Origin of the sequence: Legionella resiliens, assembly GCF_021344005.1 — a bacterium.
In the GTDB taxonomy this organism is placed as follows: domain Bacteria; phylum Pseudomonadota; class Gammaproteobacteria; order Legionellales; family Legionellaceae; genus Legionella; species Legionella resiliens.
This window is the reverse complement of the sequence record NZ_JAJTND010000004.1, coordinates 57,672-115,342: the sequence shown is the minus strand read 5'-3', so window position 1 is coordinate 115,342 and position 57,671 is coordinate 57,672. Positions and strand designations below refer to the sequence as shown.

Below are 57,671 nucleotides of genomic sequence, written 5' to 3'. Positions count from 1 at the left end.
GAATCACCGATGCAATATCCGCAGAAGGTGAAGGGAAACAATTTGCAGCCTTTGCCTGGAAGTACGTCAACATTGTGGCTATATGCCTTGAAGAAATGAAACAACCCATTACGTACCAATCTATAGCCTTTTATATCAGTCGATTGGATCAACTATTGATGACATATGCCGACACCATTCTACCCAATCACTATCCCAACTATCATCAAGAGATTGAAGCTATTATAGAGGAACATGACACCAAAATTGGTAAAAACAATAAAACCAAATCCCCTATGGAACGCCACCAGGCAGTCATTCAATATGTCAAAGACCATATCAACAAAACCATCAAAAGTAACAATGCCGAAGCGCTTCACGACCAAATCCTGATAGACCTTTATGATGCAGCTATTATGGATAAACACTACTATGACAAAATCACAGCCAGTGTCGGTCCTGTGTTATCTGAAATTAATAAAAGTAATGCTTCTAAAATTCTGTCCTCCAAAATTGAACCAGGAGATATTGAACTGATGGATGTCATTAAAAATAAGAAGGTACTTTATATTGGCTTAGATAGTCTGACAAATCCTAATATCGCCCAGGCCGTAGGTAAGGCTTTCTTATCAGATCTTGTTTCTACTGCTGGCAAAATCTACAAGGAACCCAATGCTCGTTATACTTTGAATCTGCATTGTGATGAGCTATCAGAGATTATCCAGGATTCATTTGTGAAGATTCTAAATAAAGCTGGTGGAGCTGGGTTTCAGGTTACTGCTTATGCCCAGACTATTCAGGATATAGAAGTTGCTCTTGGTTCGAGGGCTAAGGCTGAGGTTTCTGAGGGGAATTTTAATACGCTAATTATGTTACGGGTTAAAAATGAAGAAACAGCTAATCTGCTGATTAAGGTTCTGCCTCAAGTTGGAGTTATTGGACATACCCAAGTTTCTATGGTTAATGATACACCTCATGGGGAAGATGGGGTTTATTTTAATACAACCAATGAGGACAGAGTTCAAACTTCTTCTGTGCCTATGATTGGAGTAGAGGATATTATTTCTTTGCCAAAGGGGCAGGCTTTTGTTTTAGTAAATGGGGGAGAACTTTATAAAGTAAGAGTTCCTTTACCTTTAAGCCACAAAAATAAGTCATCTGATATCTATTCAATGAAATTGAAAATCAATCAACTACCAGAAAATTAACCCACCATGCCAATGGATGGTTTCTCCAGTTTTATTTGTTCAATATGAGATGAATGGATTCGTGATTCAAGTGTTGTATCCAGTATTGCGGATCTAATATTGCATTGTATTTTTTACTAGGATTCCAAACGGGGCAAAAAGTGTTTTCCCATCAATTTGTACGTGGGTGAACAATTTAATAAATCCCGCTTTATTGGGCTCAATATGAAATTGTAATTCGGGTCCTCCTCGTTCAGCCTTATTTTGGGGTTCTTTCCCCATAGGATGAACGTGGGTAATGGTTTTAAAGTCCTCATTAAAACCAACGATGTGAGCATAGGCACCCATAATTGGCTCTAACGTATGAACTGGGTTTCCCTTGGAATCAACAATATCTATTTTACCTATGGTTGGTTGCCCTACTTGTAAGGGTGTTTTATCAAAAGATAATTTGAACTGATAACCATCGACAGTGCTTTCAAATAAAGGCTGGCGATCAATATGATTTTCTAATCCTTCAATGTTTTCAGGAGATGGAAAATCGGCAATAATATATTCCTGAATTTTTGTATTCGCAGGCAATAGATCGGCCCAAGTACGATAAGTAGCATTTTTGAGATTAGGCTGCCACTCAAATTGGTAAACACCGGGTGTCGTTGTTTCAACTGGATGAACATGGCTGTAGTCCATGAGATTGTTGTCAATAATCAATAAATGAATCTTTTGCGTATGTGCCTCAACAAGATCGCTTAGGGTAACTGATTTATTATTTGTTGTTTTAGATAACTTGATGAAGACTAGTTTCTTATCCTTTTTATCAATTATCTTCTGAATTGATAATCGCATGGTAGCACTTTGCTGTGACTTTGAGGGATTTTTCATCGCATGATGATGTGAATTTCCAGCAATAGCAATTCCATAATACGAATTGCTTAATAGCAAACCAATGAGGGTAATGATAAATTTTTTCACAATAATTTTGGCTCCAAGGACACTCAACCATTCTGTATCATTATATCCTAGATAAACACTAACTACCTAGGTTTCCATTAACCGCTATATGTTTACTGTTTTTTTAGAGTTTATACAATATCTCATTCAATTGCTTAAATCAGTTTAGCGAATTAAAGTACAAGAAAAATTAGATATGCTTAAAACAATTCACTTTATTTTAAGTTATTATTTAGATCTTATATTTATCGATGGAACTATCATGAGTGATATGGAGATCTTGGTGTACTTTCCTGAAGCAAAAGCTGAAGAGGAAAAAGAAAAATCTCTCTCTGTTTTCATCCCAAAAATAGTAATCATGAACAAAATAATCTAGTCTATCTTTTGGATTGGGAAGAAGAATTTGATGTTATCCGATCAATCAATTAGAGCTATTTATTTTAACTAGTGATTAAATGACAGTCTATATTTTAATTATTTTCTTTTAAAATCATGGATAAAGATCATTATGAAACAAAGTCATTGGCCATGGCGGTGGGCATTGAAACATGTTCTCTGCTTAAGTGAAACTACTAATACGAATAGGTGATCAATGAAACACGACCATCATCAACAAAAGCATACAAACACTGGAAAAGAGGACGTTTGTTGTCATCAGGAACATAGAGTACAGAAGTCACACGATGCTTCCTCCAAAACAGAGGGTGCAATCATCTATACTTGCCCCATGCATCCTGAAGTACGTCAGACTAATCCCGGTATTTGCCCTCTTTGTGGTATGGCCTTAGAGCCGGAAACAGTGACTGCCGAAGAAGAAAAAAATCCTGAATACCTCGATATGAGGCGCCGGTTTTGGATGGCAGTGATTCTTACATTACCTGTCGTGGTATTGGAGATGGGCGGACATTTGTTGCAAAACGTTATATCTGCCAGTGTTTCAAACTGGATTCAACTGCTATTTGCTACACCTGTTGTGTTATGGTGTGGTTGGCCATTTTTTCAGCGTGGCTGGCAAACTCTTAAAACACGTCAATTGAATATGTTTACTCTAATAGCTATGGGTATTGGGGTAGCATGGGTTTATAGTGTGGTGGCAGTACTGCTGCCTGGGGTATTCCCTATAGCTTTTCGAAGTCAAGAAGGGGTGGTCGCTGTGTATTTTGAAGCGGCAGCTGTCATTACTACCCTTGTCTTATTAGGACAAGTGCTGGAATTAAAAGCAAGAGAGCAGACAGGCAGTGCTATCCGTGCTTTATTGAAATTAGCACCTGACAGTGCACATCGTATTAAGAATGATGGAAGTGAGGAGGAAGTATCACTGGATAGGATTAATATCGGTGATTTATTGCGCGTTCGCCCTGGTGAAAAAATACCGGTAGATGGTGAAGTACAAGAAGGACGAAGCTTTGTAGATGAATCCATGGTGACTGGGGAGCCTATTCCGGTTACTAAAGAAGCAGGTGCCAAAGTTATTGGTGCGACGATTAACCAAACGGGTAGTTTTGTTATGAAAGCACTTCACGTTGGTAGTGATACCATGCTTTCACGTATTGTTCAGATGGTGAGCGATGCTCAACGAAGCCGCGCATCTATTCAACGTTTAGCAGATACTGTATCTGGATGGTTTGTGCCTGCCGTGATTTTAATTGCAATGCTTTCTTTTATTTTGTGGGCATTGCTGGGGCCACAACCATCACTTAGCTATGGATTAATTGCTGCTGTATCTGTACTAATCATCGCTTGTCCCTGTGCCTTAGGCTTGGCAACTCCGATGTCTATTATGGTAGGCGTGGGGAAAGGTGCTCAGAGTGGTGTATTGATTAAAAACGCTGAGGCGCTTGAACGAATGGAAAAGGTGAACACGCTTGTTGTAGATAAAACAGGAACCCTCACTGAAGGGCACCCCAAATTGACGCAGATTGTAACTGATCAAGGCTTAAATGAGGAAGAGGCATTAGTGCTAGCAGCATCGCTTGAACATCAAAGCGAACATCCACTTGGCAAAGCCATCGTGAGTGCTGCTAAAGAAAAACAGTTGACTCTTGACCCAGTTCAAGATTTTGATGCACCGATTGGGAAAGGGGTAATAGGTAAAGTAAATGGTCATCGTGTTGCCATTGGTAATATCAAATTAATGCAAGAGCATGGGAACGATAATGTTTCTCTTTTTGAAAAGGCAGATGAATTTCGTGGCAAAGGTGCCTCTGTGATGTTTATGGCAATCAATGATAAAACGGTAGCCCTTTTGGTGGTAGAGGATCCAATTAAATCAACTACTCCTGAAACTATCCGATCTCTTCAACAAAGCGGCATTGAAATTTATATGCTGACAGGAGATAGCAAAAAAACGGCGGAAGCTGTGGCAGAGACACTTGGTATAAAAAAGGTGGTGGCTGAAATCATGCCTGAGGATAAAAGTCGTATAATAAGTGAATTAAAAGATAAGGGACTCACTGTTGCAATGGCAGGAGATGGGGTGAATGACGCACCGGCACTGGCACGAGCTGATATTGGTATTGCCATGGGAACAGGGACTGATGTGGCTATTGAGAGTGCTGGTATTACCTTATTGCATGGTGATTTGCGTGGTATTGCCAAGGCTCGCCGTTTGTCAGAAGGGACTATGAGTAACATACGCCAAAATCTTTTCTTCGCTTTTATTTATAACATATTGGGTATCCCTTTGGCTGCGGGAATCTTGTATCCACTCACAGGATTACTATTAAGTCCAATCATCGCCGCATTGGCTATGGCGCTTTCTTCTGTTTCAGTTATTATCAATGCGCTGAGGCTGCGGCGGATAACACTGTGAGGAATGTAATTTCGAGTGATAGGTCATCTTTGATTCAAGGCAATAGTATCCTTTCTATTATTGCGGCCGAAGTGTTTCATGACATGGTGGTAGAAATAGCTTATTTCCCAAATCAGCAAGGAGGACACAGGCAATGATCGAAATCATCCCTAATTGGCATCCTATTTTTGTCCATTTTACAGTGGCCTTATTCACTATTTCGACTCTATTGTATGCTTTAGTCTATTTGGCGTCTTATACCCGCTGGAAAACACATCTTTTTGTTGTCGAATTTGAAATAGTGGCTCGTTGGTGTTTGTGGCTAGGGGCACTGAGTACTCTAACTACTGTAGCAGCCGGGTTTTATGCCTATTATACGGTGAAGCATGATGAGGTCATGCATGCAGTGAAAGTGATTCATCGAAACTGGGCACTCGTCACAACAAGCACTATCCTATTAATGGCTTGCTGGTCTGTTTTGCGTTATAGTAAAACCCAAAAACCAACCCTGGCTTTCTTGATTGCTTTGTTTATTGTCCAAGCACTGTTGTTAACAACGGCCTGGCATGGAGGAGAATTAGTCTATCGCTATGGTTATGGTGTTCTTGCGCCTACCCAAGCACAAAAAGCAGTACTTCAACATTAAATTTTTATAGAAGGATAGTAACATGTTAAAAAAGGACTTCCATCATGTACTAAGGTACTATTTTCTTATTTTTTTCCTTTTGGTGTTCAGTCCTTTTGCTTTGTTTGCCCAACATGAACAACATGGTGCAGCGACCCCAACAGAGACCTCTTTCAAGACGACACTGTATCAATCCAAACCTGTGGGAAAAAAAACGGAACAACAGACGGCTAAAAAGAAACCTGCCAGGGCAATAAAACCCCTGTCCCTTCCGCATGGCCCAGCGCATACGATTAATTTGGTGGTGGCTTATAAAACCGTATACTTTGCTGGCAAAACTCGACGTGCCATTGCGGTGAATAATCAAATCCCTGCACCCACACTTCGTTTCAAGGAAGGGGAGCGGGTAACGATTAATGTTTATAATCACCTTGATAAAGGAACCTCCATTCATTGGCATGGTATTTTAGTACCTTGGCAAATGGATGGGGTCGAAAATGTCAGCCAAAAGGCCATTCCGCCTGGTGGAGTTTTCCATTATCGCTTTACCTTGCATCAGTCAGGTACGTATTGGTATCATGCCCATGCAGATGTGCAAGAACAAGAAGGGCTTTATGGTGCTTTTTTAATTGATCCTAAAACCCCACCACCCTATCGCTACACTAAAGATTATGTGGTGGTTTTATCCGATTGGAGTAATATTCCAGCCAATCAAATCTTTGCTAATTTGAAAAAAGACGGGGACTACTTTTCGCCGAAATTTCCTCTGCAACCTTCCTTAAGCAAATTTATTCATGACTATCGCAGTGCGGATGCTAAAGAGCGAAAATCGCTGATTAATGATTATAAAATGATGCAACAAATGCGCATGAGTATTTATGATCTCAGTGATGTCGCCTACGATGCTTTTTTACTCAATGGCCAACCTAAAATGTGCCCTTGGACAGCACAAGTGAAGGTGGGCGATGTGGTTCGTCTTCGTTTTATTGGCGCAGGAGGCAGCACCATCTTTCGCGTCAAAATACAGGATACCACCCTGCAAATGGTGCACATTCAAGGAAATGACGTTAAACCGTTTCCTATTTCAGATTTTGATATCGCACCTGGAGAAACCTATGATGTGTTGGTTTCCATTCAAAAAAGTAAGCCTTATATTATTTATGCCGAATCCATTGATACGGTAGGAGCAGCAGTAGGTGCCTTAGTGACCTCATCTTCCCAAACAGTCAATTACCAGCAAGTGCCTCCTTTCCCAGAGCCACTACCCACTACTCGCCAAATGATGGCTAACATGATGATGTCAGAGGAGCACCAGGGTTCAAGTTCAATGCCAGATCATAGCATGATAAAACAGGGAAAGTCCGCATCTAAGATGCAGGGAATGAATATGCCTCCTCATTCCATGGCTCATGCAAAAGCGGGGAATTCGAAAGAGTCGATGAGCTCAAGTAAAAAGAGCATGCCCATGAATCATCAAATGGATATGTCAGGCATGAAGCATTCGATGCCTATGACAACGGATGATAAAAATTCTAAGTCAAAAGAGAGTTCTTCGTCCTCAAAGTCAATGAATTCAGAAGAAATGCATGGAGTACACGGTATTTCAGATGAAAAAAATAAGTCTTCCACTAAAAATGATGCAATGGAGTCTAATAAAAATGGTGAAGAAGATAGTATGTCTATGAGTATGCCTTCTCACTCCATGGCTCAAGACTCATCAACGAATGCGAATAAGCAACAATCGACGTCTACTGCAAAGGGGGGAAATTCAAAAGAGTCGATGAGCTCAAATAAAAAGAGCATGCCTATGAATCATCAAATGGATATGTCAGGCATGAAGCATTCGATGCCTATGACAACGAATGATAAGAATTCCAAGTCTAAAGTATCACTAAAGACAAAGAACTCAAAAGAGATGCATGCTATGCATGGCATCTCAAAGGGCAAGAATAAATCTTCCACTGTAAGACATTCTATGATGTCTAAGAACAAGTCTATGAGTATGCCTTCCCACTCGATGACCCCTAGTTCATCAATGCATCAATCGATGTCGATGTCTACTGTGCAAACGAAAGATTCCATGGGCTCAATGGATATGGATATGTCCATGGATAAACCCATGCATATGCCCACAGAACCAAGCATTATAGGGGATAGTATAATACCCATGGATAAAAAATATTCCGCAATGACCATGGGGACTAAATATCAGGAATTAACAGCCGCAATAAAAACCAATGATCCTCATAAACCAATTGATGGGGTTATTCGAATGGAATTATTTGGTTATATGGACCACTTTATATGGTTTATAAACGGTCTTCCAGAATATAAGGCAAAACCGATTTTAATTGAACCAAGTAAACGCTATCGCATTATCTTTACCAATAACTCCATGATGCGCCATCCCATGCATATTCATGGGCACTGGTTTATTTTACGCAATGGCCATGGCAGTTATGATCCGCTACTTCATACGATTGAGGTACCACCCGGTGCTACAGCAGTTGCTGATTTTGATACCGATGCCAGTGGCCAATGGTTTTTCCACTGCCATCATCTTTATCACATGATGGCAGGAATGGCCCGGGTGTTTCAGTATGAAACCATTATTGAAGTGGCTAACGGTCTTAGAAAACCTGAATATGAAATTGCCTCTACTGGTTATTATAATCGACCTATTGTCCGAGTTGATGAACAAATCCCAATTGATTTGTCTTTAGTGAAACATCCCATAGGACACCATGCTGGACTTTATAAGGCGAGCTTTTTAGAGCTGAGTGAAGATCCATTTCATAATGCTCAGGAATTAAGTTTTAAAGGTTTATATGGTCCTGATTATCATAAATTAGAATTGTATACTGAGGATGCTGAGGTTAATAAAGGCAGTATTGAATATGCTGATATGGATATTTTTTACTGGCACTTAATCAGTCAATTCTGGGCTGTCAAGGGAGGCGTTAATTATTTTTATCGCCCTGGTGGTCCTTACTGGCAACCAGGAATAGGGATTGAAGGGCTTGCTCCTTATTTTATTGATACCAATATTCGAACTTATTATCATCAAGGAAGCGTGAAGTTCGATGCGGAATTATCGCGCGATACGCAGCTTTTTAATAACTTCTTAGTAAGAACAGGGATTCGCAGTATTTTAGCGACTAAGACTGTGGTACAAAATGAATTAGGAAATGGCTTAAATCAAATGCGCTATATAGTAAGACCTTATTATCGTTTAATGCCTGGACTTAATGTCTATGCAGAGTATGAATATGATAAAGATTATGGGGCGTTCAAAAGAATTCGACAGGCTAAGGGTGAAAATACCACGGAAACAACAGTTAGCCTGGGATTGGCATTCTTACTTTAAACCACAAGGCGACTTAGTTTACTAGGTCGCCTTTTCTTTCTAAATCGATACCTAAACGCTTTTAGCCATTTTTCTGCACTCTTCTTCACAGTGATAACAGGCTTCTGCACAGCGTTTGCAATGTTCCATATTTTTGTGTTTTGAGCACTCATCGCCGCAGGCCTTGCAAATATCTGCGCAAAGAGCGCAAATCTTCGCAGCGAATTGTGAACCGCGACCCATCATATTAGCTGCTAGCGTACAAATATCGGCACAGTCGATGTCAAGTTCAATGCAGCGGCCTAGCATTTGTACATCATTTTCTTGAAGACAAGCTGTAGTACAATGCGCACATTCTAGTGCACAAACTTGGCAAGCCTCAATACAAGATTGGTATTTTTCATGAGACATTCCTTTCTCCTTATAAATTTGGTTAATTCTACTCGAATAAGCGTAGTTCATTAAAATTTGAAAGGCAATATTTTGAGGCAACAGGTGTGCCCTTTCCTGACAAATCAAGAGCCAAAATCTATACTAAAAGAAGTCAATCATGATGTTTTTAAGACAAAAATAATGGTCCAGTTGTTATAATCGTGTTGGGTATGGCGGAAGCGATTATTGGCAATGACATGAAGGAACACCACTTGGACATTGAGTAAGGACCTATGTCTTGCGCCCTCTTTGGTTTCGAAAGGGGGATGATTGGCGAGGACACACCCCTTGTAAAATGGTACTAATATCAATAGCATAATATAAGCATAGCTCGGAAATATTACTTTATCGTGGAAAAGAATGATTCGATATCACAACACCAATAAGATACTTCGCCAATGGCATCCCCTACTGAAAGGGCTGTTGATTTTGATTTTAATGGGCGCCACCGCATCATCCAATGCTCAGGCATCCGATGAGCATGCCAGTCATCATCAAAGCAGCCAGGGTAATCTCAGTGTCATTCCGAGTGTAACTGGACAAACTCCTGGTAAAGACATGATGGGTGCTATGGGTGAGATGATGAAGCAAATGGGCGTGCCGAAAAAAAAAGCGCTGTATCCCTCGTTGATGAGTCTGCCCGATATCCCACTGGAAAGGCGCGGTGAAATACAACAATTGGCACAAGAACGGATGCAATCGGGTCTGTCTATGATGGCGAAAGGGATTGATACGCTTCTTAAAGCATCCGCTAAGACGAGTTTTTCTCAGATGCAGGATGCAGTCGCTACGATTCGTGAAGGTCTTTCACAGTATGATAGTGGATTGGCTGCATCTCGTGCGCTTGCCGAGGGAAAGGTACCGCGCCAAGTGGCCTTGTTATGGTTCAAACAGGAAATGAATTTACTCCCCTCAGACCCAGCTACCCATACACTTTTAGGTGGTCCGCTTTTTCATTTGACGATTATCACGCTGTTTCTTGTCTTCTTTATCATTATGATTTGGATGTATTTTTTTAAAATGCGCAGGGCATCGGCATTGCTTGAGAGTTTGACCAGCAAAGGAGATGTTCTTTCTCCAAGTATTCCCTCCACGAGCCCAATGAGTCCTCCTCCTGCAAGCGCTGCTGAGGTTATTGAAGAGACTCATCCATCCTCTGGAGGGTTAGCACCACCTGCGAAACTACCAAAGTTTCCGGTCATGCGTACGCTAACAATCCCCCTTGACCAGTGGGAGGGGCAATTGCGTGTGTGCCGTATCTTTGATGAAACGCCTGGGGTAAAAACCTATTGGCTCGCCTCATTAAAAGAAGTGGCCTTGCCCTTTACCTATTTCCCTGGTCAATTCATCACCATCACAGCCACCATTAATGGCACCCGAGCGAAGCGTAGCTATACCATTGCCTCAACGCCCACCCAACTTCACTATTGTGCCATCACGGTGAAACGCGAAGAACAAGGTTTGTTCTCACGTTATTTACATGATGAGGCTAAAGAAGGCGATGTGCTTGAGGTGATGGGGCCCAATGGAAAATTTACGTTTACCGGAGAAGAAGCATCGAGCATTGTCCTTATTTGTGGCGGTGTGGGCATTACTCCGATGATGGGCATTATCCGTTATTTAACGGATATAGGATGGCACGGTGATATTTATTTACTGTACTGTTGCCGCACCACCAGCGATTTTATCTTTCGTGAGGAGTTAGAGCGGCTGCAAAAAAGATATCCTAACCTCAATGTCTTTGCCACCATGTTACGGGTATCAGGAACCGTGTGGATGGGTTTAAAGGGGGAATTTACAACCAGCATCATTTCCCACCTCGTGCCGGATATAGCCATGCGTCGCATCCATGTCTGTGGTCCGCCTGGCATGATGAATGCGGTGCTGGCCATATTAAAAGAGCTTCATGTGCCAGAAGAATTCATCTATACCGAAGCGTTTGGTCCAGCCATGAAGCCGCCATTAACACCGGAACAAATGGAGGATATTGCGCCAGAACTTAAGGCGGTTGTTTCATTTAAGCGCTCTCATAAAACAGCCCCCATTTTACCTAACTACACGCTTCTTGAAATCGCCGAGGCCAATGGTGTTTCTATTGATAACTCGTGTCGCACAGGGCAGTGTGGACTGTGTAAAGTGAAATTACTCACAGGCAAGGTATCCATGGATTGTGATGACGCGCTTTCTGAGGAAGAAAAGCAGCACGGTTTTATCCTGGCATGCCAGGCCAAAACCAATGAGAATATTGAGGTAGATGTGTGATGAACGCACCAGGACGCCTGATGGCACTCGGATTAATGCTGCTCATGATGATGACATGGCTTGGATTTACGGTGCATGTGTCTCCTCGTTTTGCAGGAAGCTTGTGGGGTGGTGTCATTGGCATGAGTGGCGCCCTACTCATGCTCGTTCCATTACTTTACCTCTTTATTAAACGCATCCCTATTTTAAAGCATTGGATCACCCAGTATGTTTCCATGAACACCCTGCTCTCTTGGCATATCTATGCCGGTATTATTGGTCCTATTCTCGTACTGATTCATACCGGACATAAATTTCAAAGTGCGCTTGGTATTGCACTGACCGGAATGACCTTAATTGTCACGATAAGCGGCTTTGTGGGTCGCTACCTCTTGAGTTTTATAGCCGATGAAGTTCGTGAGAAAAAAGAACTCCTTTCAGACCTGCAGAGTCAGTATCAAAGGGTAGCGCAGGAAATTCAAACGAACCCGGATTTAAAGAAAACCATCACGCGCTTTCATTCTATGAGCGCACGTTTTGCCGCTTGGCTATTTAATGAGAACGTATTAAATGGCGAAAGCACAGCCCCAGCAAGTCTACGTGCCTTGCGTTTGGTGGAGTCCATTGCGGAGCTGGAATACGCCATCCAATTTCATGAGCAATTCAGACGTGCCTTTCGGACATGGTTGAGGCTGCATATTGTGATTGCCCTTGTTTTGTATGGTTTGCTTGCCTTGCATGTCTGGTCTGGAATTTACTTTGGGCTAAGGTGGTTTCAATGAAACTCAGTGGCGCCCTATTAACTGCCCTTGCTGTTTTAATGGTGCTGTTTGTTGCAGCCTATTATGCGCCCAGCCATGAACAAGGAGGACCTACGAATTGGTTTAATCCTGTTGAGTGGCAAAGAATGGCAAGTCCCGGAACATTATCCCAAGCGCATTCCTTTCTCAGTCACAATTGCAATGCCTGCCATACGCCTGTCAAAGGAGTGGAAGCTGTAAACTGCATCACCTGCCATGCAAATGATGTTGCTCTTTTACAAAGGCAACCCGCCTCATTTCATGCCGATATTGGAAGTTGCGTTGAATGTCATGCTGAGCATCAAGGCCAAAATAGACGTCCCACCCAAATGGATCATAATGCGTTTGTTGCAATTGAGCTGAAGCAACTTAAAAAAAATGCAATCAAGAATGAAGAACAGCAATTAATTTTTGAGCAAGTTCAGCATTACTTGGAAATGAATGAATCTCAAAAACAATCGCCGCTCATCAATCCACACGTGTCTCCTGCCGAGCTCACCTTGCAGTGCACCACATGCCATCAGAATGAAGACAAACACTTCACTTTATTTGGCAACAATTGTTCTGCCTGCCATGAAACGGCAGATTGGAACATCCCAGAGTTTATCCATCCCTCACCGAGATCGAAGGATTGCGCACAATGTCATCAAGCGCCACCCAGTCATTACATGGAGCATTTTCGCATGATATCCAGGAAAGTGGCAGGAAAGCCCCATGCTCAAGTAACTCAATGTTTTATGTGTCATCAAACGACGGCATGGACGGACATCAAAGGCATTGGTTTTTATAAGCATCACTAAAACGAGAGGGTATTTTAGTTTCTTGATAAGATAATTTTTAAGAAGATTTTTTAAATTTAGTATCCTGTTTGAGCCGTTTGGTATGTTCGTTTTTTTAGATTGGGGTCCTGAGTGAAATTTCTTACCCATTGATAAATTCATAATTTTGAAATATAACTTATGTTATTTGAGTGATTTTGTTTTTATTAGTCGTATAAATACAGGCTTTAGGCGGTTTAAGATACCGTATGATCTTTATGAACATAAACAGTGAAAGAGAGCGAAATCTATAACGGCCACTGCTTCTTCTTTCACTTTACTAAGCGTCCCTGAGAAGGTAGCAATATAAAATTAGTATTACAGAAAGATAGGATACAAGAATGGTTGGATCAGTCCGACCGGACTCTCCTCAGAATCCATATAAGGAATATTCAATGGATAACATTTTTACGGATGCATTAGCACGATTAGATGTTGCCTTTCAGTATACAGAAATTGATCCAGAAGCTATCAAGAGATTAAAGTATCCTAAAGCAATCATTCAAATGTCTTTACCTCTTCGAAAAGATGATGGCAGTTTAGCGATATATTCTTCCTATCGAGTTCATCATAACAATACTCGCGGTCCAACTAAAGGAGGTATTCGTTTTCATCCTCTCGTTACTCTCGAAGAAATAAAGGCTCTGTCGTTTTGGATGACGATTAAATGCGCGGTAATCGGCATTCCTTTTGGAGGTGCGAAAGGTGGAATTGTAGTTGATCCAAAACAACTTTCCAAATTGGAATTGGAGCGTTTAAGCCGGACTTACTTAGAGCATTTTGCCAGTTTTGTTGGGCCTAACAAAGACATTATGGCACCCGATGTTTATACAAATGCCATGATTATGGGCTGGATGATGGATGAATACTCTAAACTTAAACAAGAATACAGTCCTGCTGTTATCACCGGGAAGCCCATTGCTTTAAGTGGCAGTTATGGACGAGAAGATGCGACTGGTCGTGGTGCTTTTTATTGCATTAATGAGTTAGCTAAGAAAAAAAACTGGAAACCCAAGAACATTCGTGTAGCAATTCAAGGATTTGGAAACGCAGGACAGCACATCGCCCTCTTTCTTTATGAGGCAGGTTATAAAATAGTAGCAGTAAGTGATTCTCAAGGAGGTATATATCGAGCAAAAGGTCTTGATATTCCTAAGTTGGTTCATATAAAAAACAGCACTAAGAATATTCAAGCAGTTTACTGCACCCGATCAGTATGTGAATGTGAACTAGTTGACGCTGACAAAATTTCAAATGAAGAACTTCTGGAGTTGGATGTTGATTTACTTATCCCTGCCGCATTAGAAAACCAAATTACCAAAGAAAATGCAGCAAAAATAAAATCACCTGTGATTGTAGAAATTGCCAACGGCCCAACAATGCTGGATGCTGAACCTATTTTAAAAAATAAAAATATTTTAGTAGTACCCGATGTGTTAGCTAATGCGGGAGGGGTTGCTGTCAGTTATTTTGAATGGGTACAGAATAAAACGGGATATTACTGGAGTGGTGAACAAGTACAACAGCGGTTACATGATATTATGGTACCTGAGTTTTTAAAAGTGTATCAAATAATGGAAAAGAATAAAATTGATATGCGCACAGCGGCCTATATACACGCCCTAAATCGTTACGGCGAAGCCGTCGTGGCCCAAGGGACGCAACGACATTATTTTAGTACGACATGAATCATGCTCAATTGAGGCTCTAAGCACAGCAATAATAGGTGCTGTTTAAACCATACGCTTAGCGAAAGAAGGTAGCAAGAGAGAAACATACACTGGTATATCAATGTATTATGTGACATCTAACGACTGCATGGACCGAGAGTGCCAAGTTATAACGACCTTTGCCAAAAACCATCAAGGGTTTGTGTAGTGGACTCTCTGGCTGATTTTTCAGACAAGGTTGCGAAACACGACCGCTGTTATTCTTATTTAAGTTTGCAGGCCAAATTGATTTTTCCCTGCAAACTCCATGCTCAAACAAATGGTCCACCATACCTCTATCCTCAAATTACTGATGGTCTCCTTCCTTACCACTTCCTTCCATGTTATCTCCCTCCATGTTATGCATACCCATACCCATCATTTCCATCTTTTCACCTGCCTTCATTTCCTTACCGACCTCTGGGGTTACCAAACACTCTATCGTCTTTCCATCCTGGGTTTTAAACATCGCCTTCATGGGGCATCCTTTCATCTGATTTCCCTGCATGTGACATCCTTTCATGTGGCTTCCCTGCATGCTATGCATGCTCATCATTTCCATCATGTCACCCGTCTTCATGTCCTTACCGATCTCTGGGGCCATCAAACACTGTATCATCTTTCCATCCTGTGTTTTAAATGTCGCCGTCGTTTGTTTATTTTCTGTGTCGGCTGCCTGTGCCAATGAACTGATAAGGCCAAATGATAATATGGCCGGAATTAAAAATAATCTAATCTTCATGGTTTTCTCCCTTAAACGATGAATAGTGTCACGTGGCCGATAATGATAGGCCGCTATTCAATTTTAGACAATTTTATTAATTTTTTCTGTTTTTTTATTTGTGCCCTTAAATGTTTCTGACAAATCAAGAGACAGAATCTATACTAAAAAGAATCAATCGGCTGTTTTTAAGGCAAAATCATGGTGTTCCCAGTCGTAATGATCGTGTTAGGTATTGTCCTTCTTATCAGTGGAGCTTATTTAATCAATAAGTTACTTCAAAAAACAAATCATTATCGCAGGCAATGGTTAAGTTATCTTGCTTTTATTGCTTTATTCTCAGTTATTCAGCCAGCATTTTTACGGTCTATTAGTCGATCCCCACTGTCTTAATAATTTTTATGCCAGCGTGCTTTTATTTATTAGGTGCTACCTATATCTATTCATCTTGCCGTCTTATGACCAATACCATTCAAAAAATGGAGTTGATGGATGATTTTAAAAATCGCGATGAAGTATTACGGCATCACGCAACCTATGATCGCTGACAGGCTGCAATAATCGAGGGTATCTTTTTGAGATGATGAACACACGATTTCAACAAGTCAAGATGAATGAAGGCTCTGTTATTGTTCTTTTTATTGATATGGACCGATTTAAGAAAGTTAATGATCGCTATGGTCATGAGGTACCACGTTACACATGTTTGGTGGACTCCTAAGGCAGCGCTTGCGAAGGGATGATGTAGTGGCTCGTTATGGTGGGGACGAATTTATTGTCTTGATGGAGAACACCTCCATGGATGAGGCAAAAAAGATTGCTGAGAATCTTATTACGGAGGCGAAAAAATCTCTAAAAGAAGGTACTCTATCTGAGCTTAATCTGGATTACTCCATTGGCATTACCCAGATGAATCACCACTCGGCTTCAGTGAATACCGTGATTAAAGAAGCTGATTTGGCCTGTTATGCAGCAAAACAAAGAAAAATCAATGGTTCGGTTTGTGTCTATAATTCCATGATTACGACAAAAAATAATGCAATCAATTTTAGTGGAAATCAGATTACCCCATAAGGAGTAAAGCCAACAAAACCAGTCTCTCAATAACAGTTCATTGACTCTAATGAGTCCCTTTTTTCTTCTTGATGTCATGCCTTGTTTAATCATATTGGATAAGAGATACTGGGAGGATAGAATAACAAAAAAAAGGTATTGATTAATGACCCATTTTCTGAAAAAACGTACTCTCGTATTAATGATTCCGGCAGTCCTTGTTGGTTGTTCTTATAATGCTAAGTTAACTCCTGAAGGTGAAAAAGTAACCATTGTACAGTCAGGAAAGCCCACAAAGAATTGCACTTTTTTAGGTGACGTGAGTGCTTATGATCGCAATGGGATGAGCCAATCTTACCAATCCCATGAACATTTGATTAAGGATGAGCTCAATATCTTAAGAAACAAAGCATCGCTTTTAGGAGCAAATACACTTCGGATTACCGAACATCAGCAAACTTATGAAGGCAATCCCAAAAATGACTTTGTGGCGGATCATGGGATGGTGGGCCGTGCCTATCGCTGTAATACGAATTAATAATCATTTTGAGTCTTCCTGGTCATGAAACATTATCGTGCTTGGCAGTGTTCTTGTTGGATAGTGCTCCTCCTGTTGTGTTCCTATTCGGCAATAGCAGGAAAGACATTGACCCTTCAGGGAATAACCCAAATTGCTCTAGCGAATAACAAGGATTTAAAAGCAGCTCGCTATAATGTAGCTATTGCAAAGGCCCGATTGATCCAAGCCGGTCTTTGGCCCAATCCAAGCATTAATCTCTCAAATAACGACGATCGCTTATTTAATGATGAAGGAGAGTATTCGCGCAGTGCTGGTTTTAGTCAAGCATTCCCTATTTCTGGACGTATTGCAAAACAAAAGACAGTCGCACGCCTCGATGTTATGAAAGCCATCACCGAAATTAGGGAGGCCGAGCGTCAACTCAGTGCCAAAGTGGCGAATGCATTTTATGCCGCGGTGATTACGGAGCGTCGCCTGCAACAATTGAATTATTTATTAAGAATCAACAAAGAATTAGTGAACGTCATCCATAATCGTTATCATGCCGCTGAAATTTCAAAGTTGGATGAGAATGCAGCGCGCATTGAGTATCTGCGCATTGTTCAAGAAAAGCATTTATTACATAGCCTTCGCATCAGTCAAATGGCCACACTGAACCAATTGATGGGGCGAGATGCGAATTCTCCTTTATCTCTTAAGGCTGACCTAAATACAGGGCAAAATTTTCCTGAATTACCTGCCCTAAAAACGTTAGCACTTAATAATCGTCCTGATCGCCAATCCATTGCTCTATCAATTAACCGCGCCATTGCCGATCGCCGCTTGGCAAAAGCGGAGCGCTTTGCTGATTGGACAGTAGGGCTTGGTGTCCAACAAGATAAAATTGTGGTGGAAGAGGGACCTCCCCAGCCCGCCGATCGCACTTTGGGCGTGACGCTTTCTGTTCCACTTCCTCTTTTAAATCAGAATCAGGGACGAATTTTAGAGGCAAGTCGCACGGGAACTCAGGCGATGATGGCGTTACGCGCCTTGAATTTAAGCATTGAAACAGAAATAGCGAGTAACTATTCCCAATTGAAAGCACTTAGGATGAGCCTTAGAGAAACGCAAAGCATATCTCTAAAAATAGGCGTTGAAAGCGTGAAACTGGCGCGTGACTCTTATGAAAACGGACAAATTTCGCTTTTGAATGTATTGCAAGTGCAAAAGCAACAAAATGATTTGCAAATGACTTATCTCACGACTTTAGAAAAGTATTTACAAGTGTATGTGGCTTTATGTACGGCCATTGGCCCTGGCTCTACACAAGGATTTTGTCCTTACTTAGCTTATCAAAGGAATGGTTATGATGATGGCATTACAACAGCGAATTAGAGCAATTTTACTCACCAGTGTTTTTCTTGGCCTCCTCATCCATGCTCAGGGAGTGTTTGCCCATGGAGAAGAAATCGAAGTGAGTGAAGGAGGAGCCAAAGGTCCTGTGCATTTGACACCCCAACAAACCAAAATGCTCGAAATCAAAGTCGCAAAAGCAACCAATCGTCCCATGGCGCAAATGCTTGGTTTGAATGGCCAAATTCAACTCTTACCCGATGCGCAGGCGGATGTCAGTATTCGGATTAGTGGGAGCGTGACGGCCATTGATGTGAATTTAGGCGATGGTGTCAAGACAGGACAACGCTTAGCTACTGTGCAATCAAGACTAGTGGGTAATCCCCCACCCAGTGTGGCGGTCACAGCCCCCATTGCCGGCATCATTGATGCGAGAAACATCAATTTAGGTCAAGCCGTTGAACCGAATACGGTTCTTTTTCACATCAGCAACCGCGATAAACTGTTAGTCATTGCCCAGGTTTATGAAGAAGATTTAGGCAAGGTTAAGGTAGGACAGGAAGTCAATATTCATGCGTTGAGTTACCCAAAGCTGCTTTTTCCAGGCAAAGTCACTTTAATTGAACCCAATCTTGACCCGTTAACTCGCACAGTGAACCTACGAATTACTTTAGATAATGAGGAAGGACTACTCAAACCGGGCATGTTTGTGCGTGCCAATGTCATTTTAGCTCACAATGAAGCGGCACTTGCGGTGCCTAATGCCGCCCTTTTACAAGCGGATAATGAGCAATTCGTTTTTGTGCAAAGTGGGGATACGTATGAACGGGTGGACGTTAAAATAGGTGCTGTGGACGATGACTACTCAGAGATTACAGACGGCTTGGTGCCTGGCGACCTCGTTGTGACTCAAGGCAATCGCGAACTTTATACACTATGGCTCACTGGGGGCAGTAAACCGCAGTCAGGCCAAGAGGAGCATCATTAAATGTTTACGCGATTAATTGCCTGGTCTTTACATAATCGCCCTTTGATTTTGGCGTTAACGATTATCCTTTGCTTACTGGGTGGCTATACCTTAAAACAAATGCCCGTGGATGTTTTTCCTGAATTTGCTCCACCGCAAGTGGTGGTACAAACCCAAGCGCCTGGTATGGCCACCCAGGATGTGGAAACTTTGGTGACCTATCCCTTAGAAAGTGCCATCAATGGAACGCCTGGCGTGGCCAGTGTTCGCTCAAAAACCTCCGTCGGACTATCGACGATTACTGTGGTATTTGATGATAAAACGGATATCTATCGCAATCGCCAGTTGGTTAATGAACGGATTCAACAAGTAATAAACCGTCTTCCTCCAGGTGTCTCGTCACCAGTGATGTTGCCGGTCACCTCGGCAGTGGGGTGGCTACTTAAATATGCTCTCATTAGTCGAACTGCAAGCCCTGAAACATTACGTACACTTTCAGACTGGACCATCCGTCCGCGTCTTTTGGCTCTTGGTGGCGTCGCTTCTGTGGTGTCTCTAGGTGGGGAAGTAAAGCAATATCAGGTCCAGCTTGAACCTAAGCGTATGCTGGCCTATGGCATCACGGTTGAAGAAGTGCGCCAAGCGTTAGCGACAGGAAATCAAAACGTGCCTGGTGCTTTTGTTCATCAGGCAGGTACTGAATTTGTTGTGAGTACCATTGGGCGTATTAAGACGCTGGAAGACATTAAAAAAACACTCATTGTAGTTCGTAATGGAGTACCCATCACCATTAACAACGTGGCCACTGTCGCTTTTGGTGGCGAAATCAAACGAGGTGATGGAGCTTATAATGCTGAAAACGCGGTCATTGGTACCGTTTCTAAAATCTTCGGTGCCGATACGGTAACCACGACGCAGAAAGTGGAACACGCTTTAGCCGATATCAAAAAATCTTTGCCAGCGGGTGTTGAGTTAATCACCGATGTGTTTCGCCAAGCCAATTTCATTGAATCAGCCATTCATAATTTGACCAAAGCCCTTATTGAAGGGGGCATCATTGTGATTGCCATATTATTCCTTTTTTTAATGAATTGGAGAGCTTCTTTTATTACCTTTCTCTCCATGCCGGTTTCTTTTATTGTGGGTATTCTAGTACTACACTATTTTGGTTTTGGCATTAACTCTATGACCTTGGGAGGGATGGCAATTGCCATTGGTGAGGTAGTGGACGATGGTATTATCACCGTTGAAAATGTAGTACATCGACTAAGACTGAATCGGTTGGCCAAAAAACCTCTACCCGCCATTGAAATTGTTTTTGATGCGGTTTTGGAAATTAGAAGTTCAGTGATCTATGCGACCATTATTATTAGCTTGGTGTTTTTGCCTATTTTCTTTTTGTCAGGTATTCCTGAGCGAATTTTTAGCCCTTTAGCAATTGCTTATATCGCCTCAGTATTAGGTTCTCTTGTGGTCTCTATTACTATGGTGCCAGCCCTTTGTTATCTTCTTTTAGTACGAAAAACGGAAAAACAGCAGGATACTAAAGTAGTGATGCATGCTTTATCTCAAGAGGAACGTTATCATTTGACGGAAGAAGAAGCGGCCCAACACGCTCAAGCGGAAACTCGTTTTGTGATTTGGTTAAAAAAACATTTTTTAACTGGGTTAAATTGGTCTCTGGCCCATTGTAAAACAGTCGTGATCATGGCAATCGGTGCCTTTCTTTTCGCCTTGGCCTTGCTTCCTTTTTTTGGGACTTCGTTCTTACCTGAATTTCATGAGGGTAATTTTATTATTGTGATGAGCACGTTGCCTGGAACTTCATTGGATGAGTCCATGCGATTAGGCAATCAAGTCAGTAAAACTTTGCTGAAGTACCCGCAAGTCATCTCCATTGCCCAACGGGCAGGACGCAGTGAATTGGATGAAGACGCACTACCACCTAATGTTAGTGAGTTTGATGTGCGCTTGAATTTTGACAAAGACAAAACCATATCTCCGGATGAGTTATTGCAACGCATTCGCGCGGATCTAGCAAATATCCCAGGAGCACTGTTTAATGTAGGGCAATTTATCGCTCATCGCATGGATGAAGTGCTCTCAGGCGTCAGAGCGCAAGTGGCGGTAAAGCTCTTTGGCGATAATCTTGCTACCCTTAACGAACTGGGTCAGTCGGTCGAAGCGATTTTGAAAACCATTCCAGGAATAGTGGATGTTAACAAAGAGCAGCAAATAAATGTGCCTCAGTTAATCATTACCATTGACCGAGAGAAAGCGGCTCGTTATGGGGTTAATGTAGGGCAAATTTCTGAGGATGTGCAAGTTCTTCTCAATGGAATGACGGTATCGAGTATTCTCGAAGGCCAGCGAACGTTCGATTTGTATTTGCGTATGAATGAAACAGGGCGAGACAGCATTAAAGCCATTCAAAACATGCTCATTGATGCTCATGGAGTGGCAAATCAGGAAACCAAAATTCCTTTGCGTGCTGTGGCTGATATTCGCTTAGAGCCTCAGCCTTTTGCGATTAACCGCGAAAACGTGCAGCGCGTCTTAGTGATTGCCTTTAATGTGCAAGAGAGGGATTTAGGTAGTGTGATTCAAGAAGTGCAACAACGGGTTAAGGAAAAGGTCACCCTACCGAGCGGTTATTTTATTCAATATGGTGGTCAATTTGAAAGTCAACAACAAGCCTCACGCGTAATTATTGTGTTTGGTGGGCTTGCTATTTTCATTATGTTGATTCTGCTGCACAAAGCCTTTGGCACGTTCCGTGAAGCACTGCTCGTGATGTTCAACTTGCCACTGGCTTTGATTGGTGGGGTGGTTTCTTTGTATCTTGCCAGTGGTGACATGAGTGTCGCGGCCATGATTGGTTTTATCACCTTATTTGGAATTGCGGCACGTAATGGGATTATTTTAGTGAGTCACTACAATCAATTGCGCATCCAAGGACAAAGCCGTGAACAAGTGGTCATTCAGGGCACCCTTGACCGCTTGGTGCCCGTGTTAATGACAGCAGCAACGGCCGCTCTTGGCTTAATCCCTCTGTTGTGGGGTTCTCCTGCTGGAAAGGAGCTTGAGCGTCCTTTGGCCCAAGTATTACTGGGAGGATTATTTACCTCAACGTTTTTAAATATGTTTGTGGTACCAACAGTTTATAATGCCATTGAAGCATGGCGTGAACAGCATTTGCATTTAAAAGAAAACCAAAACCCTCAAGGAGAGTCATGATGAGTCGAATAATGGACTGTATTAATAAGAAAGCTATGGATTTATTTTCTGTGCTGGTGGTTTTATTGGCTTTATTATCCCCTTTGCATGCAGCAACCAACCAGGATGAGCAGGCTCAATCCATCCCAACCACCATTCCAGCCATTTGGAAAGCGATTGACCAACATGTTGCAGCAATTAATAAAGCGATTGCCAACAATCAGTTGGATACCATTCACCACCATGCGTTTGCCATTCGGGACTTAGTCAAAGCACTACCTGGTTTAAGCAAAAACTTGTCCGAAGAACAATTAAAAAATCTTCAGCAAAACGTCGGTTATACTGAGCAATTAGCAAAGCGACTTGATAAAACCGGTGACGCTAACGATAAAGAAGGTACGGAAGCCAATTGGCAAAAATTACAAAAAGTGCTTGAACAAATTCGCGCCACTTACTCTTATTAAGTTTTGTCACTACTTATTTGTTTAGTAATCATCTTGCATCCCCCACCGTAGAGTGATTCAAGGGAGCGAATCATCTCGCACATCAGTTACTCATTCTTTTTAAACCCATTATCTTCATTGAATGTTTGACGATTGGCTTCAACTGTTTTAACCAACAGAACTTTTTGAAAATGAAATGGCGGGTTAAATTTTGTGCTATGATTTACTATATTTTATTGATTCTATAGCTTAATACCAGGGATATCGGTGATGAACGGACTAGAAAAGGAATGCTGTCCCAAGAAAATTCTATTAACTACGCAGGAAAAATCTCCAGAAGATTTAGATTCTTGTTGTGCACACAGTGATGCAGACGCTACAGATAATGCCTTTGCTTTTTTCGGTCAGTTATTTCAAGCAAACCTTGCTAAATGGACTGCGGGGATAAGTCCTGCAGCGCTAGGCTCGTCCTATTCCACATGGCTTTGGCAATTGGCACAATCCCCAGAAGTATTATGGGAACTGGCCTTTTATCCTGTCTTTCATGCTAATGATTGCATTAATAATATCATTTGTGTCGAGCGTGCTGCCGGTGGCAAAGACGTACGTTTCAAAAAAGACAGTTGGCAGCCTATGCCTTGGCGTTTATATGCAGAAGGATTTTTGCAGGTGGAGGATTGGTGGCGACACGCCACAACCCGCGTGCCAGGATTATCCAGCCAGGTGGAGCGTACCGTTTCATTCTGGGCACGACAATATCTTGATGCCCTGTCGCCTTCCAATTGTGTTTGGTCTAATCCTGATTTATTCCATGAAGCCTTGCGCACTGGAGGACTTAATCTCATTCAGGGCAGCCAAATTGCATTTGAAGACTGGCTAGAAAAGCAAACAGGTGCACCACCTACAGGCTCTGAACATTTTATCCCCGGAAAACAAGTGGCGATTACCCCAGGACGGGTGGTGTTTCAAAATCATTTAATTGAGCTCATTCAATACGAACCCCAAACCAAGACAGTGTATAAAGAGCCGATTCTAATTTTACCCGCCTGGATTATGAAATATTATATTTTGGATTTATCGCCTCATAATTCCTTGGTGAAGTGGCTCGTAAGCCAAGGCCATACCGTATTCATCATTTCCTGGCATAATCCAAATAAAGAGGACCGCGATTTAGGAATGGATGATTATTATCGCCAAGGGGCAATGGCTGCGATTGATGCAGTATCAACCATTCTACCCCAAACAAAAATTAACTTAATGGGCTATTGTTTAGGTGGCACGCTAGCCCTGATTACTGCGGCAGCGATGAGTAGAGATAAGGATGAACGCTTAAATAGCCTCACCCTTCTTGCAGCCCAAGGAGATTTTACTGAGGCCGGGGAACTAATGCTTTTTGTTACTGAAAGCCAAGTGGCTTTCCTTAAAAACATGATGGGAGAACAAGGGTATCTTGATACCAAACAAATGGCGGGCTCCTTTCAAATGTTGCGTGCCTACGATTTAATTTGGTCCAAAATGGTTCAAGACTATATGCACGGGATGCGGCGTGGGATGATTGATTTAACCGCTTGGAATGCGGATGCCACCCGTATGCCTTATAAAATGCACAGCGAATACCTCGAAAAGCTGTTCTTAAACAATGATTTTGCTGAAGGCCGTTATACAACTGAAGGAAAGCCGGTGGCTGCAGAAAATATTCAGTTGCCACTTTTTGCAGTCAGTACCGAAAAAGACCACGTAGCCCCTTGGCAGTCTGTTTATAAAATTCACCTGATGACGGAGGGGGACATTACCTTCGTCCTCACCGGCGGCGGACATAATGCAGGGATTGTGAGTGAACCAGGTCATCCTGGGCGTTCTTATCGGGTTCATAAGAGCAAGAAAGGTGACGCTTATCTCAATCCTGAGAGTTGGCACGCGATTGCAGAGAAACGAGAAGACTCCTGGTGGCAAGAATGGCATGATTGGTTAGTGCAGCAATCGACTAAAAAACGCGTCCCTCCACTGGTCATGAATACCTCACTACCCGCTGCACCAGGTACTTATGTACTGCAGAAATAGAAGGGAAAAAAATGGAGAAGGAGTTTCTTGAGAATGTGACTTTTGATGAGCTTACGGTGGGCCGTCAAGCGAGTCTAAGTAAAACACTCACTCAAGACGACATCAATTTATTTGCTGCCATGTCGGGTGATGTGAATCCTGCTCATATGGATCCGGTATTTGCCCAAAGCGATATTTTTCATGGTATTGTGGGTCATGGCATGTGGTCTGGCTCGCTGATTTCAACACTTCTTGGTACTGTTATACCTGGTCCAGGCACCATTTATCTTAAACAAGACATTCAATTTAAAAAGCCAGTGCGTTTAGGGGACACGCTCACCATCACCATCATCGTCAAGGATAAGGGCGCCAATAAGCCCCGTGTGATTTTTAATTGCAAGGGTGTGAATCAGCACGGAGAAACGGTCATCGAGGGCTTGGCAACCGTGCTTGCGCCAACGAAAAAAGTACGGGTTGCACGGACTCATTTACCGTCTATAGAAATACATAACCACGATCGCTTCGAGGCGATAATCAAAGCGTGTCGCTGTATGGGTGCTGTTCGCACGGCCATTGTGCATCCGGTTAGTATGAGTGTCATGGAAGCGGTGAACGATGCGGTAAAAGCAGGACTCATTATTCCCATTTTAATTGGCCCTTTGGTCAAGATGAAGACTGCAGCTCAAGAGGCAGGGATTGATTTATCACAGTGGGAAACGATTGATACGGAGCACAGCGATGCCGCAGCAAACAAAGCTGCCGAATTGGCATCTTCTGGCGAGATTGATGCCATCATGAAAGGCTCATTAAGCACCCATGAATTAATGGGGGCTATTGTACCCACCGCCTCGGGCTTACGTACGCAACATCGTGTGAGTCACGCCTACGTCATGGATATCCCTTCTTACCACAAACCACTCATCATTACAGATGCTGCGATTAATATTGCCCCTACTGCCACCGACAAAGCGGACATTTGCCAAAACGCCATTAATCTTTGGCGAGTATTGTTTGGCGAGGACAAGAAACCCAAAGTAGCTATCCTTGCCGCCATCGAAACCGTCAACCCTAAGATGCAAGCCACTGTCGATGCCTCTATTTTGTGCAAAATGGCTGACCGAGGACAGATAAATGATGGCATTCTTGACGGCCCCTTGGCTTTTGATAATGCGATTAACAAGGAGGCAGCCAAAGAAAAAGGAATTATTTCTCCTGTGGCAGGCGACCCGGATATTCTTTTGGTTCCTGAAATCGAGTCCGGGAATATTTTGGCCAAGCAATTGACTTTTTTAGGTCATGCGGATGCTGCGGGAATTGTTTTGGGTGCTCGTGTTCCAGTCATTCTGGTGAGCCGAGCAGACTCACTGCGAACGAGGCTGTTCTCTTGCTCCCTGGCTGTTAAACTGGCGACAGCTCGAAAGGAAGGACGAATCAAATGACTGCAATCAAAGCAGCCAGTATCCTTGTGATTAATGCGGGCTCTTCCAGCGTCAAATTTCAGCTTTTTTCAAGACAATTAAACCCACAACTTTTAGTTCAAGGGAAGGTGGCTGATATTGGCGGGAGACCTTCCTTTATAATCACCGATGCCCTGCTAAACCCTGAGAATAAGCAGGCTGACAAAAAAATACTTTCTGATAATTGCTCGCACGAAGAGGCTTTATGCCGTATTTGGGACTGGATTGAGGAGTGGAGTGAACAATGGCAGGTGACTTCGGTTGCTCATCGCGTTGTCCATGGCGGGACCCTCTTTAAAAACAGTGTGCTAGTCAATCCACACGTCATGCAGAAATTATGGGCATTAGCCCCATTGGCTCCTTTACATCAACCCCATAATCTCAAAGCCATTGAGCTCATCAGTACTCTGAAGCCAGAGGTACTTCAAATTGCTTGTTTTGATACAGCGTTTCATGCCCATCATAAGGCTCTGTTCACCGAGTATGCATTGCCACAAAAGATAAGGGAGCAAGGTGTTCGTCGTTATGGGTTTCATGGATTATCGTATGAATGGATTGTTCACACCTTGCGGCGGTATGAGCCTTCATTAGTTGAGGGACGGCTTATTGCGGCCCATCTTGGCAATGGAGCCAGTTTGTGCGCAATACGCAATGGAGTAAGTATTGATACGACGATGGGCATGACTGCCTTGGATGGATTACCCATGGGAACTCGTTGTGGGAGCCTTGATGCCGGCGCTGTGACGTTTATGATGCGTCATCTAGGTTTGTCTATCGATGAGATTGAGTCCCTTCTTTACAATGAATCAGGGCTTCTTGGTTTATCGAGCCTAAGCAATGACGTCAAAACCTTGCAAGACAGCAAAGATGCAAAGGCTCAATTTGCATTAGAGTATTTCTGTCTTAAAGCTGCCCAATTCATGGGGATGATGGCAGTAACCCTAGATGGGGTGGATGCCATCGTGTTTACGGGCGGTATTGGTGAAAATTCAGCCTTTGTGCGAAACACTATCTTGCGTCATTTGAAATTTCTTAAGCCTTTTGAAACACGGGTTGTTACAGCTAACGAAGAGCGCATGATGGCACTTCATGCCATCTCACTTCTTGAACGTCAAACGGGAGTAAAAGCTGATGGAGAATAAAAAAGGATTGATTGTTGGAATTGCCAATGAGTACTCCATCGCCTGGGGTTGTGCCAAAGTATTGCATGAAGCGGGCAGCGAATTGGCAATCACCTATCAAAATGAGAAAACCAAGGGTTACTACAGCCTTTGGCTGAAAAAGTGTCATCTCCTATTGTTATGCCTTTGGACGTGACCGATAAGGCACAATTTGATGCCCTATTTCAGAAAATAAAAGACCGCTGGGGTCGTCTTGATTTTGTTATCCATGCGATTGCCTTTGCACCAAAAACTGATTTACAAAGTCGTGTTGTCGATTGCTCGAAAGACGGCTTCATGATGGCGATGGATATTTCTTGTCATTCGCTCATCTGATTGGCAAAAGCCGCTGAACCACTGATGGTCGATGGAGGGAGTATTATGACCATGAGTTATTATGGCGCTGAAAAAGTGGTCAAAAATTACAATCTCATGGGGCCTGTTAAAGCGGCTTTGGAAACCTCTGTGCGCTATCTCGCCATGGAACTTGGCAGTAAAAAGATTCGAGTCAATGCGATTTCTCCAGGGCCAATAAGCACTCGTGCGGCCTCAGGTTTAGCTAATTTTGATAAGCTGATGGTAAAGGCGGCAAAGGAAGCACCCTTGCATCAGCTGGTTACAATAGAGGACATTGGTGAAACAACCTCTTTTTTGGTATCCAATAAAGCCGCCTCCATCACTGGTCAGATTCTTTATGTGGATAGCGGCTACAATATTAAGGGCTAATAAACCAAGAGTCATTTTTTCTCTAAAAGTATTCTTGGTCATTTTGTAATTACATGTATTGCCCACCATTGATATCAAAGTTAGCGCCCGTGATAAAGCCACTTTGTTCATCAGCAAGAAAGGCAACGACCCGAGCAATTTCCTGGGGTTTGCCTAATCGCCCCACAGGAATTTGAGCGATAATGGCATCTAAAATATCATCCCTCATCGCGGCAAGCATCTCCGTATTAATATAGCCAGGGGAGACGGTGTTCACGGTAATTCCTTTCTTTGCGACTTCTTGCGCCAGGCTTTTGGTAAAACCATATAACGCCGATTTACTGGCGGCATAATTACATTGTCCGAACTGCCCTTTGCGCCCATTAATGGAGGAGATTGTGATAATACGCCCATAACCATTATCCAACATGTTGGATAATACGGTTTTCGTCATATTAAAAACGCTATTTAAATTAGCATTAATGACTTCTTGCCATTGTTCCGGTGTCATTTTTTTCAAGCTGGCATCATGGGTAACGCCTGCATTATTAACTAGAACGTCAATTTTGCCGTACTTCTCTATCACCAAATCCGTTAATTTTTCACAATCATTGAAGGAAGAAATATCCGCATAGACAATGTCGATATCAAATCCTTGCATGGATTGTTTTTTCTGCCATTCTCTTGCTAATTCGTGATGGCCATGTTTGAAGTAGCAAGCAATCACTTGATAATTGAGGTCTTGCATTTCTTGACATATGGCTGTTCCAATGCCACCAGTTCCTCCCGTTACTAAAGCAATTCGTTGATTCACCTTCCTTCCTCCTTGATTTGGTTATTATTATTTAACGAGTTCAACGTCCTCTGCTTGCGGCCCTTTTTGTCCTTTGCCTACTTTAAACAGAACGGTTGCTCCTTCGGGAAGGGTTTTAAAACCGCTACTTTGTATGGCACTGAAATGGACAAAATAATCCTTGCCACTACTTTCAATAAAGCCAAAGCCCTTGCCTTCATTAAACCATTTTACTTTACCGCGAATTTTATTGGTCATTTTGGTTTCTTTCCTGATAACTTGAGTGCTTTATAGTGTCATGCTACATGATTCTCTGTGTCAATAGTCAGTATTTTAGCTCAGCAATCCTGGATTTTTTTATTCTTTCTAAGTCATGGGGTTTTAAAACCAAAAGACATAATCAAAAGAACTGAGGAGAATTATTGATTGTCGCATCTCTTTCTCAATTAATTGAATCAGAGGGCTTAGTTTCTTCTTCCATCTTCTTCAATGAAACAACTTTATCACACTGAATCTCAATCGTATTTGTTTTACGTGTTGATACACCCCAGCATCTTATCCTTTTTCCATCTATATTCATTGATAGGATATGAATAATCAAATTTTTTCCATAAGTGTTGTCTATCTTAATATCTTGAGTATTACTTGTTTTTGTAGTAATTCTCCCAATTGAATTTCCATTACGATGGAACTCTATTAATATCTCGATATTGGATAAAGATACATTTTTTATTTTGGAATCTTTATGATATTTAATATGATAGGATTCCTTGCCTGCATAGGCGTTTATTGCTGTGAAGAAAAAAATAACAATAAGAACAACCTTAAAAAAGCTCATTTTTTCTATTTTAGACAGTCTGATATGCTTCATGTGAGTCATGCCCCCTTATTTTTTTGATATTCCAATAAAAATTTTCATGTTCCCCAGTTCTATAAAATTAATATTAATCCTTCTTCTGCATACATATAATCCCTCCAAGTTTAGACTACACAAAACAAATTTCTGAGGGGCAATGAACGTAAGTCTGATTCAGAGTATCCTTTGACAATATATAACCCAATCATTAATGCATCGTATTCTACTCCTCTGTTCTGCGTCACTGCAATTTTGTGCAGTGACGCAGAAAACCAACCTTGATTTTACCGGGTAAAATCAAAACATTAGCGCATTTTGTCCTGGCGCCCGTCTGGCGTCAGGACAAAATTCTCTTCTTCAAACCCTTGCGCAGCAAGCACCGCTTTGGTACTTTTTAATGAAGCACAACTGAAGAGCTGGTGTGATTCCAGCGAAACGTATCCAACGTCTTGTGCAAAGCCACTTCATTCCCTAACTCTGTGGCTAGACGTTCAGTCGGGAAAACCATCTAGGAATCTCTGCCATCCGGCAGGGCAACTCCCTCGGGAGTTTAAGTCAATTTATTTCAATTTGACCATGGACTTGTGACAAGGCCCATTGTCTTGTCGTTTTTATTAATCAGCAAAATAAGGAGAAATAACCACTAGAAAAACTGCAGTAATCGGCGAGATCGTTTGCCTTATAACGATTGTTTTGCCCCCAACTTCGAGCTTTATGGCTTTTGCCAGGTTTCATTTTTGAGTGAGCCGCTCGACCAACACTAAACCAGAAACAGGGCAAATGAATTTTCGGATTGGATGATGAGACAATATTCCTTAAGACAAACTGCTAATCGGTACTTTCAGCTTGATAACCGAGGCAGCTATCAAGAAAAGAAAAAGCGTGCTTACGTCATACAAAAAATGATTGATGATTTATTTTGCATTGGTGATATGCCTACCTCATGGCAAGTCATGAAATCAGAGCATATTCAAAAGCTGGTTGAATATTGGAAAAAAGACCGTGTCAAAGACGCCACGATTATGCGTTACATGACAATTATCAGAAATTATTTACAGGATATTGATTGTCAAATACTCAATATTGATAACAAATCCTTGCAATTGCAAAGAAAAAAGCCAAAACGCCAACGATTAAAATGGCAACCTAACCTCTGGGAGTCATTCTCTGATAGTACACCACGTATCATCATGGCACTGCAAACACAATTTGGCCTAACTTTTAGTGAAGCAATACATATTAGGCCAGGTATCCATATTAAAGAACATAAACTCTCGCTCACACGCGAGATCACTTTTAACTCGGTGGATAGAACCATTCCTATCAGAAATGAAATCCAAAAAAATATTCTGTCTGATTTAGAACAACTAACCAATAGGCAAAGCCTGGTACATTTTTTTAGCTACAAACGCATCAAGCTAGATTGGAATCATGCACTGGTAGACCACAGCATCCCAATAAAAAAATCCTGGCGTTATTTATATGCAAGACAGATGTACGAATACTTACTACCGATTCTGGGCAACTACCAAACCTGTTTAGTATTACATGATGAACTGGGAATAAAATCCCGCAACACACTATGGGCATACCTCCATGAGTAAATCAAAGCTGAAAAGCGCATTATTTTCGATCAATGAATGTGTCAAAGAGTTAGGCGTATATTCCCATGCCAGCAAAGCCGACACACGCCATATCTTAAATCGCTGCATTAAGGATCTACATGACCAGGGTTTTATGGTTGCTCATGTTAAAGGGCTAAAATCAAAACACATTTATGTGTTAGTAGAGCACTGGAAAAAACTGGGTAAAAACCCCGCTACTATCAAAAATTACATGTCTAAACTAAGGAAATTATCTATCTGGCTCAATAAACCAGAATTGATCAAGCCGAGCAATGATCATTATCAAATTGACAAGCGGAATTATGTGCCAACACATAACAAAGCCATCACTAACGTAGATTTCTCAAAATGCGAAAATCCAATGATACGTCTATCTCTTGAGGCCCAATGCCTCTTTGGTTTACGCCGTGAAGAGTCAATGAAATTAGTTATCAGTGATGCTTGGAGAGGGGACCGTCTAATATTAAAATCCAGCTGGACAAAAGGCGGTATTGGGAGATCCATAGATATCACCAACGATGAACAAAAAGAATGGCTAGAAAAAGCGATTAAGCAAGTACCTCATGGTCGATCATTGATCCCCAAAGGCAAAACCTATAAACAATATTTAAGGCAATACCAAACTGAAACAGAAAAGCTGGGACTTAAAAAGTGCCATGGTCTGCGCCATGCCTATGCTCAAAAAAGATATCATGAAATCACGAGTCAGCTTTCTCCAGATAAAAAGTCATTAAAATGTCCAATTGAGGGTGGAAAATCATCTAAATATTTGTCTCAATCAGAAAAAGCAATAGATCGTGAAGCCCGTGGAATTATAAGTAGAGACCTCGGCCACTCCAGAGTATCCATAACCAAAATTTATTTAGGCTGACACTTTTTGTTTTTTTAGCTTTTCAATACACAATTTCATTTTATAATGTGGCACTGGATGCCATGAAGCTATAAATTCTCCAATAATTTCAAAACCAACCTTTTTATAAACATGAACCGCACGCTCATTAGAGATCTCAGGATCAATAAGCACTATTTTTGCATCAGAAAATTGACTTAAAATAAACTCATGAATCATCCGTACTGATAATCCCTTACCGATATAATCCAATCTGCAAATGAATAAATCTAGAGTAACTGCACCATCAAGATATTCTTCTGATTTCTCTATTTCAGAAGTAATTAAATAAGCGAATGGGATTTCATTATCATAGGCTATCCAATGAGTAGCCCACGATTCCCCATCACTTAAAAATTGATCAATGTCTTTAATCGTATTACTTAGACCATCACCATGAAGCCATTCATTAATATGTGGCTGATGAATCCACGCCAGAACAAGTTCATGTTGAGATTTATTCATTGGTCTGAAACAAAAACGCAACTCATTTGAGGAGGCTTTAATCATCTAAATAATACTCAAATAACGGGGAGCTAATCTTTGAATTGTATCACTTATCAGAAAACTGTGTATTAATAAATTTTCAAATAAGTTCATTTACTATCATTTGGAAAAAGCGCTTGATTTCCAGTTCTGGCTTGATAATCTAAAAGCAACACAACTGAAGAGTCAGTGCGATTCTGACGAAACCTACAGGTCTTGTGATATGCCATCTTGTTCCCTAATTCCATGGCAAAGCGTTTAGCAGGGAAACCCCATCAGGAGAGGTATTTACGGTTTTACGCCCGAGGAGTGCTTTAAGCACATCATCATTAATAAACAGGTAAATCAACCGATGTTTCGGTGATCTTTTTTGCATAACCCAATTGGGATTCATAGTCCCTTTGGGGCTAATCCTCCCTAGCCCTAAGGAGCATACCATGCAACAGCAGGAACCAGCACAACTTGAGATTGAACATTTGCTATTTGAACTGAATTGTTGTGTCAATGATTTAAGTCGCCATCGACTCCAAATCAATCCTCATGACATTCAGCATGTAGAGTTAAGTTTGCACAAACTGGAATCTCTGATTTCCTTTGTCAAACAGTTTGATACTCAACGAATTGCTTGTTAATTGAAGCAAATTAAGTCTTATCCGCATAACAGAAAACCACCTGCCTATGCGGATGTTTTTCTGTTATGCGCTCACATTTAACAATAACAGGAGAATACAGTGACTGCATCTTTAAACCGCGTTCAATTAATCGGTAATCTCGGCGCTGATCCTAAAAGCATCATCGGAAAAGACGGACAAGCTTTTGTCACAGCCACTTTGGCTACCAATGAATCATTCAAACAAAATGATGAATGGCAAACCAGAGTGGAATGGCATCAGCTGGTACTTTTTGGAAAGCTAACCAAAGTCGCTGAATATTTAAAGAAAGGGGCGCAAGTATACCTTGAAGGCAAACTACGTTCTAATCAATGGACTGACAATGAAGGTAAAGCACGTCAAGCCTTAAGCATTGTTGTCAGCCATATTCAGCTACTTAGTACACCCAAATCTACTGATGAATCAAGCAGCAAAACCGCAGAACAGCACATGGCTCAGATGCGAGAAATACTGCAACCAGAGGAAATTCCGTTTTAATCATACCCTACCACGGGAGCAAGCTCCCGTGTGGGATTGCCCCCTTAACACAAGGAGATAATCCCATGGACACCCCTTCAATCTACGTCGCCTGTTTAGCCTCTTACAATAACTCCATATTGTATGGTGTTTGGATAGATGCCACGCAAAGCGAAGATGGCATCATGGAAGAAATTTGGGAAATGCTGGTTAACAGCCCTGAACCTAATGCTGAAGAATACGCCATACACGATTATGAAGGATTCGGCAGCATCAAAATCCATGAGTACGAATCAATATGCAATATTGTTGAGTACGCATCATTTATTAAAGAACATGGGGAACTGGGCTTAGCCCTTCTCTGTGATTATTCGATAGATGATGCACAAACTATGTTGGAGGAGCATTACCAAGGTTGTTATGATTCAGAGGTTGATTTTTCCAGGCAGTTATTTGATGACTGTTATGCCCATCAAATGCCGGATAATTTGATCTGCTATTTTGATTTTGAGGCTTTTGCTCGGGATCTTTTTATTAGTGATTATTGTTCGGTAGAGTTTGGTGGACAGGCATATATTTTTTCAAGCTATTAAGCCCCTCTTTGGGGCTTCTTTTTTACTACTTTAAACTCTAAAACCACTTTGAAACTTCTATTAGGTTTTAAACAAATTATGTTATAGCCCGTTGATTCAATGTTACTATAATCGATTATTTAACTCGAAATGAACTGAAATGGGTTCTGGTGTATTTATAATTTTATCCGCAATACTCCATGCAGCATGGAATACATTTGCCAAACGCAATTCAACGCCCTATTACGAAGTATTGGGAATTATGAGTTTTGCAACTGTATTCTCGCTTCTATTTATTCCTCTTTTCTCTGGCCCATTGTTTGAAACATCTGATTCCTTTTTATGGGCACTAACCTCTGGTTTATTTGAAGGAGGCTATATAATCACATTAGCTATTAGTCTTAGTCAGTCTTCACTTGGAAAAGCCTACATTATTATGCGAGGTAGCGCCATGGTAATTGTCTGGCTTATCTCAGCATGCTTCCTTAGTGAAAATATAAATTTATTTAGTGTCATTGGTGTATCCTCTGTTCTTTTTGGATTGATACTAACAAGCCAAACTTTTAACCCTGATCAATCAAGACAACTGTTATTTCCTGTTCTATGTGGCATCTGCATTGCTGGTTATCATTTATGCTACGGTCGTTCTTTAGCATATGGTGCAAACCCAGCTGCGCTCTTTTCTGCAGCTTTATGGATTGCTTTGCCTTGTGTTTTTCTTTTGATGAAGAAAAAACAAAGACAAATATTCAAAGAACAAGTTAAATCCAATTGGAAAATGACTTCTCTAGGAGGAATTATAAGTGCATTATCTTTTTTGCTATTTTTAATTGGATTGCGTCATGCTGAAGCTGGTCTAGCCCTTACTCTTCGTAATACCTCAGTGGTATTTGCGCAAATATTTGCTTATTTTATTGGTGAAAAGATTTCCCAATATCAGTGGATTGGAGCTTTACTGGTAGCTTTTGGTGCTAGCTTAATATATCCATACTAAAAGTGCATGAGTCCGCTGATCGTTTGTCATCCATAAGTTGACAAAAAATTCCCTTAAAATACTCTATAGAGTTATTAGCACTAGCGCTTAGCTGTAGTAAATAAGCATTTTCATTATCCCACCACAGAGCATCATGTGGCCCATAACAATTATTAACACTGGCAATGTATATATTGCTGGAAATCATATCACTCTTCGGGTTTAGGACAGTTAAATTAAAATTACTGTATCCACTAAATGAATTCATATTTGGCAATCTAGAAAGTGCTGGCTTCTTTATTGGGAAAGAGGCTTTATTGAAAACACGAAACCATGCAATTTGGTTTTTCTTTTCATTCTTCGGAAACATAACAAATTGAATTTCTTCTACTTGATTTTCATTACCATAAATAATTTGGCTATCTGGAATAAAGTCTAAGTTAAGATGGTTTAAATACTTAGTATAGGAATCCGGCTTGCTATTTCTAAGAATATTATGCATTGGCCATCTTAAATTCCATAAACTTGAAGGTGGTTTATATTCATTCCTATTAATGCACGCATTATCTACGCAGTTGTTGTAGCGTGACCAATACGATAGTTCAAAAAAGCTCTTTTCTAAAATTTCACTTGATGATGAAAGAGGAGAAAAAAATTTACAAAGTTCTAAGAACTCCTCATCCTTCAAATTTCCTTCAAGTAGACGAAGTTCAATATTAGTCCCATGGGATAAAAAACTTAACGTTTTAGATTTCGAATAATCATAACCAATCCAACAAATACTTTCCTGATTCAAAACGTGGGGTTTCATTTCCCAAACCCAATGATCGTATAAAGCAGCATGATCTAATGTTGATAAAGGTCCAAAATCATACAAAAATTGCTTACATCTTAAGAGAGCATTTTTATACTTAACAAAGTAGTAATAAGAGGAGAAATGAGCAGAACACCAAGCAGACCATTTTTTAAATTGATAATGACTTGGTTGTTCATTATAAGGAGCATCTTCTTGCCTAAGTTTAAAATTATATAAAGTAACTTCATCAGTATTGGGTATCAAAATAACAAAATTTACTTTTTCTTGAGCCTGTGTAGGGGATATTTCGTGCACTAAATTCATTTCTTAATTCCAAGCATATCAAGATTGGGAGTTGTCTATAATTTGGTGGGACTAAAACTAATTTATAAATGAATGGTCTCTTTCAGCCCACTTTCACTTCCTGTATTTTGTCATTACTCATAAAAAAACCAGTTATCGATGCCCTTACATGATTTCCTGCTGCATTTTCTACTTTTTTTATACAATGCAAAATATTATTTTTAAAAATAACCAATCTATTAGGTTTCGGTACGATATAATAGCCTATTCCATCGCCAACATAGTTATTCAACTCGGAACTATTAAGATGGAACCCTACTTTTTTCGTCTCATTATTAATTAAAGAGACTTCAGGATATTCAAATTCTTGCTGGTGTAGAGGATTAATTAATAATTCGGCTCCCCAATTCATGTCCCAATTGGGATGACAGTAATAAACATACGCGCCTGAGATTTTATATTTTCCGTCGGTATGCCAAGAAAGTCCTGAGCCCCTTGGGTAAAGATAGGGCCTAGCATAGAAAAAGTCCCAATCTCTATCTTTAAACCCTATTAAATGAGAAAACTCGGCAGAGCCCACAATTAGTGCCTGTATAAATAAATCAATTGTTGTAGCGGTAGGGTAAATTTGCTCTGTAGTGCAGGGTTCTGGCCTTGAATGAGAAATAGTAACGTTGCCCCATAAAGGGGCACCATCTTCGAGACTAAAAGCATTTACCCATCTGGAAGAATGAACAAACTTAAATTTTTCAGTTTGAATAAAATTCCAAATTTTTTCAAAAGCGGATGGCTCTAAGAAATCATCGATTACTGCAAACACATCATTGTTTAAAATTAATTTCATATCAACATCAACACTATCAGGCGGGATGCTTGGTCTCTTCTTTAGTTACCAAGGCATATATTCATCTTTATCTTCTTCTGCATCAATTCTATTAAAATAATATTCTTTCATAACATCTCCCTATTCAAAATTATTTTTTAGCAGAGTGCCGATTATAAATTCAATAGTTCAAAGTGGCAATTGAATTGAGGAGCTATTTTTGAAAGTGTAGCCAGAAGTGTAGCCAAGAATTCATGTTAGGAGTTTGGGATTCGTTATAACCCTTTCTGGTATTGGTCGGGACGGAAGGATTTGAACCTTCGACCACTAGCACCCCATGCTAGTACGCTACCAGGCTGCGCTACGCCCCGACTTGGTGGCAAATGATAACTAAGTCTGAGGGAAATAACAAGAGCTTATCGATTCACTATTATTTTGTAGCCTTGGTGCAGCGCAGCGGAACCCGGGATTTTTGCATAAATTTTTCCCTACTCGAGTTCCGCTACGCTGCACCCGGGCTACAATCTGCATTTATTTCTGAGGGATAACTCTTTTAGAACTTTCTGAAAGAATAAAGCCGCATGCGTTAATTCCTGATCGGCATAAAGCCTGCTTTTCTTCTTTTTGTATTGTCCAGTAGGAGCCATAGGGCTTCACTAATTGATTCACTGAGGGCGATAAGTGAATGGTCATCCATAAATAGGTTCCTTTATCTTCTGGATTTGGCCAGCGATAATAACAAACCAAGTTATTGTTCTCATTAATCAGCGCCTGCATAAAACCAACTTTGTCTGGTGCTTTCCATCCCTGATAATCCATCTGCCAGTATAATTTTTCTACTTGGAATACTTCAGGATTATATTGATGTTCTCTAACAATTTGCGGTGGAGGGCAAAAATGCAGCGTTTCGGTTATTGGTTCTTGAGTTTTATTCCAGATTTTTTCCAACACCACATGAATTAATGGATGATAGCGGACGCCAATTGCAACCCCGATAACAAAAATCGCGAGAATCAAAAAAAGAATTTTTAAATATGAATACACTTAAGCTCCTGGCAACTCTTCAAGGCTTCTGCAAAGCACTTGAAGAGTATCATGATTACAATAATATTTTAATCTTCTGAGCTTCAAATTTAGAGTGTGAGATTTGAATGTAGTGTTTGCAACTGAGCAATTCTGCATATTGCAGAGCAGCTACTGCATTATTTAATATCTCTTTTGCCAGATCAGGGGAATCTTCCATAATTAAAAAAGCGGCGGTGCTCATCTGTACTGAAGCCATATGGAGTTTATTGGAGCAGACATTTTTTTCCTGATTCTCTGCTAAAGAGATGATGACTCGCGACAACTCGTAGCATTGGTTGGCCAAAAATTCTTTACTTGGCCCGGCCTGCACATTCATGCTGAATACAATTAAACTTAATATTAACGCTCTTGTTGAAATTATTTTAACCATAGATACTCCTGTAAGTTGCTCAATAAACCTGTTTTATTTCACACAATCCTATGCATGAAAAATAAGTTCTACTTTGAGAAAAAGAAACCTCCTTATTAAACGCTACTGATGCAATGACGTTGAAGCTTTGGTGAAACGAAGTGTAACCCGGCTTGGGTTTCCGGGTTACGATTAAAGTCATTGATCTTAGTGCTTAACCGTTTTGTCCTTGATTAAGCAAAAGCATTAATTCCTGTAATATGTTTTCCCAGTACCAGAGTATGGACGTTATCCGTACCCTCGTACGTAAATACTGATTCCAAATTAAGCATGTGGCGAATCACATGGTATTCAAGACTGATTCCGTTTGCTCCTAATAGATTCCTGCATTTTCGCGCAATGTTCAATGCCTCACGGCAAGCATTGCCCTTAGCAAGGGAAATCATCACTGGATTCTCACGATGTTTATCTTTTATTCGGCCTATCTGTAAATTAAGACATTGTGCCTTAAGAATTTCAGTATACATATCTGCCAGGTCTTTTTGAATAAGCTGGAAAGAAGCTAATGGCTTGTTGAACTGTTTACGCTCTAACAAATAGTCGCGGGTAATATCAAAACATGCCATTGCAGCACCCAGAGCCCCCCAAGCAATTCCATAGCGTGCCTGACTTAAACAACTTAAAGGTGCGCCTATACCCTTTTCACTACCGGGGAGATAATTTTCGTCAGGTACAAACACATTATCAAAAACCAATTCCCCAGTAATGGAGGCGCGTAATGACATTTTTAATTTGATTTCAGGACGGCTTAATCCTTGAGAGTTCGTATCCACAATAAAACCACGAATACCTTCATCGGTTTTTGCCCAAACAATCGCGATATCAGCGATTGGTGAATTGGTTATCCACATTTTTGCGCCATTCAAACACCAGCCGCCCTTAACTTTCTTCGCGGTAGTTCTCATACCCGCCGGATCCGAGCCAAAATCAGGTTCGGTCAAACCAAAACAACCAATGATCTCGCCTGTAGCCATTCCTGGTAAAAAACGCACGCGTTGTTCTTCCGAACCATAACGAAAAATAGGATACATGCATAAGGAACTTTGTACTGAGACAAAACTGCGTAATCCACTGTCACCGCGCTCAAGTTCCTGACACACTAAACCGTACGCTACATAAGATGCTTCAGCACCGCCGTATTCTGCAGGCAAAGTCAAACCTAATAAACCTAATTCTGCGGATTTTCTAATAAGCTCGCGTGGAAATTGAGCATGTTCAAAAGACTCAACCATCAAAGGCATTACATCGTTGCTGACGAAACGCGCTACGCTGTCACGTATCATGCGCTCATCACCATTCAACTGCTCATCAAGAAACAACAAGTCGTCCACTTTCTTTCTCCCTTTTATCAGACTGTAACGCAATTACGGCTTCAATAATACTTTCTTTACTGGGTAACAAATATTGCCATGCATTACCCAAGGGAATAAAGCAATCTTTACCGGTAATTCGTTTGATTTTCAACCTGGATGAGGCTTCTTCTAACAATAAAGTCATCAAGCCCTCGCTCACTGAACCACTTTGCCTGCCTTCATCCACAATGAGTACCTGTTTTGCTTTGGCTAATTCTTTCAAAATTGCTTTAACCGGCAAGGGACTAAGCCAACGCAAATCCACTATTTTCACAGAAATGCTGTGTTCTTCTTGCAGTACCGCTGCCGCTTGCCGCGATAAATAATACCCATTGGCATAGGTTAAAATAACCGTTGCCCCTTCGCCAAACACGCCTACTTCACCTGGTGCAATCATGGCATCTGGGGCTGGATAATTAAAAAGCCATCCGTTATCGCCAGGTACATGCAAGTCTTTAGTCATATATAAAGCAATAGGCTCTAAAAAGACAACCACCCTTCCTTCTTCATAAGCCAAACGCATGCACGTACGCAACATTTTTGCAGCATCGGGCCCATTTGAAGGACATGCGACAATCACTCCTGGCAAATCGCGTAATACAGCAATCGAGTTATCATTATGGAAATGGCCGCCAAATCCTTTTTGATACGCCAATGAGGCGATACGAAGGACCATAGGATTTTGATATTGGCCGCTGGAAAAAAAGGATAATGTGGATGCTTCACCACGTAGCTGGTCTTCTGCATTGTGCAAATAAGCCAAAAACTGAATTTCCGGAACGGGAATAAACCCATTGTGCGCCATGCCAATTGCAGTGCCTATAATTGTCGTTTCATCCAAAAGAGTATCGAATACCCGGCGTTTTCCAAAACGGGCTTGCAGATCAGCAGTCACTCGATAAACACCCCCCTTTTTGGCCACATCTTCACCAAATACCACCATATTGGGGTATTGCAGCATTAAATCAGTCAACGCAAAATTAATCTGCTGACATAAATTGCGTTTTTGGGATAACTGTGAGAATGCGTTCGCAAAGACCTCTGTCCGCCTTTCCTCACTAGGTAGAGGAAACGGTTGTTTTTTAGGCATGCTAGGAATTAACGAAGACATTACTGCTTCAGCACTGGAAAGTTTGGGTTGTCTTATCGCATCTACCGCTTTTGCTTCAATTAAATCTTTATTATTCCGATAAAGACTCAGCATGTCTTGAACAGTCATCCAACCTTCGCGATAAAGAATACCGGCTGTATGCAATAAAGGATCTTGAGCTTCTCTGGCTTCGATTTCAGCGGGTGTACAATATTGTGACTCAATATCAGAACCGGCATGACCCAATAAGCGCACACAACGCATATGCAAAAAAACAGGTTGTTTTTTTACACGGGCCAAATATTCTGCTTCTTGGGCACTCGCAAACGCATCAGCGACATTCAAGCCATCACAAGCAATATAATGCAATCCAGGTCGAGCTCGAACTGAACGTTCTATCCAATCCGATGGCGTAGGTACTGAAATCCCAATTCCATTGTCTTCACAAATAAACACAATGGGTAACGGATAATTTTGTTGCGAAATCCATGAGCAAGAATTTAAAGTGGCTTGCGCCGAAGCATGATTCGTTGATGCATCACCAAAAGAGCAAATGATGACTGAATCTGGATTTAAGTGGCTATGAATGTTTAATTCTTTTGCTCGCGTAATTGATAACGCAGCGCCCAAAGCCTTGGGTAAATGGGAAGCAATTGTTGATGTTTGCGGCGGAATATTTAAAGGAACACTACCAAAAACTTTATGGCGTCCTCCTGAAATCGGATCAGTTGCGGCAGCAACTAAAGAAAATAAGATATCTCTAACACCATCTACACCGGGTAATTTCTTGGCACGTTGTAAATAAAAAGCCCCACTTCGATAATGCAAAAATGCCATATCGTCTGGGCGAAAAACCTGCCCCCAAACCGCATTACCTTCGTGTCCACTGCTGCCTATAGTATAAAAAGACAAGCCTTTTTCCTTAAGCTGTCTGGCAATCAAATCAAGAAGGCGTGATTTAATTTGCGAATCAAAAAGCTCTATGGCAGTTTTTTTATCCAATTCCGCCGTTTCCGGACTCATTGTACTCTTGGGTTTTGGGAAGTCCGCTTGCTCTACTCGCTTTAAAAATTGCTCATCAACTATAATGGTCCTGTCTAACATCACTACATCCTGTTGAGTATTTTCTATGAAGAGATGATGAGTATATACTGATTCAAAATGAACAGGAAGAATCAGTTTGTATCCTCGGCTAAAAGGCATATTGGTGCTGATAATTTTCCTATTTATATCGCCTGGGAGCTGGGGTGATTGCCCTCTGGATAATCCCGGGGATTGGCTTTTAGCATCCCGGATGGAACACCTTAGATATGATCAAATCTTGAGATAAATGAACAAATAATCTACACTTCCTTGTGAAAGCATCCATTAAAGGGGACTTCATAATGAAATGGATTATTCTGTTGGGAAGTGTTGTTTTGGCTGGATGTTGTTGTACCAGTGGTGTTACATACTACACACCAGCCTATACACCGGTTTATGCACGAACAGTTACCTATAGGCCGGTTGCTGTCAGACCAGTTGTCACACCTGTTGTTACCCGTGTTGTGACACCTGTTGTTCAACCGGTAACGGTTTATTCTTACCCAGTGGGACCTCTAGATGTGACAACAACAACTATTGATTTTTACTAATTAAAAAAATGCATCCTGGGTGAAGGCTTAACCGTAACCCAGGATTTCTAAGGTATTTACTTGCTTACTACGTCCCACGGCTTGTTCACGGGATCTAGAAGTTTGCAATAAAACTGGATCTCGCGGACAAGCCGCGGGACGTAGGAATGGGATGATGAAAAACGGACAATCCCTCAGGGTTGTTTCGCAAAAAATCTTTCTTCGCACGTTCATTTCTAGTCTGACCTGAGGGAGCGTCAGTATTTTTGATAAGAAACCCTGATGTATGCCATTTTCAATAAACATTCTACTTGCTTACTACCTCCTACGTCCCGCGGCTTGTTCGCGGGATCTCGAACTTTGCAATAAAACTGGATCCCGCGGACAAGCCGCGGGACGTAGGAATAGGATGATGAAAACTGATGATCCCTCAGGTCTGTTTGACTCTAATCCGCATCTTCCTTGGAAGAGTAACCACACCCCTCTTGTGGGCAAAGAATTTGCCGGCCAAATTTTTTGCTTTCTTTTACCGTCAATATTGGCCAATTACATTTTGGACAGGGTTGGTTAATCGGTTCATTCCATAAGGCATAATCGCATTTAGGATAATTACCGCAGGAATAGAAAATCTTTCCCTTCCTTGATTTACGTTGCAAAATTTTTGCTTCATGGCATTTGGGGCATTCCACGCCAGTATCAGCTGGTTTTTCAATAGGCTCCATATGTTTGCATTGCGGGTAATTGCTGCAGCCTATAAAACGGCCATAACGTCCTGTTTTGACATGTAAGGAACTGGAACATACTGGACAGACTCTTCCCTCAACAACTTCGGGTTCATTCTTTTCGTTATCCTGCCCCCCCATATCTTGAGTGTAATCACATTCAGGGTAAGCAGTACATCCAATGAAGCGTCCGCGTTTACCTAATCTTATTGACAGTGGTTTTCCGCATTTTGGACAACTTTCGTCCAGAACTTCAGAGGTTACGTCTTTACGCTGCACTTGTTGATCAGTGGTTTGAATTTGTTGCACAAATGGCTGCCAGAATTCTTCTAAAACTGGAATCCACTCTTTTTCACCGCGTGAAATAGCATCTAAAGTGTCTTCAAGCTCAGCGGTAAATTTATAATCTACATAACGTGTAAAATAACCGGTCAAAAAGCGATTCACGATACGACCAACATCTGTTGGAAAGAATCTTTTTTTATCAACAACAACATATTCGCGCTGCTGTAAAGTATGAATAATGGACGCATAAGTTGAAGGACGACCAATATCATATTCTTCCAGTGCCTTCACAAGTGTTGCTTCCGAGTATCTTGGTGGCGGCTCGGTAAAATGCTGATTGGCTAAGATGTCATCTACTTTGACTTTTTCACCAACAACCAATGGGGGTAATAATGAACCTTCATTTTCATCTTCTTTGTTATCATCACGACCCTCTTCATATACGGAAAGGAATCCGGGAAAAGTAATTGTAGAACCATTGGCACGAAAAATTATTCCTTCACCGCAGCTTAAATCTACAGCAACCGTATCCAATATCGCATCGGCCATTTGGCAAGCGACCGTACGCTTCCAGATCAAACTATAGAGTTTGTATTGATCTGCGGTTAATGATGCTTGCACCATTTCCGGTGAACGTTTAATCGATGTTGGTCGAATCGCTTCATGTGCTTCTTGGGCATTTTTTGATTTGGTCTTGTAAACTCTTGGGCTTTCAGGACAGTTGTCGGCTCCATAACGCTCGGTAATAAACTGTCGCGTTTCTTCTATTGCTTCTGCAGATAAATTAACCGAATCCGTACGCATATAAGTAATAAGACCGACTGTTCCTGTCCCAATGTCTATCCCTTCATACAATTGCTGGGCGACCATCATCGTCTTCCGAGCAGTAAAGCCTAATTTTCGTGCGGCTTCTTGTTGTAGCGTGGAAGTAATAAACGGCGGTGAAGGCTTACGCTTGCGTTGCTTTTTCTCAATTTGCGTAACCAGTAAATAACCTTGCGCCTGACGAATCAGATGCTCTTTGATTTGTTGTGCCTGATCTTCTTTGGTTATCGTAAATTGCTGTAATTTTTCATTTTTATAATGAGTCAAACGCGCTTCAAAGGATACCTTTGTATGCATGCATTGAGCTAAGATTTTCCAATATTCTTGAGCTATAAAACGCTCAATTTCCTCTTCTCGTTCGACAATAAGCCGCAAAGCCGGGCTTTGTACGCGCCCTGCAGAAAGTCCTCTTCTAACCTTCTTCCATAACAAGGGAGATAAATTAAATCCCACTAAATAATCCAATGCCCGTCGTGCTTGTTGGGCATTCACTAAATCCATAGAAATAGAACGTGGATGATTTATTGCATCCTGAATTGCTGATTTGGTAATTTCATTGAAAAAAATCCGGTGGATGGGTTTATCTTTGGTTAGATTTTTCTCTTTCATTAATTCATAAATATGCCAGGAAATCGCCTCGCCTTCACGATCAGGGTCCGTTGCGAGCAGTAAGGAATCTGACTTTTTGAGCATTTTTGCAATGGTTTCGATGTGGCGTGAATTCTTTTCAATGGGCACATACGTCATTGCAAAGTGCTTATCGGGATTGACCGAACCCTTGCGGGCTGGCAAGTCACGGACATGTCCATAAGAGGCTACTACCTCATAATCACTACCCAAATATTTTTGAATTGTCTTCGCTTTGGCGGGTGACTCAACGATCACCAAATGTTTACTCATAGTAACGTCAACCTTATCCTTTTCACTTCATCCCTTAGCACCGGGAATGACCGAACCTGAAGAAAAGTACGGCCCATTGGCGCTGAAAATGAAATATCACCAACTTCTAGTAATATAGGTAATATACTCAAGAAAACTCCAAAAAACTCTCTTTAACCTATTATTTTTACGTTCCAGAACAAAAAAAACAAATCGTCTAGAACGAGCATTTTGAAGTTTCTTGGGCATAGATGATTTTTTTAATGTAATGTCAATTCATCTTCTGATTGATAAAGAACTAAATCCAGAAAAGCAAGCTGTTCTTCATTCAATGAACTCGCCAAGGCATTTCTTATGGTCCATTTAGTCTCTTGAAGAGTTACGATACGGGATTCAGAAAATTGTAATTGATTCATAATCATTTCAAACGATTCTGGATTAAGAATTTTCCATAATTGCATACGCATGAGAAATTGATAACTGGCCTTAGTCAGTTTCATTTGCTCGTCATAAGTAAAAATTCGTGTGGAGGTGTGCTCTTGCAACTTCAAATGCAACACTTGTTCCTCTGAAGCCTCAATATCTTCTCCACTAAGTTGTTCCGATGCATCCTGATCAGCGGTTTTATGGCTTTTTTGCAGCTGGGTAAGACTTTTTTCAAATAAACTCAATAACATTTCAAATAAGTTATCTTTCATATACTAACACCTCATATAGCCACCGGGCACAGAAACTACAGCCCCATTTAATTCTAATTCTGCAAGCTCACTAAGGACTTGCTCAACGGTGCATCCACTACGTAAAATGATCTGATCAACAGTTGTCATTTCAAAGCCAATGAACTTTACTAGGTTTTTATTCCCGCTGGCAAGAGGTAAAATAGCTTTATCAGCTGTTTGTTGTTCTGAATCAATCTGTAACTCCTCGAGAACATCAACAACTGAGGTAACTAATTTGGCTCCTTGCTGTAACAGGTAATGGCACCCTCGAGCCAGAGGATTGTGAATGGAGCCAGGGATTGCTAAAACATCCCGGTTTTGTTCCAAGGCCATTCGTGCTGTGATTAACGAACCACTTTTGATTGCCGACTCAACAACCAAAGTGCACAATGATAAACCACTTATTATACGATTTCTTCTAGGGAAATGTCCAGCGATCGGTGGACTTTTTAAGGAAAATTCGCTCACTAACAAACCATTTTGAGCAATTTGTTGCGATAATGCCTTATGCCGATGAGGGTATATTCGATCGATTCCCGTACCTAAAACCGCTATTGTTTGCCCTCCTGCCTCCAAACATCCTAGATGAGCCTGGGCGTCCACACCTAGTGCCAAGCCACTTACAATAGTAACGCCATGGGATGCGATTGCTTTTGCAAATTGCCGTGCGTTTTCACTCCCAGTTACAGTAGGATTGCGACTACCTACTACAGCTAATGTAGGTTGCTTTAAACAGGAAAGCTGTCCTTTTGCATATAAAACGATAGGAGGATCCGTAATTTCTTTCAATAAAGAGGGATACTCAGGCGAATCCCAAGTGAGTATATGATGATCGTCTGCAGCCTCCAACCAGCTGAGATCTTCTTGCACTAAGCTCAAATCAAAACCAGCTATCGTTTGTGCCAAAGCAAAGGGTAGACCTGCTTGTTCCAGCTCAACTGCTGAAAGCTGGAACATTTGTTGTAAATCAGGCCAACGCTTTTGTAGTTTGCCTGCCGTACGCGGCCCCACTCTTTCCATTCGGTTTAATGCGAGGTAACAGGATAAATTATTCATGGGTTGGCCACTAAATTTAATAAATAAATAGGTCGGGTTGAGCGAACGATTAAAGCAAAACTGCTTTTAGTAAACACACGGAAAATCAAAACCTCGCCAACGCGTTCGGGAGGCAATCGAATAGGGTATAGTTTATTTTTGGGATCTCTGACTGTACGTGATTTTTTATAGATTGCCAGAACATCCCCTGCTTCGAGCCCATCTCGAGCACCTAAACTAACCACGACCACGCCGCCAATAGCCCCTTCGACACTCCCCCCAGACATGGCATTAGGCATATCAATAATAAATCCCTTGACACGGAATAGGGGCGCTTTGGGTACAAAATTCAAATTAAATTCAGAGCTATTATTAATCATTACACTATCTTCTACTTTAACTCCTTCATTAATGGTGGTTAATAAAATAGTGGCAGGCTCCCCCCCAGCAAGCAACTCCGCATTAGCTACCAAATTCGCTCGATATCCCAAAAGTTCTTTAGTTAGCGGATGTACATAATCTTTCCCGCCTCTAAAAACAGAATAGGCAGGAACTCCTCTTACAGGCAATACTCGTGAAGGATGCAATCCTTTGACATAAGCTTTATCCCCTTGCCCAGCCAACATGTGTTCTCCTATTAGAGATACAATGTAAGGAGCTCGATTGATAACATCTTGGTCCAATATAAGCGACTCATTTAAAAAAGGTTTAATCTCGTTTAAAGGAATTGCAGGAATGGGGTCATCTAAAGGTAAGGGACGAATATTGGGTGATAATTTTATGGTGCCATTCGATAGTACTTTGATATAGGGTCTGCTTCCAGAATAGGCTAGAATCAGAACTGCTCCCGGATATAAATGATGTGGATTTTTTATCTTTGGATTCGCCTGCCAAAGTTCCTTCCACTCCCAGGGATTATCTAAATAGCGACCTGCTATACCCCATAAAGTATCACCATGTTGAACCACATACCGCTCTGGGGCATCTGATTTTAAGCTCAAAGCATAATTCAAATTGGAGAAAAAAAAGAAGAATATAAGGAGAATAAATCTCATTAGAGTCAATCCTTTGTTGGAATATCTTGCAGCCTTACAATATATGAAGGATAATATTAGCATGATTTTTGTGTAGAGAACCAGATAAACAATGGCTATTCATCCAATTCTATATTTACCTGACCCTCGATTAAGAGCGGTTGCAAAACCTGTTGTTCATTTTGATGACAAATTGCAAATATTAATTGACGATATGTTTGAGACAATGTATGACGCTCGTGGCGTTGGTCTTGCTGCACCTCAAATTGGTATTAGCCTGCGTTTGTCGGTGATTGATATTGCAGGCGACAAACAGAATCAACTGGTGATTATCAATCCTGAAATCATTGCATCAGAGGGCGAAAACAAATTTGAAGAGGGCTGTCTTTCTGTTCCCGGAGCTTACGATACGGTTATACGTGCAGAAAAAGTTACAGTCAAGGCTTTGGATAGAAAGGGTAACCCTTATGAGATTAAAGCCGAAGGCTTGCTCGCTGAATGTTTGCAACATGAAATTGATCATATGAATGGTAAACTGTTTATTGATCTGCTTTCTCCATTAAAAAAAGCCATGGCTCGTAAAAAATTGGATAAATTTAAACGTCAACACGCACGTAAATAATGTCTGTGGTAGAACACAAAACTAAAAAGTAGTTTATTGTTAAATAATAAACTTTTATAAACTTCCTACGTACTGCGCATTATGCGCCGGTATCCAGAACACTTTTTTGGGACACACTCCCGGGTTCTTTTTTAAAATAAGACCTCTGGATAAAAGTACGTAAGGTGAGAGCATTGCGGGGTATTTCTGAAATAATACACTGCATTTTTTTCACAGGCTTTTCATTCAAGACGCGTCTCTTAAAAGCGCTCCTTGTTCGAGGTGAGTAGTTATCATGAGTCGATTGAACATTGTTTTCGCTGGAACACCAGAATTTGGTTTGCCTTGCCTGAGTGCACTACTGCATTCAACACATCATATTCAAGCGATTTATACTCAGCCAGACCGTCCTGCTGGGCGCGGTCGAAAACTACATGCTTCTGCGGTGAAAGAATGGGCATTAAACCATCAAATCCCAGTCTATCAACCCTCCAACTTCAAAAATCCTGAAGCAATCGCAGAGCTTGCAGCATTAAAACCGGATGTCATCGTGGTTATCGCATATGGATTAATCTTGCCTAAAGCAGTTCTGGAAATTCCCCGCCTGGGCTGTATTAATGTGCATGCTTCCTTATTACCTCGTTGGCGTGGTGCCTCCCCCATTCAATCGGCCATTCTTCATGGCGATACAGAATCTGGGGTAACGATTATGCAAATGGATGCCGGCATGGATACCGGTGCGATGCTGCGTAAAATTACCTGTCCAATAAGTACATCAGAAACCGCACAAAGCTTGCATGACCGCCTGGCAGAAATCTCCGCACAACCCTTACTGCAAACCTTAGATGAATTAGCGGCTCAAACCGCAAAATCTGAAACTCAGAATAATGAATTAGCCACCTATGCCAGCAAAATTAACAAAGAAGATGCACACATTAACTGGCAGCAAACTGCAGTAGAAATCGATCGAAAAATTCGCGCATTCAATCCTTGGCCAATCGCTTACACACACTTAGGTGAAGAAATTTTGCGGATCCATCAAGCCAAAATAGTAGCCCTACCCTTTTCCCAAACACCGGGTACTATAGTCAGCATCGATAAAAAAGGGATGCTGATTGCCACCGGAGAGCAAGGTTTGCTCGTAGAACGAATCCAGCTTCCAGGCGCTAAAGTGATTTCCGTAGCAGATTGGTTAAATTCCTCCAAATCACAGGTACACGCAGGATTTGTGTTTTCATGAACAAGAATGAACGACTGCATGCCTTAAAAATTTTAACTCGCCTACTCACTGAAAAATCATCCTTATCCCAACTCATGCCTGCATCAGCTGAAGTCACCCCAATGACCAAAGAGATTTGCTTTGGCTTTTGTCGTCATTATTTTCGTTTACACGCTATAGCGGAATGCCTGCTGCAAAAAAAACCCAAAGAAGTGGATGTTTGGGTCGCGCTGCTTATCGGTCTTTATCAATTATACTATATGCAGCTACCCGATTATGCCGTAGTCAAAGAAACAGTTGCCTTACTTGAAAAAATCAAAAAACCATGGGCAAAAGGCTTGGTTAATGCTGTTTTGCGCAATTTTTGCCGTCAGCAAAAAGAAATTTTGGCACGTCTTAGTACTGATCCCTTATTCATTCATGGCCAACCCCAATGGTTACTGGAACGCTTGCAAGCAGATTGGCCTGATGACTGGCAATCCATCGCTCAAGCAAATGACATGCATCCCCCCATGACCTTAAGAGTTAACGTACAAAAAAATTCTGTTGCCGAATATTTACACGTTTTAAAGCGAGAAGGCATTGCTGCTGAACCTCATCCTGTAGCACCGGAAGGAATTAATTTAATTACGCCTTGCGACGTACGCCAACTCCCTGGTTTTGCAGAAGGATGTATTTCCGTTCAAGATGGTGCAGCACAATTAGCTGTTTCTTTATTGTCTTTAAAACCAGGGTTACGTCTTCTCGATGCCTGTTGTGCTCCTGGAGGAAAAACCTGCCATATTTTAGAAAAAGAACCTAATTTGTCGGCATGTATTGCTTTAGATGTTGATCCCAAGCGATTGAAACGTGTTCGAGAAAACTTAGACCGTCTTAATTTGCATGCAACATTAATAGATGGTGATGCTTTAGCTCCTGCCAAATGGTGGGACGGTCAACTTTTTGATCGTATTCTGCTGGATGCTCCTTGTTCTGCAACCGGTGTCATTCGACGCCATTCAGATATAAAATTATTACGTAACAGCGAAGAAATTGTTACTGTAACTAAAATCCAGAATAACATGCTCGATTGCTTATGGCCTTTGCTCACAAAAGGTGGTTTACTGGTTTACGCGACGTGTTCTGTGATGCCTGCCGAAAATGAGCAACAAATTGCAAATTTTGTTGCAACCCATCCAGACTGTACGATAATAAAAGAATACAGGATCAGTGGACATGCAACCAAGCATGGCCTGCAAATTTTACCCGGGGAACAAGGTATGGATGGATTTTTCTATGCTGTACTATTTAAGAGTAATTAACTCGTTTCCCATGTTAACTTGAACAGTTGGATTTGAGTGCAGGTTGTGAGAAAATTTTTCTAAGCAAGCGCAGCATACATCAGTATGTGAGCATTGATTGGCTGTTCACTGATTAGGCTGAGCGCTTATATTTAAGGATAATAAATGACAATCAATTGGCCGTTAATTATCGTTTTGTTCTGCTTATCCATCCCAGGTGTTGTCATTGCAATAAAACGATTAATTTATTTTTTATTACCAGATAATTCCGAAGAGCTAAAAAAACGGGCGAGTCGCTTCGCCATCTTGCAAACCCTATTTATGGTTTTGGTCCTGTGTATTGCAGGCGCTGTATTATCAAACACTACTGGCTTACATGCCACAATACTTGAAGAACTGTTACAGGGTACTGTAGGAATAAATGCATTACTTCCTATTTTATTACCTACTGTTTTGTATGCTTTTTTTGGATTGCTGGTGTTTTTGGTCCTTTACTATGGTGTTATTGCTCGCATCATGGATGAAAAAAACATGAAAATCATGACCAATCTACGCATGGCCCTTGGCCTCGATGGCTGTGTTCTTTATGGAGGTGTAGTAGAGGAAATCATAGCCCGATGGGGATTAATGAATCTTACTACCTTTTTCGCACTGCTCTTTACGAAACAATATCCTGTCTTAATCATTTGGATTTCAATTTTTATTAGTGGCTTGGTATTTGCAGTAAGCCAACTCCCCGCTTACCTCGCCGCCGGTTGTACCTCAAACCGTCGTTTTATTTATTCTCTAATTTTACTTAGCCTTTACCAATCTTTATTTTTTGGATATCTATTTTGGCAATATGGACTTATTGTAGCAATCCTTGCGCATATGTTGTTCCATTTAGGGTGGGCAGTATTTGATAATGTAAAAAAAACGTAAAGCCTATCCCTCTTAATCTTACCTTAACCTTGATCTTTTATCCTACAAGGGAATGAGTCAAAGTTAGGGGTAGGATATGTCTTCAAGTAATGAATTTGCTACGTTGGTAAATCAATTACACAGATCACCTAATGATCCTGTTTTAAAGCAAGCTGTGGTCCAACATTTACCTAAAATGATGGCTTTAGCTCAGGATAATCCTATGGCTTTATATCATTTAGCTCATATTTATCCACCAACATCTTCTCAGTACAAACAAACTATGCGCCAATCTGCTAATTTGGGGTGTACCAATGCAATGTTGGTGATGTGCCAAATATTGGGTAACTCAACGGAGCCTGACGATCTGAAAAAGGCAGCGCATTACGTAACGATGATTAATCGATCTGATGATTCATACATCAAAGAACAAGCGAAATTGCTCGTAGGTGAATATCCTCAATTAGAAAGAGCATTACAACACCAAGCGAAGCCCAATTTAAGTTACACTCTCGCTCAACGATTCTTTACACCACAAGAAAAAGAAGAATCACTGGAGCTTATGCAAACCGTAGCGTGCAAGTCCTGATTATCGTATTTGAAATCTAAAAAAACCGGAGCCTGGGTGAAACGAAGCAACCCAGGTAAAAGTTATTTAGTTTCTATTCAAATTGGATCCCTCCTACGCCCCGCGGACAAGCTCTGAGAGATGGTCACAAAAAGTGACCATCTCTCAGGCATAAAGCGCGGTACGTAGAGAAATTTAAAGCAGTACGTAGATAAACTTAAGTGGTACATGATAAATTCAAAAAACTGACGATCATTCAGGGTCTGTTTACCTGCGGTATCGTCAGTTTTGAGAAACCTCCACTAAATTTTTCGCCTACCTACCGCGCTTTATGCGCGGTATCCAGGGGATCTTGCTATAGAAATGCTCAGCGGCATCTTAAAATATCGTTCTGGATACCGCGCATAAAGCGCGGTACGTAGGAAAGCAGTACGTAGAGAAAACTTAAGTGGTACATGATAAATTTAAAAAACTGACGATCGTTCAGGGACAAGCTGCGGGGCGTAGGAGGAACGCTGACTGGTTTTTCAGCAATGCCTAGAAGATTGAAGCCTCGCAGGGAGGACAACCTTTTAGGCATAAGTGTAGAGAAACTTTAGAGGCACTTTACACAATCAAAAAACGAAAATTCTTTTGAATTTCATTCAAATCAAACTGATTCAAATACAAGGAAAAGCTCATCCATGCACTTAACGCTGCCAAATCTTGAAATGGAGGTGGAAGATAAACAGGATTAGTTAAAATCCCACGCTCTTTTAATTCGGTAAGTAAGGGTAAATCATCCAGTACCAATTTCCCGGTAAACAATAAGGGGATAGAGTCAACATGATTTCGACTGATCGCAAAACGGATGTAATTGTAAATTAATACAAAACCCTTAGCATAAGATAAATCTTTGGTAAAAGGTCCGCCCGTTGGCGTACTCCCCCTAAAGACACGTACCGATTGATTGTAACTGTCTTCTTCACTTAAACCGCATTCCATAAAATAATTATAAATATCCAGAAAGTTTGCCCCTTGCGTGACCATGTCTAGAGCAATCACGCGATTGGTAATCTTTAACATGCGGCTGGGGTATGAAGAAAATGTAACAACTTCCGTAATTACTGCCAAACCTTCTTGAATAACGCTGCTGGAAGGTGAGCCCTTGGAAAGAAAAAAACAATTGGGTTGCATCGAACCATTCAAGGTTGTTCCGACGTGCACCCAACCTTCATGTACTTCCAGATAACGAAGATCACGATCGCTGAACATTGCCTGTTGACTCAATTTAATGCTGTCCGCTCCAGCAGAAGCATCTGCGATCATATCGTCACTGACCATAACGGTTACTTTACCAGGATGCTTATCAAAAAACTGCCCTAAACGGGCTTGCAAAATTTCTTGAGCCTGTTGTGGTGTATAACGTTTTACATCAGCTTCAGACTGCAATTGAACACTAAGTCCGGTTAACACATCAAAGAGTAAAGTCCCCATTTCGGACATGCGGGGCCCGCCCGCATAGAACACATCGTTTGGGCTGCCATACAATTCCATTGCTAATTCAGAAAATGCAGGAGTACCTCGCACAGCGAGCATTTGTGTCGCTCGACTGTATTCTTCACACTGACGACGTATTAAACGAGTTAGGGTAGAATATTGTCCAAGTTGGTTTTGTGTATCGCGCAAAATAATACGAAACTCTTCTTGCTTGTCATGAACATCAAAAGGCAAAGGCTTTTTGCCGTAATATTCTTTATCAACAGCTGGAAGCTTTTTGCCTTTATTCTTAAAAAATTCCTTTTTTATTGTCTCATCCCATTTAATACTATCAAGAATCCTGATCTTGCGTTGCGCTTCCACAATACGCTGCGATAATTCCTGTATAATAAGCAACTCAGCTGATTCTGATGGTGTCATAATAAACCCCTTATGATACAGGTGGAGCCATACTTACCTGTGCATTCTGATTCTGTTGCGGCAAATCATAAAAACTACTGATATTTGTTCTCGTTAATGGCGGTGGAACTTCTAATGAGGGGCCATTACGACTACTGAGGTAAAGATGCTCACCATTACTGGCATAACGACTACACCCAGAGAACAAAAGCACAAAAAAAACAATAAAACTCAACTTTTTCACTTATATTAACTCCAAACTCTTCATTACCTTTTCCAATGGTTCATGATGTTCTTTAGATAAACGAGTTAACGGCATCCTTAATTCATTCTCCATTAACCCCATTCTGCTTGCTGCCCATTTTATTGCAATCGGATTTGTTTCAATAAACAATAATTCATATAGAGGCATTAGCTGTTCGTTTAAACGTAAACTTAAAGCATGATCACCATCTAAAGCTGAGTCGCATAACTTAGCCATTAATTTGGCAACCACATTAGCCGCTGCGGAAATATTTCCCTTAGCTCCAGACAACATCCAGGATGCAGCAGTAAAATCATCGCCACTAAATACATCGATGCTGCCTTCTGAAAGGCGTAAAATTTGTTGTAGCCGAGTCATCTGTCCCGTAGCGTCTTTTATTCCCACAATATTAGAAATCTTGGCAAGTCGCGCTACTGTTTCAGGCAACATATCACAAGCAGTTCGTGTTGGCACGTTATAAAGAATAATCGGTATGGCAACTGCTTTGGCTATTTGACTGTAATGCTGATACAAGCCTTCTTGAGTAGGTCTGATATAAGCAGGAGTCATAATTAATGCAGCGTGAGCTCCACATTCCATCGCTTCCTGGGTCAGTTGAATACAATCGCGTGTTGCATTCATAGCGGTACCTGCAATAACAGGAATTCGTTCTTTAGCCTGGTCTATTACTGTTTTTATAACCAACAGTTTTTCTTCGTGAGATAAAGTACCTGCTTCACCCGTAGAACCTGCCGCAACCAGAGCATGGCTACCCATCTCAATATGGAACTCAACCAACTCCCGTAAACACGGCACATCAACCTGATCATTTTTCATGGGAGTTAATAAAGCTACAATGCTTCCTTTAAACATAAGGTCCCCTATTTTTATAATTCTTATGTTAATACTACTGGAAAATGAAGGTCGGAGCAAAATCTGATATTTAAAAAAATGATTGTTAAAACAAATTATGTTCATTTATTTTGCATTAAATATTTTTTTTGTACTAAAATCATAGTGAAGATGAAGCAACCAGGATTTTCTTGTTATGAATATCTGCTTTATCAATGCAGGGATCCTGAAAACTATAAAAAGGAGTTCACTATGAAAAAAATTATCGCTCCCTTATTTTTTGCTGGTATATCGGCATTTATGCTGGGGGGTTGTACTGGTGCTCAAGTAGGTAGCGCTGCTGGTGGTGCTGCAGGAGCTGGTATAGGTTATGCTGCGACCGGAGGTAGTGCTGCAGGAACAATAATTGGCGCCGGAGCTGGAGCATTAGTAGGGAATGCAATTGGCCGAGAACAAGATAGACGATATTACTATCGTTCAGGTTACTATCCTAGTTACTATCGTTCTGGTTACTATCGTCCTTACTACTATTACTAATATCAATACAAATAAATACACCCTTAACCTCCAAAAGAGGTTAAGGGTTTTAAATTTTAATCAGTTAAGCCAAGTATATTTCATGTAAACGATAAAAATAAAAAATCTTAGTGAATAGAGGCAATATCAAATTTCCATTGCTATACTTTTATAAGAATTTTTAGATCAAGCGTAAGCGATTGATCATTCACTCAAAATAATACAAGGAATGTTAATCATGCGTTTAAAAAACAAAGTAGCAATAATCACCGGGGCTGCCAGTGGAATAGGTAAAGAAATCGCCTTGGTCTATGCAAAAGAAGGGGCTAAAGTTGCTATTGCTGATCTCAATCTGGAGCAAGCAAAGAGTGCAGCTGAAGAAATCAAGTCTAAGGGTGGAGAGGCTATGGCGGTTGCCATGAACGTCACCGATGAAAAAGAAGTTGATAAAGGCGTGGATGATGTTGCTAAATACTTTGGTGGCGTTGACGTTATGGTCAGCAATGCAGGGATACAAATTATTAGCCCTGTAGAACAATTGGCTTTTTCTGATTGGAAAAAATTAATATCCATTCAGTTGGACGGAGCTTTTTTAACAACACGCGCTGCATTAAAACATATGTATGCCTCCGGTAAAGGAGGAAGCATTATTTATATGGGATCAGTCCATTCCAAAGAAGCCTCTAAACTGAAAGCACCTTATGTCACTGCAAAGCATGGTTTGATTGGTTTATGTAAAGTAGTTGCCAAAGAAGGGGCAGCCCATAATGTACGAGCCAACGTCATTTGCCCAGGTTTCGTACGCACGCCTTTAGTTGATAAACAAAT

The 57,671-nt window shown here is 41.1% G+C and carries 50 protein-coding genes, 1 tRNA gene and 2 pseudogenes (2 of these 53 cut by a window edge); 32 read left to right on the top strand and 21 right to left on the bottom strand.

Features of this window, described 5'->3' with window-relative positions; all coding sequences use genetic code 11:
- Positions 1 to 1,187, top strand: the 3' portion of a protein-coding gene (traD, locus tag LXO92_RS05995) for a type IV conjugative transfer system coupling protein TraD (protein WP_232890583.1). Its footprint begins 811 nt before the window's first position; only the last 1,187 of its 1,998 coding nucleotides appear in the window; the start codon falls outside the window, past its left edge; the stop codon is at positions 1,185 to 1,187.
- A 93-nt stretch (positions 1,188 to 1,280) separates the two neighbouring features.
- Here the strand turns inward: traD and LXO92_RS05990 are convergent, their stop codons facing one another.
- On the bottom strand, positions 1,281 to 2,138 hold the full coding sequence (locus tag LXO92_RS05990) for a hypothetical protein (protein ID WP_232890582.1): 858 nt from the start codon (positions 2,136 to 2,138) through the stop codon (positions 1,281 to 1,283).
- A gap of 571 nt (positions 2,139 to 2,709) precedes the next feature.
- Between LXO92_RS05990 and copA the strand changes: the two genes are divergently transcribed.
- The 3 genes from copA to LXO92_RS05975 all read left to right on the top strand — a co-directional run bounded on the left by copA (position 2,710) and on the right by LXO92_RS05975 (position 8,900).
- The gene (copA, locus tag LXO92_RS05985; RefSeq protein WP_232890581.1) at positions 2,710 to 4,929 is read left to right on the top strand and encodes a copper-transporting P-type ATPase; all 2,220 of its coding nucleotides are present in this window, start codon (positions 2,710 to 2,712) and stop codon (positions 4,927 to 4,929) included.
- Between the two features lie 133 nt (positions 4,930 to 5,062).
- Entirely contained in the window at positions 5,063 to 5,554 is a 492-nt protein-coding gene (locus LXO92_RS05980) for a DUF2231 domain-containing protein (RefSeq protein WP_232890580.1), read from the top strand.
- Positions 5,555 to 5,576: 22 nt separating this feature from the next.
- Positions 5,577 to 8,900: a multicopper oxidase domain-containing protein gene (locus LXO92_RS05975; RefSeq protein ID WP_232890579.1), complete on the top strand. Its 3,324-nt coding sequence runs from the start codon at positions 5,577 to 5,579 to the stop codon at positions 8,898 to 8,900.
- A gap of 51 nt (positions 8,901 to 8,951) precedes the next feature.
- Here the strand turns inward: LXO92_RS05975 and LXO92_RS05970 are convergent, their stop codons facing one another.
- On the bottom strand, positions 8,952 to 9,290 hold the full coding sequence (locus LXO92_RS05970; RefSeq protein WP_232890578.1) for a four-helix bundle copper-binding protein: 339 nt from the start codon (positions 9,288 to 9,290) through the stop codon (positions 8,952 to 8,954).
- 381 nt (positions 9,291 to 9,671) lie between these two features.
- Between LXO92_RS05970 and LXO92_RS05965 the strand changes: the two genes are divergently transcribed.
- The 4 genes from LXO92_RS05965 to LXO92_RS05950 all read left to right on the top strand — a co-directional run bounded on the left by LXO92_RS05965 (position 9,672) and on the right by LXO92_RS05950 (position 14,858).
- Positions 9,672 to 11,573 carry a 2Fe-2S iron-sulfur cluster-binding protein gene (locus LXO92_RS05965; protein ID WP_232890577.1) on the top strand — a complete coding sequence of 634 codons (1,902 nt, stop codon included), beginning with the start codon at positions 9,672 to 9,674 and terminating at the stop codon, positions 11,571 to 11,573.
- Entirely contained in the window at positions 11,573 to 12,334 is a 762-nt protein-coding gene (locus LXO92_RS05960) for a hypothetical protein (protein WP_232890576.1), read from the top strand. Before LXO92_RS05965 ends, LXO92_RS05960 begins: the two co-directional genes overlap by 1 nt.
- Complete coding sequence (locus LXO92_RS05955; RefSeq protein ID WP_232890575.1) at positions 12,331 to 13,152, top strand: cytochrome c3 family protein; 822 nt, start codon at positions 12,331 to 12,333, stop codon at positions 13,150 to 13,152. Before LXO92_RS05960 ends, LXO92_RS05955 begins: the two co-directional genes overlap by 4 nt.
- A gap of 413 nt (positions 13,153 to 13,565) precedes the next feature.
- Positions 13,566 to 14,858: a Glu/Leu/Phe/Val family dehydrogenase gene (locus LXO92_RS05950; protein ID WP_232890574.1), complete on the top strand. Its 1,293-nt coding sequence runs from the start codon at positions 13,566 to 13,568 to the stop codon at positions 14,856 to 14,858.
- Between the two features lie 328 nt (positions 14,859 to 15,186).
- Here LXO92_RS05950 and LXO92_RS05945 read toward each other — a convergent pair whose 3' ends face one another.
- The gene (locus LXO92_RS05945) at positions 15,187 to 15,621 is read right to left on the bottom strand and encodes a hypothetical protein (RefSeq protein WP_232890573.1); all 435 of its coding nucleotides are present in this window, start codon (positions 15,619 to 15,621) and stop codon (positions 15,187 to 15,189) included.
- Positions 15,622 to 15,801: 180 nt separating this feature from the next.
- Between LXO92_RS05945 and LXO92_RS17260 the strand changes: the two are divergent.
- From LXO92_RS17260 to fabI, 10 genes and pseudogenes are all read left to right on the top strand, one after another.
- Positions 15,802 to 16,674 (top strand): annotated as a pseudogene (locus LXO92_RS17260) (GGDEF domain-containing protein).
- A 145-nt stretch (positions 16,675 to 16,819) separates the two neighbouring features.
- Entirely contained in the window at positions 16,820 to 17,191 is a 372-nt protein-coding gene (locus LXO92_RS05935) for a DUF4156 domain-containing protein (protein WP_232890572.1), read from the top strand.
- A 24-nt stretch (positions 17,192 to 17,215) separates the two neighbouring features.
- Complete coding sequence (locus tag LXO92_RS05930) at positions 17,216 to 18,547, top strand: TolC family protein (RefSeq protein ID WP_232890571.1); 1,332 nt, start codon at positions 17,216 to 17,218, stop codon at positions 18,545 to 18,547.
- Positions 18,525 to 19,493 carry an efflux RND transporter periplasmic adaptor subunit gene (locus tag LXO92_RS05925; protein ID WP_232890909.1) on the top strand — a complete coding sequence of 323 codons (969 nt, stop codon included), beginning with the start codon at positions 18,525 to 18,527 and terminating at the stop codon, positions 19,491 to 19,493. Before LXO92_RS05930 ends, LXO92_RS05925 begins: the two co-directional genes overlap by 23 nt.
- Complete coding sequence (locus LXO92_RS05920; protein ID WP_232890570.1) at positions 19,494 to 22,709, top strand: efflux RND transporter permease subunit; 3,216 nt, start codon at positions 19,494 to 19,496, stop codon at positions 22,707 to 22,709. It abuts the gene before it with no gap.
- Positions 22,709 to 23,152 (top strand): transporter, encoded by a 444-nt coding sequence (locus LXO92_RS05915; RefSeq protein ID WP_232890908.1) that lies wholly within the window; start codon positions 22,709 to 22,711, stop codon positions 23,150 to 23,152. The genes LXO92_RS05920 and LXO92_RS05915 overlap by 1 nt, the downstream gene beginning before the upstream one ends.
- A 249-nt stretch (positions 23,153 to 23,401) precedes the next feature.
- Complete coding sequence (locus LXO92_RS05910) at positions 23,402 to 25,192, top strand: PHA/PHB synthase family protein (protein WP_232890569.1); 1,791 nt, start codon at positions 23,402 to 23,404, stop codon at positions 25,190 to 25,192.
- Positions 25,193 to 25,203: 11 nt separating this feature from the next.
- Entirely contained in the window at positions 25,204 to 26,610 is a 1,407-nt protein-coding gene (locus LXO92_RS05905) for a bifunctional enoyl-CoA hydratase/phosphate acetyltransferase (protein ID WP_232890568.1), read from the top strand.
- On the top strand, positions 26,607 to 27,770 hold the full coding sequence (locus LXO92_RS05900) for an acetate/propionate family kinase (RefSeq protein WP_232890567.1): 1,164 nt from the start codon (positions 26,607 to 26,609) through the stop codon (positions 27,768 to 27,770). The genes LXO92_RS05905 and LXO92_RS05900 overlap by 4 nt, the downstream gene beginning before the upstream one ends.
- Positions 27,760 to 28,514: pseudogene (gene fabI, locus LXO92_RS05895) on the top strand (enoyl-ACP reductase FabI). Before LXO92_RS05900 ends, fabI begins: the two are co-directional and overlap by 11 nt.
- 49 nt (positions 28,515 to 28,563) lie before the next feature.
- On the opposite strand, the gene phbB reads toward fabI, so the two are convergent.
- The 3 genes from phbB to LXO92_RS05880 all read right to left on the bottom strand — a co-directional run bounded on the left by phbB (position 28,564) and on the right by LXO92_RS05880 (position 30,157).
- A complete protein-coding gene (gene phbB, locus LXO92_RS05890; protein ID WP_232890566.1) occupies positions 28,564 to 29,307 on the bottom strand; it encodes an acetoacetyl-CoA reductase in 744 nt (247 codons plus the stop codon).
- A gap of 27 nt (positions 29,308 to 29,334) precedes the next feature.
- Positions 29,335 to 29,544: a cold-shock protein gene (locus tag LXO92_RS05885; protein ID WP_010652810.1), complete on the bottom strand. Its 210-nt coding sequence runs from the start codon at positions 29,542 to 29,544 to the stop codon at positions 29,335 to 29,337.
- Between the two features lie 184 nt (positions 29,545 to 29,728).
- Positions 29,729 to 30,157: a hypothetical protein gene (locus LXO92_RS05880; protein ID WP_014842624.1), complete on the bottom strand. Its 429-nt coding sequence runs from the start codon at positions 30,155 to 30,157 to the stop codon at positions 29,729 to 29,731.
- A 785-nt stretch (positions 30,158 to 30,942) separates the two neighbouring features.
- Between LXO92_RS05880 and LXO92_RS05875 the strand changes: the two genes are divergently transcribed.
- Complete coding sequence (locus LXO92_RS05875) at positions 30,943 to 31,746, top strand: phage integrase N-terminal domain-containing protein (protein ID WP_232890907.1); 804 nt, start codon at positions 30,943 to 30,945, stop codon at positions 31,744 to 31,746.
- Positions 31,739 to 32,638 carry a phage integrase N-terminal domain-containing protein gene (locus LXO92_RS05870; protein WP_232890565.1) on the top strand — a complete coding sequence of 300 codons (900 nt, stop codon included), beginning with the start codon at positions 31,739 to 31,741 and terminating at the stop codon, positions 32,636 to 32,638. Before LXO92_RS05875 ends, LXO92_RS05870 begins: the two co-directional genes overlap by 8 nt.
- On the opposite strand, the gene LXO92_RS05865 is transcribed toward LXO92_RS05870, so the two are convergent.
- Positions 32,630 to 33,166 carry a GNAT family N-acetyltransferase gene (locus LXO92_RS05865; RefSeq protein WP_232890564.1) on the bottom strand — a complete coding sequence of 179 codons (537 nt, stop codon included), beginning with the start codon at positions 33,164 to 33,166 and terminating at the stop codon, positions 32,630 to 32,632. The genes LXO92_RS05870 and LXO92_RS05865 overlap by 9 nt on opposite strands.
- A gap of 413 nt (positions 33,167 to 33,579) precedes the next feature.
- Between LXO92_RS05865 and LXO92_RS05860 the strand changes: the two genes are divergently transcribed.
- The 4 genes from LXO92_RS05860 to LXO92_RS05845 all read left to right on the top strand — a co-directional run bounded on the left by LXO92_RS05860 (position 33,580) and on the right by LXO92_RS05845 (position 35,835).
- On the top strand, positions 33,580 to 33,774 hold the full coding sequence (locus tag LXO92_RS05860) for a hypothetical protein (protein WP_232890563.1): 195 nt from the start codon (positions 33,580 to 33,582) through the stop codon (positions 33,772 to 33,774).
- Between the two features lie 99 nt (positions 33,775 to 33,873).
- Complete coding sequence (locus LXO92_RS05855) at positions 33,874 to 34,290, top strand: single-stranded DNA-binding protein (protein ID WP_232890562.1); 417 nt, start codon at positions 33,874 to 33,876, stop codon at positions 34,288 to 34,290.
- A gap of 65 nt (positions 34,291 to 34,355) precedes the next feature.
- Positions 34,356 to 34,862 carry an antirestriction protein ArdA gene (locus LXO92_RS05850; protein ID WP_232890561.1) on the top strand — a complete coding sequence of 169 codons (507 nt, stop codon included), beginning with the start codon at positions 34,356 to 34,358 and terminating at the stop codon, positions 34,860 to 34,862.
- A 139-nt stretch (positions 34,863 to 35,001) separates the two neighbouring features.
- A complete protein-coding gene (locus LXO92_RS05845; RefSeq protein ID WP_232890560.1) occupies positions 35,002 to 35,835 on the top strand; it encodes an EamA family transporter in 834 nt (277 codons plus the stop codon).
- On the opposite strand, the gene LXO92_RS05840 is transcribed toward LXO92_RS05845, so the two are convergent.
- The 7 genes from LXO92_RS05840 to LXO92_RS05810 form a co-directional block, all read right to left on the bottom strand.
- Complete coding sequence (locus tag LXO92_RS05840) at positions 35,813 to 36,934, bottom strand: hypothetical protein (protein WP_232890559.1); 1,122 nt, start codon at positions 36,932 to 36,934, stop codon at positions 35,813 to 35,815. The two genes, LXO92_RS05845 and LXO92_RS05840, sit on opposite strands and share 23 nt — an antisense overlap.
- Before the next feature lie 82 nt (positions 36,935 to 37,016).
- Positions 37,017 to 37,757 (bottom strand): 2OG-Fe(II) oxygenase, encoded by a 741-nt coding sequence (locus LXO92_RS05835; RefSeq protein WP_232890558.1) that lies wholly within the window; start codon positions 37,755 to 37,757, stop codon positions 37,017 to 37,019.
- 273 nt (positions 37,758 to 38,030) lie between these two features.
- A tRNA-Pro gene (locus LXO92_RS05830) sits at positions 38,031 to 38,107 on the bottom strand.
- 160 nt (positions 38,108 to 38,267) lie between these two features.
- Positions 38,268 to 38,780: a hypothetical protein gene (locus LXO92_RS05825; RefSeq protein ID WP_182351791.1), complete on the bottom strand. Its 513-nt coding sequence runs from the start codon at positions 38,778 to 38,780 to the stop codon at positions 38,268 to 38,270.
- Between the two features lie 55 nt (positions 38,781 to 38,835).
- On the bottom strand, positions 38,836 to 39,192 hold the full coding sequence (locus LXO92_RS05820; RefSeq protein WP_182351790.1) for a hypothetical protein: 357 nt from the start codon (positions 39,190 to 39,192) through the stop codon (positions 38,836 to 38,838).
- A gap of 212 nt (positions 39,193 to 39,404) precedes the next feature.
- Positions 39,405 to 40,562, bottom strand: coding sequence for an acyl-CoA dehydrogenase family protein (locus LXO92_RS05815; protein WP_232890557.1), 1,158 nt, complete (start codon positions 40,560 to 40,562; stop codon positions 39,405 to 39,407).
- Entirely contained in the window at positions 40,540 to 42,777 is a 2,238-nt protein-coding gene (locus tag LXO92_RS05810) for a dehydrogenase E1 component subunit alpha/beta (RefSeq protein ID WP_232890906.1), read from the bottom strand. Before LXO92_RS05810 ends, LXO92_RS05815 begins: the two co-directional genes overlap by 23 nt.
- Positions 42,778 to 43,076: 299 nt before the next feature.
- Between LXO92_RS05810 and LXO92_RS05805 the strand changes: the two genes are divergently transcribed.
- Positions 43,077 to 43,307 (top strand): hypothetical protein, encoded by a 231-nt coding sequence (locus LXO92_RS05805; RefSeq protein WP_232890556.1) that lies wholly within the window; start codon positions 43,077 to 43,079, stop codon positions 43,305 to 43,307.
- 425 nt (positions 43,308 to 43,732) lie between these two features.
- On the opposite strand, the gene topA is transcribed toward LXO92_RS05805, so the two are convergent.
- The 4 genes from topA to LXO92_RS05785 all read right to left on the bottom strand — a co-directional run bounded on the left by topA (position 43,733) and on the right by LXO92_RS05785 (position 48,806).
- Entirely contained in the window at positions 43,733 to 46,018 is a 2,286-nt protein-coding gene (gene topA / locus LXO92_RS05800) for a type I DNA topoisomerase (RefSeq protein ID WP_182351788.1), read from the bottom strand.
- 239 nt (positions 46,019 to 46,257) lie between these two features.
- On the bottom strand, positions 46,258 to 46,695 hold the full coding sequence (locus LXO92_RS05795; protein WP_182351787.1) for a DUF494 family protein: 438 nt from the start codon (positions 46,693 to 46,695) through the stop codon (positions 46,258 to 46,260).
- Between the two features lie 3 nt (positions 46,696 to 46,698).
- Positions 46,699 to 47,772 (bottom strand): DNA-processing protein DprA, encoded by a 1,074-nt coding sequence (gene dprA, locus LXO92_RS05790; RefSeq protein ID WP_232890555.1) that lies wholly within the window; start codon positions 47,770 to 47,772, stop codon positions 46,699 to 46,701.
- Entirely contained in the window at positions 47,769 to 48,806 is a 1,038-nt protein-coding gene (locus LXO92_RS05785) for a LysM peptidoglycan-binding domain-containing protein (protein WP_182351785.1), read from the bottom strand. Before LXO92_RS05785 ends, dprA begins: the two co-directional genes overlap by 4 nt.
- A 91-nt stretch (positions 48,807 to 48,897) precedes the next feature.
- On the opposite strand from LXO92_RS05785, the gene def reads away from it, so the two are divergent.
- From def to LXO92_RS05760, 5 genes are all read left to right on the top strand, one after another.
- Positions 48,898 to 49,407 carry a peptide deformylase gene (def, locus tag LXO92_RS05780; protein ID WP_232890554.1) on the top strand — a complete coding sequence of 170 codons (510 nt, stop codon included), beginning with the start codon at positions 48,898 to 48,900 and terminating at the stop codon, positions 49,405 to 49,407.
- Positions 49,408 to 49,681: 274 nt separating this feature from the next.
- Positions 49,682 to 50,626, top strand: a complete 945-nt coding sequence (gene fmt / locus LXO92_RS05775) for a methionyl-tRNA formyltransferase (protein WP_232890553.1) — start codon at positions 49,682 to 49,684, stop codon at positions 50,624 to 50,626.
- Positions 50,623 to 51,906 carry a 16S rRNA (cytosine(967)-C(5))-methyltransferase RsmB gene (gene rsmB / locus LXO92_RS05770; RefSeq protein WP_232890552.1) on the top strand — a complete coding sequence of 428 codons (1,284 nt, stop codon included), beginning with the start codon at positions 50,623 to 50,625 and terminating at the stop codon, positions 51,904 to 51,906. The genes fmt and rsmB overlap by 4 nt, the downstream gene beginning before the upstream one ends.
- Before the next feature lie 144 nt (positions 51,907 to 52,050).
- Entirely contained in the window at positions 52,051 to 52,806 is a 756-nt protein-coding gene (locus LXO92_RS05765) for a CPBP family glutamic-type intramembrane protease (protein ID WP_182351781.1), read from the top strand.
- Positions 52,807 to 52,882: 76 nt separating this feature from the next.
- Positions 52,883 to 53,374, top strand: coding sequence for a hypothetical protein (locus LXO92_RS05760; protein ID WP_182351780.1), 492 nt, complete (start codon positions 52,883 to 52,885; stop codon positions 53,372 to 53,374).
- A 585-nt stretch (positions 53,375 to 53,959) separates the two neighbouring features.
- On the opposite strand, the gene LXO92_RS05755 is transcribed toward LXO92_RS05760, so the two are convergent.
- The 3 genes from LXO92_RS05755 to dapA are packed head-to-tail and all read right to left on the bottom strand — an operon-like array spanning position 53,960 to position 56,348.
- Positions 53,960 to 55,252, bottom strand: a complete 1,293-nt coding sequence (locus tag LXO92_RS05755) for a flavohemoglobin expression-modulating QEGLA motif protein (RefSeq protein ID WP_182351779.1) — start codon at positions 55,250 to 55,252, stop codon at positions 53,960 to 53,962.
- A gap of 10 nt (positions 55,253 to 55,262) precedes the next feature.
- Positions 55,263 to 55,475: a hypothetical protein gene (locus LXO92_RS05750; protein WP_182351778.1), complete on the bottom strand. Its 213-nt coding sequence runs from the start codon at positions 55,473 to 55,475 to the stop codon at positions 55,263 to 55,265.
- On the bottom strand, positions 55,476 to 56,348 hold the full coding sequence (gene dapA / locus LXO92_RS05745; protein ID WP_182351777.1) for a 4-hydroxy-tetrahydrodipicolinate synthase: 873 nt from the start codon (positions 56,346 to 56,348) through the stop codon (positions 55,476 to 55,478).
- Positions 56,349 to 56,579: 231 nt separating this feature from the next.
- Between dapA and LXO92_RS05740 the strand changes: the two genes are divergently transcribed.
- Positions 56,580 to 56,864, top strand: a complete 285-nt coding sequence (locus LXO92_RS05740; RefSeq protein WP_182351776.1) for a glycine zipper domain-containing protein — start codon at positions 56,580 to 56,582, stop codon at positions 56,862 to 56,864.
- 217 nt (positions 56,865 to 57,081) lie between these two features.
- Positions 57,082 to 57,671 carry the 5' portion of a 3-hydroxybutyrate dehydrogenase gene (locus tag LXO92_RS05735; protein ID WP_232890551.1) on the top strand. Its footprint extends 193 nt past the window's final position, so the window shows 590 of its 783 coding nt (coding positions 1-590); it begins with the start codon at positions 57,082 to 57,084; its stop codon lies beyond the right edge, outside the window.

Coding starts and splice junctions, on each gene's coding strand:
- copA (WP_232890581.1), top strand. CDS start 2,710: ATGAAACACGACCATCATCAACAAAAGCATACAAACACTGGAAAAGAG.
- LXO92_RS05980 (WP_232890580.1), top strand. CDS start 5,063: ATGATCGAAATCATCCCTAATTGGCATCCTATTTTTGTCCATTTTACA.
- LXO92_RS05975 (WP_232890579.1), top strand. CDS start 5,577: ATGTTAAAAAAGGACTTCCATCATGTACTAAGGTACTATTTTCTTATT.
- LXO92_RS05970 (WP_232890578.1), bottom strand. CDS start 9,290: ATGTCTCATGAAAAATACCAATCTTGTATTGAGGCTTGCCAAGTTTGT.
- LXO92_RS05965 (WP_232890577.1), top strand. CDS start 9,672: ATGATTCGATATCACAACACCAATAAGATACTTCGCCAATGGCATCCC.
- LXO92_RS05960 (WP_232890576.1), top strand. CDS start 11,573: ATGAACGCACCAGGACGCCTGATGGCACTCGGATTAATGCTGCTCATG.
- LXO92_RS05955 (WP_232890575.1), top strand. CDS start 12,331: ATGAAACTCAGTGGCGCCCTATTAACTGCCCTTGCTGTTTTAATGGTG.
- LXO92_RS05950 (WP_232890574.1), top strand. CDS start 13,566: ATGGATAACATTTTTACGGATGCATTAGCACGATTAGATGTTGCCTTT.
- LXO92_RS05945 (WP_232890573.1), bottom strand. CDS start 15,621: ATGAAGATTAGATTATTTTTAATTCCGGCCATATTATCATTTGGCCTT.
- LXO92_RS05935 (WP_232890572.1), top strand. CDS start 16,820: ATGACCCATTTTCTGAAAAAACGTACTCTCGTATTAATGATTCCGGCA.
- LXO92_RS05930 (WP_232890571.1), top strand. CDS start 17,216: ATGAAACATTATCGTGCTTGGCAGTGTTCTTGTTGGATAGTGCTCCTC.
- LXO92_RS05925 (WP_232890909.1), top strand. CDS start 18,525: ATGGCATTACAACAGCGAATTAGAGCAATTTTACTCACCAGTGTTTTT.
- LXO92_RS05920 (WP_232890570.1), top strand. CDS start 19,494: ATGTTTACGCGATTAATTGCCTGGTCTTTACATAATCGCCCTTTGATT.
- LXO92_RS05915 (WP_232890908.1), top strand. CDS start 22,709: ATGAGTCGAATAATGGACTGTATTAATAAGAAAGCTATGGATTTATTT.
- LXO92_RS05910 (WP_232890569.1), top strand. CDS start 23,402: ATGAACGGACTAGAAAAGGAATGCTGTCCCAAGAAAATTCTATTAACT.
- LXO92_RS05905 (WP_232890568.1), top strand. CDS start 25,204: ATGGAGAAGGAGTTTCTTGAGAATGTGACTTTTGATGAGCTTACGGTG.
- LXO92_RS05900 (WP_232890567.1), top strand. CDS start 26,607: ATGACTGCAATCAAAGCAGCCAGTATCCTTGTGATTAATGCGGGCTCT.
- LXO92_RS05885 (WP_010652810.1), bottom strand. CDS start 29,544: ATGACCAATAAAATTCGCGGTAAAGTAAAATGGTTTAATGAAGGCAAG.
- LXO92_RS05880 (WP_014842624.1), bottom strand. CDS start 30,157: ATGAAGCATATCAGACTGTCTAAAATAGAAAAAATGAGCTTTTTTAAG.
- LXO92_RS05875 (WP_232890907.1), top strand. CDS start 30,943: ATGAGACAATATTCCTTAAGACAAACTGCTAATCGGTACTTTCAGCTT.
- LXO92_RS05870 (WP_232890565.1), top strand. CDS start 31,739: ATGAGTAAATCAAAGCTGAAAAGCGCATTATTTTCGATCAATGAATGT.
- LXO92_RS05865 (WP_232890564.1), bottom strand. CDS start 33,166: ATGATTAAAGCCTCCTCAAATGAGTTGCGTTTTTGTTTCAGACCAATG.
- LXO92_RS05860 (WP_232890563.1), top strand. CDS start 33,580: ATGCAACAGCAGGAACCAGCACAACTTGAGATTGAACATTTGCTATTT.
- LXO92_RS05850 (WP_232890561.1), top strand. CDS start 34,356: ATGGACACCCCTTCAATCTACGTCGCCTGTTTAGCCTCTTACAATAAC.
- LXO92_RS05845 (WP_232890560.1), top strand. CDS start 35,002: ATGGGTTCTGGTGTATTTATAATTTTATCCGCAATACTCCATGCAGCA.
- LXO92_RS05840 (WP_232890559.1), bottom strand. CDS start 36,934: ATGAATTTAGTGCACGAAATATCCCCTACACAGGCTCAAGAAAAAGTA.
- LXO92_RS05835 (WP_232890558.1), bottom strand. CDS start 37,757: ATGAAATTAATTTTAAACAATGATGTGTTTGCAGTAATCGATGATTTC.
- LXO92_RS05820 (WP_182351790.1), bottom strand. CDS start 39,192: ATGGTTAAAATAATTTCAACAAGAGCGTTAATATTAAGTTTAATTGTA.
- LXO92_RS05810 (WP_232890906.1), bottom strand. CDS start 42,777: ATGTTAGACAGGACCATTATAGTTGATGAGCAATTTTTAAAGCGAGTA.
- topA (WP_182351788.1), bottom strand. CDS start 46,018: ATGAGTAAACATTTGGTGATCGTTGAGTCACCCGCCAAAGCGAAGACA.
- LXO92_RS05795 (WP_182351787.1), bottom strand. CDS start 46,695: ATGAAAGATAACTTATTTGAAATGTTATTGAGTTTATTTGAAAAAAGT.
- dprA (WP_232890555.1), bottom strand. CDS start 47,772: ATGAATAATTTATCCTGTTACCTCGCATTAAACCGAATGGAAAGAGTG.
- LXO92_RS05785 (WP_182351785.1), bottom strand. CDS start 48,806: ATGAGATTTATTCTCCTTATATTCTTCTTTTTTTTCTCCAATTTGAAT.
- def (WP_232890554.1), top strand. CDS start 48,898: ATGGCTATTCATCCAATTCTATATTTACCTGACCCTCGATTAAGAGCG.
- fmt (WP_232890553.1), top strand. CDS start 49,682: ATGAGTCGATTGAACATTGTTTTCGCTGGAACACCAGAATTTGGTTTG.
- rsmB (WP_232890552.1), top strand. CDS start 50,623: ATGAACAAGAATGAACGACTGCATGCCTTAAAAATTTTAACTCGCCTA.
- LXO92_RS05765 (WP_182351781.1), top strand. CDS start 52,051: ATGACAATCAATTGGCCGTTAATTATCGTTTTGTTCTGCTTATCCATC.
- LXO92_RS05760 (WP_182351780.1), top strand. CDS start 52,883: ATGTCTTCAAGTAATGAATTTGCTACGTTGGTAAATCAATTACACAGA.
- LXO92_RS05755 (WP_182351779.1), bottom strand. CDS start 55,252: ATGACACCATCAGAATCAGCTGAGTTGCTTATTATACAGGAATTATCG.
- dapA (WP_182351777.1), bottom strand. CDS start 56,348: ATGTTTAAAGGAAGCATTGTAGCTTTATTAACTCCCATGAAAAATGAT.
- LXO92_RS05740 (WP_182351776.1), top strand. CDS start 56,580: ATGAAAAAAATTATCGCTCCCTTATTTTTTGCTGGTATATCGGCATTT.